General features: G+C 45.1%; 59 protein-coding genes and 1 pseudogene (1 of these 60 running past the window's edge). 27 read left to right on the top strand and 33 right to left on the bottom strand.

Features of this window, described 5'->3' with window-relative positions; translation table 11 throughout:
• Positions 1-192: the 3' portion of an exodeoxyribonuclease I gene (gene sbcB / locus Q4Q50_RS16390; protein WP_311900243.1), read on the top strand. It extends 1227 nt beyond the left edge of the window; only the last 192 of its 1419 coding nucleotides appear in the window; the start codon falls outside the window, past its left edge; it ends in the stop codon at positions 190-192.
• A gap of 210 nt (positions 193-402) precedes the next feature.
• Positions 403-1293 (top strand): cytidine deaminase, encoded by an 891-nt coding sequence (gene cdd, locus Q4Q50_RS16385; RefSeq protein WP_311900240.1) that lies wholly within the window; start codon positions 403-405, stop codon positions 1291-1293.
• Positions 1294-1596: 303 nt separating this feature from the next.
• On the opposite strand, the gene Q4Q50_RS16380 is transcribed toward cdd, so the two are convergent.
• The 3 genes from Q4Q50_RS16380 to Q4Q50_RS16370 all read right to left on the bottom strand — a co-directional run bounded on the left by Q4Q50_RS16380 (position 1597) and on the right by Q4Q50_RS16370 (position 2959).
• Positions 1597-1827: a DUF1289 domain-containing protein gene (locus Q4Q50_RS16380; RefSeq protein WP_311900238.1), complete on the bottom strand. Its 231-nt coding sequence runs from the start codon at positions 1825-1827 to the stop codon at positions 1597-1599.
• A complete protein-coding gene (locus Q4Q50_RS16375) occupies positions 1802-2152 on the bottom strand; it encodes a VOC family protein (protein WP_012088857.1) in 351 nt (116 codons plus the stop codon). The genes Q4Q50_RS16380 and Q4Q50_RS16375 overlap by 26 nt, the downstream gene beginning before the upstream one ends.
• A 102-nt stretch (positions 2153-2254) precedes the next feature.
• On the bottom strand, positions 2255-2959 hold the full coding sequence (locus Q4Q50_RS16370) for a DUF445 domain-containing protein (RefSeq protein WP_037391578.1): 705 nt from the start codon (positions 2957-2959) through the stop codon (positions 2255-2257).
• 496 nt (positions 2960-3455) lie between these two features.
• Between Q4Q50_RS16370 and Q4Q50_RS16365 the strand changes: the two genes are divergently transcribed.
• The 3 genes from Q4Q50_RS16365 to Q4Q50_RS16355 all read left to right on the top strand — a co-directional run bounded on the left by Q4Q50_RS16365 (position 3456) and on the right by Q4Q50_RS16355 (position 8076).
• A complete protein-coding gene (locus tag Q4Q50_RS16365) occupies positions 3456-3836 on the top strand; it encodes a VOC family protein (RefSeq protein ID WP_071938963.1) in 381 nt (126 codons plus the stop codon).
• Positions 3837-4086: 250 nt separating this feature from the next.
• Complete coding sequence (locus Q4Q50_RS16360; protein ID WP_311900233.1) at positions 4087-7359, top strand: DUF748 domain-containing protein; 3273 nt, start codon at positions 4087-4089, stop codon at positions 7357-7359.
• A 360-nt stretch (positions 7360-7719) separates the two neighbouring features.
• Positions 7720-8076 (top strand): glutathione S-transferase N-terminal domain-containing protein, encoded by a 357-nt coding sequence (locus tag Q4Q50_RS16355; RefSeq protein ID WP_012196875.1) that lies wholly within the window; start codon positions 7720-7722, stop codon positions 8074-8076.
• Positions 8077-8258: 182 nt separating this feature from the next.
• Here the strand turns inward: Q4Q50_RS16355 and Q4Q50_RS16350 are convergent, their stop codons facing one another.
• Positions 8259-8948 carry an energy-coupling factor ABC transporter permease gene (locus Q4Q50_RS16350; protein WP_311900295.1) on the bottom strand — a complete coding sequence of 230 codons (690 nt, stop codon included), beginning with the start codon at positions 8946-8948 and terminating at the stop codon, positions 8259-8261.
• A gap of 132 nt (positions 8949-9080) precedes the next feature.
• On the opposite strand from Q4Q50_RS16350, the gene Q4Q50_RS16345 reads away from it, so the two are divergent.
• On the top strand, positions 9081-9542 hold the full coding sequence (locus Q4Q50_RS16345; protein ID WP_011846514.1) for a hypothetical protein: 462 nt from the start codon (positions 9081-9083) through the stop codon (positions 9540-9542).
• Here the strand turns inward: Q4Q50_RS16345 and Q4Q50_RS22395 are convergent.
• From Q4Q50_RS22395 to Q4Q50_RS16325, 5 genes and pseudogenes are all read right to left on the bottom strand, one after another.
• Positions 9539-9598 (bottom strand): annotated as a pseudogene (locus tag Q4Q50_RS22395) (pentapeptide repeat-containing protein); the annotation flags it as partial. The gene Q4Q50_RS16345 and the pseudogene Q4Q50_RS22395 sit on opposite strands and share 4 nt — an antisense overlap.
• A gap of 108 nt (positions 9599-9706) precedes the next feature.
• Complete coding sequence (locus Q4Q50_RS16340) at positions 9707-9886, bottom strand: Trm112 family protein (RefSeq protein WP_006081200.1); 180 nt, start codon at positions 9884-9886, stop codon at positions 9707-9709.
• Positions 9873-10892, bottom strand: a complete 1020-nt coding sequence (gene lpxK / locus Q4Q50_RS16335; RefSeq protein ID WP_311900229.1) for a tetraacyldisaccharide 4'-kinase — start codon at positions 10890-10892, stop codon at positions 9873-9875. Before lpxK ends, Q4Q50_RS16340 begins: the two co-directional genes overlap by 14 nt.
• The gene (gene msbA, locus Q4Q50_RS16330; protein WP_311900227.1) at positions 10893-12701 is read right to left on the bottom strand and encodes a lipid A export permease/ATP-binding protein MsbA; all 1809 of its coding nucleotides are present in this window, start codon (positions 12699-12701) and stop codon (positions 10893-10895) included.
• Positions 12702-12733: 32 nt separating this feature from the next.
• Entirely contained in the window at positions 12734-15106 is a 2373-nt protein-coding gene (locus Q4Q50_RS16325; RefSeq protein ID WP_311900225.1) for a DNA internalization-related competence protein ComEC/Rec2, read from the bottom strand.
• Between the two features lie 32 nt (positions 15107-15138).
• Here Q4Q50_RS16325 and Q4Q50_RS16320 point away from each other — a divergent pair, with 32 nt between their 5' ends.
• The 6 genes from Q4Q50_RS16320 to Q4Q50_RS16295 all read left to right on the top strand — a co-directional run bounded on the left by Q4Q50_RS16320 (position 15139) and on the right by Q4Q50_RS16295 (position 19245).
• Complete coding sequence (locus Q4Q50_RS16320; protein ID WP_006087434.1) at positions 15139-15648, top strand: DUF2062 domain-containing protein; 510 nt, start codon at positions 15139-15141, stop codon at positions 15646-15648.
• Between the two features lie 344 nt (positions 15649-15992).
• Complete coding sequence (locus tag Q4Q50_RS16315) at positions 15993-17165, top strand: NnrS family protein (RefSeq protein WP_311891461.1); 1173 nt, start codon at positions 15993-15995, stop codon at positions 17163-17165.
• Positions 17166-17303: 138 nt separating this feature from the next.
• Positions 17304-17708 carry a phosphate-starvation-inducible protein PsiE gene (locus Q4Q50_RS16310; protein ID WP_106650194.1) on the top strand — a complete coding sequence of 135 codons (405 nt, stop codon included), beginning with the start codon at positions 17304-17306 and terminating at the stop codon, positions 17706-17708.
• 158 nt (positions 17709-17866) lie between these two features.
• Positions 17867-18169, top strand: a complete 303-nt coding sequence (locus Q4Q50_RS16305) for a PilZ domain-containing protein (protein ID WP_259543140.1) — start codon at positions 17867-17869, stop codon at positions 18167-18169.
• Positions 18170-18245: 76 nt separating this feature from the next.
• Positions 18246-18914 (top strand): AAA family ATPase, encoded by a 669-nt coding sequence (locus Q4Q50_RS16300; RefSeq protein WP_106650192.1) that lies wholly within the window; start codon positions 18246-18248, stop codon positions 18912-18914.
• The gene (locus Q4Q50_RS16295; protein WP_106650191.1) at positions 18901-19245 is read left to right on the top strand and encodes a ribbon-helix-helix domain-containing protein; all 345 of its coding nucleotides are present in this window, start codon (positions 18901-18903) and stop codon (positions 19243-19245) included. Before Q4Q50_RS16300 ends, Q4Q50_RS16295 begins: the two co-directional genes overlap by 14 nt.
• Before the next feature lie 150 nt (positions 19246-19395).
• Here Q4Q50_RS16295 and Q4Q50_RS16290 read toward each other — a convergent pair whose 3' ends face one another.
• Entirely contained in the window at positions 19396-19638 is a 243-nt protein-coding gene (locus Q4Q50_RS16290; RefSeq protein ID WP_106650190.1) for a YecH family metal-binding protein, read from the bottom strand.
• Positions 19639-19766: 128 nt separating this feature from the next.
• Between Q4Q50_RS16290 and Q4Q50_RS16285 the strand changes: the two genes are divergently transcribed.
• From Q4Q50_RS16285 to Q4Q50_RS16265, 5 genes are all read left to right on the top strand, one after another.
• Positions 19767-21464, top strand: a complete 1698-nt coding sequence (locus tag Q4Q50_RS16285; protein ID WP_311891462.1) for a LytS/YhcK type 5TM receptor domain-containing protein — start codon at positions 19767-19769, stop codon at positions 21462-21464.
• A complete protein-coding gene (gene btsR / locus Q4Q50_RS16280; protein ID WP_006081188.1) occupies positions 21461-22171 on the top strand; it encodes a two-component system response regulator BtsR in 711 nt (236 codons plus the stop codon). The genes Q4Q50_RS16285 and btsR overlap by 4 nt, the downstream gene beginning before the upstream one ends.
• 197 nt (positions 22172-22368) lie before the next feature.
• A complete protein-coding gene (locus tag Q4Q50_RS16275) occupies positions 22369-23832 on the top strand; it encodes a carbon starvation CstA family protein (RefSeq protein ID WP_006087427.1) in 1464 nt (487 codons plus the stop codon).
• A gap of 179 nt (positions 23833-24011) precedes the next feature.
• Positions 24012-24395: a VF530 family DNA-binding protein gene (locus Q4Q50_RS16270; protein WP_311900223.1), complete on the top strand. Its 384-nt coding sequence runs from the start codon at positions 24012-24014 to the stop codon at positions 24393-24395.
• A gap of 278 nt (positions 24396-24673) precedes the next feature.
• A complete protein-coding gene (locus tag Q4Q50_RS16265; protein WP_311900222.1) occupies positions 24674-25132 on the top strand; it encodes a FlxA-like family protein in 459 nt (152 codons plus the stop codon).
• Between the two features lie 95 nt (positions 25133-25227).
• Here Q4Q50_RS16265 and Q4Q50_RS16260 read toward each other — a convergent pair whose 3' ends face one another.
• The 7 genes from Q4Q50_RS16260 to Q4Q50_RS16230 all read right to left on the bottom strand — a co-directional run bounded on the left by Q4Q50_RS16260 (position 25228) and on the right by Q4Q50_RS16230 (position 31932).
• Positions 25228-26205, bottom strand: coding sequence for a hypothetical protein (locus tag Q4Q50_RS16260; RefSeq protein ID WP_311900220.1), 978 nt, complete (start codon positions 26203-26205; stop codon positions 25228-25230).
• A gap of 57 nt (positions 26206-26262) precedes the next feature.
• Positions 26263-26877, bottom strand: a complete 615-nt coding sequence (ribA, locus tag Q4Q50_RS16255; RefSeq protein ID WP_006087423.1) for a GTP cyclohydrolase II — start codon at positions 26875-26877, stop codon at positions 26263-26265.
• A 273-nt stretch (positions 26878-27150) separates the two neighbouring features.
• Positions 27151-27507, bottom strand: coding sequence for a YibL family ribosome-associated protein (locus Q4Q50_RS16250; protein ID WP_107947079.1), 357 nt, complete (start codon positions 27505-27507; stop codon positions 27151-27153).
• A gap of 114 nt (positions 27508-27621) precedes the next feature.
• Positions 27622-28083: an anaerobic ribonucleoside-triphosphate reductase-activating protein gene (gene nrdG, locus Q4Q50_RS16245; RefSeq protein ID WP_037392846.1), complete on the bottom strand. Its 462-nt coding sequence runs from the start codon at positions 28081-28083 to the stop codon at positions 27622-27624.
• Between the two features lie 113 nt (positions 28084-28196).
• Positions 28197-30314: an anaerobic ribonucleoside-triphosphate reductase gene (gene nrdD, locus Q4Q50_RS16240; RefSeq protein ID WP_012088841.1), complete on the bottom strand. Its 2118-nt coding sequence runs from the start codon at positions 30312-30314 to the stop codon at positions 28197-28199.
• A gap of 259 nt (positions 30315-30573) precedes the next feature.
• Positions 30574-31263, bottom strand: coding sequence for a hypothetical protein (locus tag Q4Q50_RS16235; protein WP_311900218.1), 690 nt, complete (start codon positions 31261-31263; stop codon positions 30574-30576).
• 120 nt (positions 31264-31383) lie between these two features.
• Positions 31384-31932, bottom strand: coding sequence for a MarR family winged helix-turn-helix transcriptional regulator (locus tag Q4Q50_RS16230; protein WP_311900216.1), 549 nt, complete (start codon positions 31930-31932; stop codon positions 31384-31386).
• 147 nt (positions 31933-32079) lie between these two features.
• Between Q4Q50_RS16230 and Q4Q50_RS16225 the strand changes: the two genes are divergently transcribed.
• Positions 32080-33093 (top strand): NADP-dependent oxidoreductase, encoded by a 1014-nt coding sequence (locus tag Q4Q50_RS16225; RefSeq protein ID WP_311900214.1) that lies wholly within the window; start codon positions 32080-32082, stop codon positions 33091-33093.
• Positions 33094-33223: 130 nt separating this feature from the next.
• Here the strand turns inward: Q4Q50_RS16225 and rssA are convergent, their stop codons facing one another.
• Positions 33224-34171, bottom strand: coding sequence for a patatin-like phospholipase RssA (gene rssA / locus Q4Q50_RS16220; RefSeq protein ID WP_311900213.1), 948 nt, complete (start codon positions 34169-34171; stop codon positions 33224-33226).
• A gap of 249 nt (positions 34172-34420) precedes the next feature.
• On the opposite strand from rssA, the gene Q4Q50_RS16215 reads away from it, so the two are divergent.
• The 4 genes from Q4Q50_RS16215 to Q4Q50_RS16200 all read left to right on the top strand — a co-directional run bounded on the left by Q4Q50_RS16215 (position 34421) and on the right by Q4Q50_RS16200 (position 37534).
• Positions 34421-35776, top strand: coding sequence for a DEAD/DEAH box helicase (locus tag Q4Q50_RS16215; protein WP_311900211.1), 1356 nt, complete (start codon positions 34421-34423; stop codon positions 35774-35776).
• A gap of 202 nt (positions 35777-35978) precedes the next feature.
• A complete protein-coding gene (locus tag Q4Q50_RS16210; RefSeq protein ID WP_311900209.1) occupies positions 35979-36416 on the top strand; it encodes a DUF3010 family protein in 438 nt (145 codons plus the stop codon).
• A 47-nt stretch (positions 36417-36463) separates the two neighbouring features.
• Positions 36464-36988 (top strand): M48 family metallopeptidase, encoded by a 525-nt coding sequence (locus Q4Q50_RS16205; RefSeq protein WP_006081173.1) that lies wholly within the window; start codon positions 36464-36466, stop codon positions 36986-36988.
• Between the two features lie 90 nt (positions 36989-37078).
• Complete coding sequence (locus Q4Q50_RS16200) at positions 37079-37534, top strand: hypothetical protein (RefSeq protein ID WP_107947071.1); 456 nt, start codon at positions 37079-37081, stop codon at positions 37532-37534.
• A 362-nt stretch (positions 37535-37896) separates the two neighbouring features.
• On the opposite strand, the gene Q4Q50_RS16195 is transcribed toward Q4Q50_RS16200, so the two are convergent.
• The 4 genes from Q4Q50_RS16195 to Q4Q50_RS16180 form a co-directional block, all read right to left on the bottom strand.
• Entirely contained in the window at positions 37897-39198 is a 1302-nt protein-coding gene (locus Q4Q50_RS16195; protein ID WP_006081171.1) for a peptidoglycan DD-metalloendopeptidase family protein, read from the bottom strand.
• A gap of 265 nt (positions 39199-39463) precedes the next feature.
• A complete protein-coding gene (locus Q4Q50_RS16190; RefSeq protein WP_311900206.1) occupies positions 39464-42520 on the bottom strand; it encodes an SbcC/MukB-like Walker B domain-containing protein in 3057 nt (1018 codons plus the stop codon).
• Positions 42517-43662, bottom strand: coding sequence for an exonuclease SbcCD subunit D (locus Q4Q50_RS16185; protein ID WP_311900205.1), 1146 nt, complete (start codon positions 43660-43662; stop codon positions 42517-42519). Before Q4Q50_RS16185 ends, Q4Q50_RS16190 begins: the two co-directional genes overlap by 4 nt.
• 400 nt (positions 43663-44062) lie before the next feature.
• Positions 44063-44833 carry a TSUP family transporter gene (locus Q4Q50_RS16180; RefSeq protein WP_106650169.1) on the bottom strand — a complete coding sequence of 257 codons (771 nt, stop codon included), beginning with the start codon at positions 44831-44833 and terminating at the stop codon, positions 44063-44065.
• Between the two features lie 157 nt (positions 44834-44990).
• On the opposite strand from Q4Q50_RS16180, the gene Q4Q50_RS16175 reads away from it, so the two are divergent.
• Entirely contained in the window at positions 44991-45878 is an 888-nt protein-coding gene (locus tag Q4Q50_RS16175; protein ID WP_311900204.1) for a LysR family transcriptional regulator, read from the top strand.
• Between the two features lie 166 nt (positions 45879-46044).
• Here the strand turns inward: Q4Q50_RS16175 and Q4Q50_RS16170 are convergent, their stop codons facing one another.
• From Q4Q50_RS16170 to Q4Q50_RS16150, 5 genes are all read right to left on the bottom strand, one after another.
• Positions 46045-46440, bottom strand: coding sequence for a ribonuclease E inhibitor RraB (locus Q4Q50_RS16170; protein ID WP_011846490.1), 396 nt, complete (start codon positions 46438-46440; stop codon positions 46045-46047).
• Positions 46441-46462: 22 nt separating this feature from the next.
• Positions 46463-46693, bottom strand: a complete 231-nt coding sequence (locus Q4Q50_RS16165; protein WP_006081165.1) for an RNA-binding S4 domain-containing protein — start codon at positions 46691-46693, stop codon at positions 46463-46465.
• Between the two features lie 74 nt (positions 46694-46767).
• On the bottom strand, positions 46768-47304 hold the full coding sequence (locus Q4Q50_RS16160; RefSeq protein ID WP_311900202.1) for a GNAT family N-acetyltransferase: 537 nt from the start codon (positions 47302-47304) through the stop codon (positions 46768-46770).
• 84 nt (positions 47305-47388) lie between these two features.
• Positions 47389-47667 (bottom strand): peptidylprolyl isomerase, encoded by a 279-nt coding sequence (locus Q4Q50_RS16155; RefSeq protein ID WP_311900200.1) that lies wholly within the window; start codon positions 47665-47667, stop codon positions 47389-47391.
• 171 nt (positions 47668-47838) lie between these two features.
• Positions 47839-49668: a DUF885 domain-containing protein gene (locus tag Q4Q50_RS16150; protein ID WP_311900199.1), complete on the bottom strand. Its 1830-nt coding sequence runs from the start codon at positions 49666-49668 to the stop codon at positions 47839-47841.
• A gap of 79 nt (positions 49669-49747) precedes the next feature.
• On the opposite strand from Q4Q50_RS16150, the gene Q4Q50_RS16145 reads away from it, so the two are divergent.
• Complete coding sequence (locus Q4Q50_RS16145; protein ID WP_006087408.1) at positions 49748-50257, top strand: diguanylate cyclase domain-containing protein; 510 nt, start codon at positions 49748-49750, stop codon at positions 50255-50257.
• Between the two features lie 75 nt (positions 50258-50332).
• On the opposite strand, the gene Q4Q50_RS16140 is transcribed toward Q4Q50_RS16145, so the two are convergent.
• From Q4Q50_RS16140 to Q4Q50_RS16115, 6 genes are read right to left on the bottom strand one after another with little or no spacing between them, the layout of a single operon-like run.
• Complete coding sequence (locus Q4Q50_RS16140) at positions 50333-51577, bottom strand: tetratricopeptide repeat protein (protein WP_220592595.1); 1245 nt, start codon at positions 51575-51577, stop codon at positions 50333-50335.
• Positions 51578-51579: 2 nt separating this feature from the next.
• Complete coding sequence (locus tag Q4Q50_RS16135) at positions 51580-52200, bottom strand: energy transducer TonB (protein ID WP_012088830.1); 621 nt, start codon at positions 52198-52200, stop codon at positions 51580-51582.
• A gap of 1 nt (position 52201) precedes the next feature.
• Complete coding sequence (locus Q4Q50_RS16130; protein ID WP_006081158.1) at positions 52202-52606, bottom strand: ExbD/TolR family protein; 405 nt, start codon at positions 52604-52606, stop codon at positions 52202-52204.
• Between the two features lie 13 nt (positions 52607-52619).
• Positions 52620-53147: a MotA/TolQ/ExbB proton channel family protein gene (locus Q4Q50_RS16125; RefSeq protein WP_006087405.1), complete on the bottom strand. Its 528-nt coding sequence runs from the start codon at positions 53145-53147 to the stop codon at positions 52620-52622.
• Positions 53147-54502 carry a MotA/TolQ/ExbB proton channel family protein gene (locus tag Q4Q50_RS16120; protein WP_006087404.1) on the bottom strand — a complete coding sequence of 452 codons (1356 nt, stop codon included), beginning with the start codon at positions 54500-54502 and terminating at the stop codon, positions 53147-53149. The genes Q4Q50_RS16125 and Q4Q50_RS16120 overlap by 1 nt, the downstream gene beginning before the upstream one ends.
• Complete coding sequence (locus Q4Q50_RS16115) at positions 54502-55284, bottom strand: DUF3450 domain-containing protein (RefSeq protein WP_311900197.1); 783 nt, start codon at positions 55282-55284, stop codon at positions 54502-54504. The genes Q4Q50_RS16120 and Q4Q50_RS16115 overlap by 1 nt, the downstream gene beginning before the upstream one ends.
• A 603-nt stretch (positions 55285-55887) precedes the next feature.
• Here Q4Q50_RS16115 and Q4Q50_RS16110 point away from each other — a divergent pair.
• The 3 genes from Q4Q50_RS16110 to Q4Q50_RS16100 form a co-directional block, all read left to right on the top strand.
• Positions 55888-56583 carry an IS110 family transposase gene (locus Q4Q50_RS16110; RefSeq protein WP_311900195.1) on the top strand — a complete coding sequence of 232 codons (696 nt, stop codon included), beginning with the start codon at positions 55888-55890 and terminating at the stop codon, positions 56581-56583.
• The gene (locus tag Q4Q50_RS16105) at positions 56561-56908 is read left to right on the top strand and encodes a transposase (RefSeq protein WP_311900193.1); all 348 of its coding nucleotides are present in this window, start codon (positions 56561-56563) and stop codon (positions 56906-56908) included. The genes Q4Q50_RS16110 and Q4Q50_RS16105 overlap by 23 nt, the downstream gene beginning before the upstream one ends.
• A 320-nt stretch (positions 56909-57228) precedes the next feature.
• The coding region (locus Q4Q50_RS16100) for a transposase (protein ID WP_311900192.1) at positions 57229-57671 on the top strand (443 nt) is incomplete at its 3' end.

Raw genomic sequence — 57671 nt, 5'->3', positions numbered from 1 at the left:
CGTTACCGCGCCCGTAATTACCCTGAACTACTCGATGATACAGAATCGCAGCGCTGGCGTGAATTCTGTCAAAATCGCTTAGCCGATCAAGACTACGTACTTAAATTAGAAAATTTGCTACAAGAAACACAAGCGGATGAGACTAAGCAAAAGCTACTTGCTGCCCTTTGTCATTATTTGCGTGAACTTTAAGTTGTGTAAATTCAAGCTTAAGTCTTTTATTTAATAGTCTTAAGCTTGTTTATATTCGTGAATAGACTCACTCTATTAGGCGCATAACTTAAATTGTTTACTATCGAACACACACATTTGCAGCGTATAAACGCGAGCTAACTCGCATTTATGCTGTAACAAAATTACTAGAATGTTCTTCCATGAACTTAACAAATAAGGAATCGGGAAATGCAAGATAGATTCATTCGTAGCATAACCCAACTGCCAACGCCGTTAGCCGATGCTCTCATTCCGATGTTGCACCAGAATTTTGCTGGACACTTAGATGCGCTGCAACTTGCCACACTCACAAGTGCAAGCAAGATGACCGAAGCAGAAGTGTTACTGGCACTGCTGCCGATAGCCGCTGCACTGGCGAAACCGCCTATCAGTGAGTTTTATGTTGGTGCGATTGCCAAAGGCAAAAGTGGCGATATCTACATGGGTGCCAACTTAGAATTACCCGGTGAAGCGCTGTTTCATTCTGTCCATGCAGAACAAAGCGCTATCAGCCATGCATGGCTCAGCGGTGAAAGCCAAATTGTTGATATCATAGTCAATGCCAGCCCTTGCGGCCATTGCCGTCAATTTATGAATGAGCTGGTTGAGGGAAGTAAGATCAGCATTCATCTACCGGCACAGGAAAGCCATCCACTGGCTTATTATTTACCCTATGCCTTTGGTCCTAAAGACTTAAATGTCACTTCGCCTTTAATGGCAAAGCAACAAACTGAATTTGCTTTAGATAGTGCCGATCCTATGATCATCGAAGGTTTAGATCATGCTGGTTTAAGTTACGCGCCTTACACTCAGAGTTTTGCTGCCGTAGTTTTAGAAACACGCGATGGCGCAACCTATTGTGGTCGCTATGCAGAGAATGCGGCATTCAATCCTTCTATGCTGCCGATGCAGATGGCTTTGTCGAATCTCGTTCGCCATAATCGCGAGTTTAGCGATATCAGCCGTGCGGTGTTGATTGAATCATCTCAAGGAAAAATCAGTTTAGTCGGCGCGACTATGGATGCACTCCATACCGTAGCCGCCATCGAACTTGAGCACATAGTCATCGATCCCGTGTAACTTCTGCTTCAAATGCCAAGAATGCTTCAAAATGCCAACGGCGAAATACGTTAATGCGTATTTTGCCGTTGGATTATTCGATTAATACTTCAACATCAAGTGATCACCCTCTAATGCTGACGGCTAAAACGTCGAAGTAGCAGTCCTAAGCTTTAATGTCCAATCCTCAAACGTGACGCCTAGTGTTCAAACCTAACTGCCAGTACTCAAACGTACCCTTCTAGAACTTAAACGTAACTCTGAGTATTCAAATGTGAAAGCTAACTCGGCATAAATGGTTAACCTCAGCACGATTCTGCAAGGCTACTCACTATCCAGAGTTCTATTTACGCCACTTCTTCTCGCCTGAAGCTCAGCTTTACGCTGTGCCATTCTGACAAAACAAGCTTGTCGCTCCATATCTGACATAGCGCGCCAGGCTAAAATCTCATCGAGATGCCTAAAGCAACCTAAGCAAATATCTTGCTGATCTAAACAACAATTGCGGATACAAGGATTGGCATTAGGATCATTCTGACCAGACGGCATATTCATTGCCACAGGGTTCAGTGAAGTGGAATCGGCGACCACCGGGAAAACTAAAGATGTCTGCCGTAATTGCGCCGCCAGCTGCCACAACAGCAGCAAGAGTCAATTCTAAGTTTTGGCTGTAGATCACAATCAGCGGGCAACCTTTTGCGAGGGTAAAATCCACCTCGGCTTGATAGAAGCCACCTGTGATCCCGACATCCATAAAACAACTGTATTCTGGGCCATAATCGACATAAGTCCAGCCAAACACTTGGCTAAAAAAGGCCTTAGAACTCGCAATATCGCGACTCGGGATTTCCAAATAATTGATGCTGTGTTGAAGGTTCATAGACTTCCTTGCTATTTAATGAGGGACAAAATGATGGGCACAAAATGTATGAATAAAAAATGGGAGCCAAAGCTCCCATTCCATCCGCGGCTTTAACTCAGGTTAACCTTGGATTAAGGCTGCAACAAGTCCAATCAGACCACCAAACACCCCGCCCCAGATCACTAACCAACCTAAATGCGTTTGGATCATGTCCTGAACGATTTGTTTCACCATTTGCGGTGTCAGCTCGTTTAACCTTTGTTCCACTATATTGGCAATTTTAGTTTGCAGATCGGCCATCACATTTGGCTGTTCGATTTCTTGTTTCAACAGCTCGTGGAATGCATCACTTTGCGCCATTTCAACTAAAGAAGCTTTCATCTTCACAATAAACGGCTCTTTTAGCGGTAATAACGCATCCGTACCGCCGAACATAGACAACATGCCGCCAAAGGAAGATTGCGCGACTGTGCTAATTAAGGCATCGAAAGAAGGCGCTAAATCGACCTTCTCAATCACGGGGGCCAAGTCTATTTTACTCAGCCCTTCTTTTTCCGATAGGAATCGGTCGATATTTTCTGTGGTAAAAAACTGCTTCATCATCAGATGAGCAATGCCCGCCTTAAACTCTTCGAAACGAGAAGGCACGACTCCCGAGCCATAGAGTCCGGGGACTTTCTCAAACAACATATAAACCGCAACCCAGTTGGTAATCGCACCCGATAAGGCAAACAATCCGACATTCAGGACAATTGCCGAATGCATCAGGTAACCCACAACCACCAAAGCAGCCGCCAATAAATTTGTTACTAAACTCTTATTCAATCTCGTATCCCCTAAGGTGGCATCGATAAGATGCAAAACTGGCCTATATTAACAAGTTAACGGGAGTCAGGTCTAACACTCAAACCACAGTAAACGAACCCATTTCCAAATCTGTTTTCAGTGCTAAGTCTTGGCGCGACAAGCTGCATCCAGCTCATAGCTAAAGCCGCAACGTCACAGAGCCGCTAACGGCCGATAGTCCTATGCAAAATAAGTGAATCCCCTTGTAGAACATTAAGTTAATTTAATGCTCACCAAGCTCAAAAATGCAGAAATTTTAATTTACTGCCTGTGAATTATCAACTGGCCTCAACTACACTCAATTTGGGTTAGAAACCCGAAATAGGGTTTCTAACATACAAACTCAGAATTCAGGGCTTAAACACAAGTCTTGAATAAAGGCCTTCAACACAAGCCTTAAATACGGGCCTTAAACACAGCCACTGAACATCGGCTCAAATACAAAAGTTAACCACAATAAATTAGGGATGCGCTTATGGAATCGGCTTTTAACACTGCAGGGGCGTTAAGTTGGCATGAACTCACAACCAATAATACCGAAGAGGCCATGTGCTTCTATGCTGAGATTTTTGGCTGGCACTTTAAAACCGTCAAAATGCCCCACGGTCACTATCACATTATTGAAAACGAGGGGATCAGCATTGGCGGAATTACCGACAGTTTAATCCCCACCCTTCCCTCACATTGGACTGGCTATATTACCGTTAACGATGTGGATCAAGTGGCTATCAGTGCCAAAAAACTCGGCGGTGACATTCTGTTTGGTCCTGAAGATATTCCTGAGGTGGGGCGTTTTTGTTGGATAAAAGACCCACAGGGCGCCATTATTGCAGCCATTAGTTATTTAAAACGCTGATGTAAAATCTGACTTGAATATAATGAGTGACAACTCAAGGAATGCGCCACAAACTGATACAGTTGTTGTTATCAATGTAGAGATAGGTTGTCAGTCAGAAACGACTGAGTTCAAAATAGGTTGTTGTCGGGTAATGCTAAGATTTCATTGATAAAATATAAATAATCTCTGGAAACATTAGCGTTAATCGCTAGAATGTTCGCACTTATGGCAGTTTTCCCCTGTCTTATGCATTGGAGCCTTGATATTAATGCTGACCCAGCTATCGCAATTCAAACACACTTTTTTTGCTCTCCCAAGGTACCTGCGTGTGCTTGTTTACCTCACCGCCGTCTACCTTAGCTATGTCTGCACATTAGGCTTAATCCTGCCCTATGCGATAACCACGCTGGCACCCGAAAAACTCTCTGCTTTACTCGGCCGTCCCGTCACCCTCGGGGATATCCGCATCAATCCCTTTAATTTCAAAGTCGAAATCGACCAACTGGCCATTAAAGAAAAAGACGAAAAACCGTTTGCAGGCTTAGCGCAAGTCCAATTCGAAGTGAACTTTTGGCAATCTGTTTTTAATCGCGCCGCCGTTATCGAAAACATACACATACAAGCGCCCTACGCACACATCATCCGCGTGGAGAAAAAAGGCAAAGCTGGATTCAACTTCGACGATATTCTGCAGACCTTGAACGAGCATTCCTCCGCGAGCACAGAAACAACACCCGCAGAAGCCAGCGCCCCCGTTCGTGTCCTGCTCAACCAATTTGTGTTAGATGCAGGGCAATTTAACTTCGATGACAAAATTACCCATGCTCAAATTAATTATCCCAATATCAATTTAAAACTCAGTCAGCTCGATACTGAATATTTGATGTCGGCATTGTCGGCCTCAGTAGCACCAGCCACAAAAGCAAATAAGACTGAAGCCAACCCGACACCAAACGCCCAATCATCCTCTGATACTGGCTCTGGCTCTGGCTCCCAAGTTATGCCAATTCAGCACAATCACTATGCGATACAACTCAGTGATGATCATGCTGGTGAAATCAGTTTGCAGGGGCAATTCCAACTGTTCCCACTAAAAGTTGCGGGTGACGTCCACATCGCCAAACTGAAACTGAGACCACTCTGGCGATTTATCGACGATCAATTTAAGCCAGCACTTACCGATGGCGAGATCACGGCTAAGACTCAGTATCAAGTGGATCTTGCCGAGAATGGCGAGTTACAAGTCACCAGCAACAATGGCCAGTTTATTGTTGAAAAACTGAACTTTAACGACCAAGAGCGCTCAGTGGTCAAGCTGCCAATCTTTGCCCTCGACGGTATTACAATGGATCTGAAGCAGCAGCAAGTACGCATCAATAAGCTTCACAGTGATGGCCTTACTGTAAACGCCATTTTGAATCAAGATGGACTCGATCTCGCCAGCTTGTTCATGCCGAAATCCGCCAGTGCGTCTACAAGTGCAGCGCCGCCAGTTGCTAATTCCATAGATGCTAAGCCGGCAGATGCTAAGTCACTAGAAGCCAAAAATGTTGAGAGCGTACAAGTCGCGCAAGTGGAAGAAAAGCCTCAACAGCCAATCAAGCAAACACCAGTAACGGCGTCAACAGACACTTGGTTCGTGCAACTCGATGCGCTCAATATTGAAAACTACGATCTTAATCTGTCGGAGCAAAAGTTAACTGAGACACCGCAGCAATGGCGTGTGTATCCACTTAATTTTTCAACAAAAACTATCACCAGCGCCTTGGCCGAGCCGATTGAATATGCGCTACAACTCAGCATTAATGACAAAGGTACTTTAAGCTCCCAAGGCCAGGTCGATGTGCCAGGCGAAGCCATAGATGCCGATATTCAACTCGATAAGCTCGCGTTAATCCAGTTCCAACCGTATCTTGCCCCCTACGTGAATATCCAGCTTAAGAGTGGTTTATTAAGCTCTGCAGGCAAGCTCACGGCTGATGCCAAGGGTAAAGCCATTTACGGCGGCAGTGTTGAGCTCGATGATTTAGCCATTCATGACAAATTGCGTAATGCTCCGCTGGTCAAATGGCAAAAGATGAATATCAATCAGCTCGATTTTGACCAACAAAAAAATCAAATCAAAATCGATCACTTAGCCTTTAATCAACCCTACGCCAAAGTGGTGATCGCTAAAGATAGAAGCACTAATATCAGCGACCTTATCGTCGAAGCGCCTATTGCAGCTTCAGTAACGAATAGTGCGACAACGAACAGCGCGCCCCCTGCTAAGCAAACCGCAACCGAGCCGCAAATGGCGAGCAAGTCAGCAACGCCTGAGCTGAGCCTCGATATTCAAAAAATTAGCTTTAGCCAAGGCTCGGCTTACTTTGCCGATAACTCACTGACCCCGAATTTTGCTTCGGGAATTGAGCTGCTTGAAGGCAATATCACTCACCTGTCATCCACGCCAGGCACTAAAGCCTCGGTCGATATCAAAGGTAAGATTGACAAGTACGCGCCTGTAACCCTAAAAGGCGATATTAACCCTTTGTTAGACATGCCATATTTAGATCTCGATTTGATCTTCAAAAGTGTTGAGCTAACCTCAGTCAATCCTTACTCAGGCACCTATGCGGGTTACTACATAGATAAGGGACAGTTATCACTGTCGCTGAACTACAAACTCGATCAGAACAAGCTCAAGGGCAATAACCATCTAGTCATAGATCAACTGAAACTCGGTAAACCCAGTAATAGTGACCTTGCCACTAGCTTACCTATCACGCTCGCCATTGCGCTGCTACAGGACCGTAACGGCGTGATTGATTTAGGCATGGAAGTCTCAGGCGATTTAGACTCACCCAGCTTTAGTGTCGGCAGCATCATAATTACGGCGATTACCAATGTGATCACTAAAGCCGTCACTGCGCCCTTCACTTTCTTAGCGGGGCTGATAGGTTCAGACGAAACCTTAGACAAAATCAGCTTTGCCGCCGGTCAATTCAGCCTAAGTGAAGATGAGCAGAAAAGTTTAGATAAACTCGCCAGCGCCTTACTCGACAGACCTATGCTCAAGCTCAGCGTTGAAGGTGAAGTCGATGCCATCAATGACAGCCAAGCCATTGCTGAGCGTATCATGAAGCGCAAATTGGCTAAGTTAGCCAATATCGAGTTCAGTGCGTTACCTGATGATTTAAGTCCAAGCCAATTCCCGACCCAAGGGCCGCTCGCCAATGCGCTAGTGAAGCTCTATGAGCAGGAAGTTAAATCCGATCCGGCACTAATAAAAGACACAGTTATCGCAGAGGCCAAAGACGCACAGCTTTCCGATGACGAAATCACCACCCGCTGGCATATCGCTTTATATAATCTGTCAGTAAAAGCGCAGAATGTTAACGATGGCATGTTGGGTAATTTGGCCCAAGAAAGAGCCAAAGCAGTTAAAGCTTACCTTGTGGACGTGAAAGAGATTGCCCCAGAGCGGATCTTCTTGCTCGAAAGCCGAGTGAGTTTAACCCAAAATGTGGCCCAAGTGAGCCTTACCATAGATGCGCAATAGACGCGCAATAACTCAAGCAATGGGTTAATGTTGCTGTGTTTACGATAAAAGAAGCCCGCTAAAGTTCAGCTTTAGCGGGCTTCTTTCTTATGGTGAAGAGCATGCCTAAATGTATAGCTAAGCGCATATCTAATTGTTACCGCTAAGCGAAAACGCTGTCCTTGTCGCCAAAGAATCTTCTACCTGTTAATCCACACTAAAATGTTGGCCGCGCTTTGTACCATAGGTTACACTCTGCGGCCTTTATGTAACTGGGATCGCAAGCTCGAATCGCTAAATCTCAGTTTCGTCGCACATTTGCGACGGCGCCATTGACACACGAATCACTTTTCAACACACATTATTATTGAGGTCACTGACATGTTTATCATTCGCTGGATTTTAGGCAGGATCATTCTGTTTTTAAACTTCGTATTTAGCCCTAAAAAGCGCCAACGTCCACTGGCAGAGCAACAACAGATTGATACTCAAACTCAAGCATTGGCCCTGTATCAGTATCCAGCTTGCCCATTTTGCGTAAAAGTCCGCCGTGCAATGCGCCGTCAGGGACTCAACATAGTGACCCACGACGCTAAAAAAGCGCCACACAAAGATGAGCTCATCGCCCAAGGTGGCAAACAGCAAGTACCTTGTCTGCGTATTGAAGAAAACGGCCAAGTACAGTGGTTGTATGAGTCTAAAGAAATCATTAACTACTTAGACCAACGCTTCGCCTAAATCGCGGTGCAACAGTCTGTGTAAACATCCAAATAAGTGCGCCCAGTGCCTTTTTAATGAACTGTTTAATCGACTTTTCAATGGACTTCCCAATGAACTTTACAATGGGTTTTCCGTTGAAATATCGAGGTTTCGGGCGCAGTTCTTTTATTAGGTTGTTTTATCGCATTCTTTTATCACATCTACTTACGCCACAAATATTCTCGGTCGGAATAATCAAATAACCACTGGGGTTGATACACCACCAATAGCGTTACCGCCATGCCATTAAGCAATGCCTCGGGGAACGCCAGCAAAGGGATTAGCATCAAGTAGTCATCCACTAACACATTCCAATCGTAATCCGCTGCAGACCATAACCACATCGCCCAACTCATTTGATGAAACACAGTTGAAAGGCCCGCATTGATAAAACCGCCGACGAAGATAAACACAAAAATGTGTTTAGGAAATAAATGGTAACTACGACTGTATAAAATAAAACATAGGAACAGCGGCGCAGCCATAGCGAACAGACTAAAAGCCCCAAAATCAGCGGGCTGTTTTAGTACAAAAAGACTAAAAAAAGCGCTGGGCAACAGTAATGCCACAGTCGCAAGACGCCAACCGAACATCAGCATACAGGTCACTATCCCTAGAAAATGCAGATGCAACCCAGTTTGAATACTGGCATTTAACGACCACAGCGCATTGACGCCCACCAGCGTCAGTAACAAGCGTAACTGCAGGTTTTTATCCCGTCGGATCTGCGCTAACTCGTCTTTTGGCCATATCGCATAGAGCCATAACGCCAAGAGCATAAGGCATATGCCCTGAGTCAGGCTCATATCCCATTCGATTTGCGCCCATTTATTCGACCAAAACGCCAACATTAATCGCCCATCCTTAATCCATTGCGCCAATAGAGTCACACTCAGTCCATGAAGATGCCATAAATCCATGAACTTTAGGGTCATATTAAGGTATTCTGCTGTCAGTTAATAACCTAAGAGTTAAATTTGATTATGCCGCTTCGATACCTCAGCCTTGCCATCTTAAGTTGTTTCTCGCTCATCGCCTGTAGCAGTGCCCCCATCGATCCTAGTGAACTTGCCGGAAAATTACGGGATAAGTTAACCACAGACATTAAAGCCGATGGCCTTAAACTCTTCAGCTACACAGCGCGGCTGGTCGATGATAAATCTAACATGGGTGATGCAGACCGCCCTTTCCCGCACGATGCCCGCGTACGTAGCATGCAAGATCCCCGTGAACAACGTCGCGCGATGCAAGATCTACAGGACTCATTAGAAGTTTGGGGACGACAAGTCGAATTAGGTTTAACGAAAACCCTTGAAATGACAGGTTATTGCCGCGAAGGTTATATCGAATTGAGTCGGATTATCGAACCCGGGCGAGGCGAAATTCGTGGTGAATGCCAAGAAGGCGCGACCAATGCCGATAAACAGAAATTTGTGAACTATTAGCGAAGGTTTGAATCACTCAAATTTGCGTGGCTAAGGTCTGAGCATCGAAAAGACGCAAGATTGGATAAGCACTGTTAATCGGCTAAAAATAGCGAAAACAATAATAAGAGAAGCTCAAAAAGGTAAGTATGCGCGTATTGGACAATACGCGCATTCACATCACACTAGACTGATTCAGTCAGCGGCACAGCACGATTTTCTAATAACACGGGGATACCTTCAGTGATCGGATAGGCCAGCTTATCTGCCTTACAAATCAACTGCTGCGTCGTTTTATCGTACTCAAGTTTTCCCTTACACACAGGGCAAGCCACTATATCTAACAATTTTTTATCGAATGCCATGGAAGTTTCCTTGTTTAGCTGCAGCCACCTCGCGAAGACGTGCGAGCAGCTGCTCATCAAATTGTGGGGATAGCTTGGCATTGACCGCCAAATACCACCAGTTCTCTTGTGCAAAATCGCGACATTTAACCGCATCTTTTTCTGTCATCAACAGCGGCAAGTCTTGGGCTAAATCACGTAATTGGGTTTTATCGTAGGGCTGATGGTCATCAAAACCCTGGCATAGCGCCAGTTGATAACCTTGGGCGCGCAGCGATTCAAAGAAACGCGCAGGGTTACCAATACCCGCCATCGCAACCAGCGGCTGAGATTTATCGAAACTGTAATTACTGCAGTTTACATCGCATTTAACGGGCTTCACTTCAGTTGGGGCCAGTTGCATTTCGAACTGACCTTTTGCTGCAGGTCCGCCATTACAGACGATAAAATCCACGGCATTGAGACGCCACGCGCCTTCACGCAGCGGACCTGCCGGTAACAACAAGCCATTACCTAAACCGCGTTGACCATCAATCACCACCAGCTCGATATCGCGCCCCAACGCATAGTGCTGCAGCCCATCGTCGCAGATGATAACATCGACACCAAACTCAGCAATAAGCGCATTGGCCGCATCGACGCGTTTAGCGCCAACTACCATAGGCACTTGAGTGCGCGCCACTATCATAGCTGGTTCATCACCCACCTCTGCTGCACTCGCACCTAAATTAACCGTTTTAACGCCTTGAATATCAACGCCGTAACCACGACTGATCACACCGGGTGTAAACCCATGCTGGCGCAATAATTCAATCAGATAAATCACGGTTGGCGTCTTACCGCTGCCACCGACGGTAATATTACCGACAACGATGACAGGCACAGGCATTACCGTTTGTGATTTGATCCCGAGGCGAAACAAGGCGCGGCGCACATAAGTGATAACCGCGAATAGCCAAGATAAAGGTAACAAGATCCATCGCAGTGGATGGCTCTGATACCAGATTTTATTCACTAAGGCCTGCATCTAACTACCAAATTGCATTTGGTACAATTTGGCGTACATGCCATCTAATTCCAATAGCGACTGGTGCGTCCCACGCTCGACGATACGTCCCTGATCAACCACTAGAATTTGATCGGCACTCTCGATAGTCGACAACCTGTGGGCGATCACTACTGAGGTGCGGTTTTGTCTGAGGTTATCTAAGCCTTTTTGAATCGCTTTTTCCGACTCAGTATCTAATGCCGAGGTCGCTTCATCGAGGATCAACACAGGCGCATCACGCAACATAGCGCGCGCAATCGCAATCCGCTGTCTTTGGCCGCCGGACAATAACACGCCATTTTCACCCACTTGGGTATCAAGGCCTTGGGGCAGCTGATCAATAAACTCCATCGCATAGGCCAAGGTCGCCGCTTCGATAATCTGCTCACGCGTCGCTTCACCGGGATAGGCGTAGGCGATGTTGTTAGCAATCGTATCGTTGAATAAGGTCACCTGCTGCGATACCAGAGCCACTTGATTACGCAGCGATTTTAGCGAGTAATCGTAGATGCTGACATCATCGAGCAAAATGTCGCCGGATTCGAGCCCCGTATAAAAACGGGTTACTAGACTGGCAATAGTCGACTTACCAGAGCCAGAACGACCGACTAGCGCTAGGGTTTGACCCGGTTTAACTTCAAAATCGACATCTTCCAGCGCTCGACGATCTTGGCTGTCATAGCTAAAACAGACCTTATCGAAACGTAGATGACCCTTAGCGCGCTCGACGGTATAAGTGCCTGTGTCAGACTCAGGCAGCGTATCCAGTAATTCAAATACTGTGGTACAAGCTGCAATACCCCGTTGGAATTCGGCGTTCACTCGGGTTAAGTTTTTGATGGGTTGCAACATGGCCATCATAGCGCCAAGAATTGTCGCGAAGGTACCGGCGGTGAGATCGGCTTTCATGCTGTCTAAGCTTGCCGCATAAAGCACAAAGGCTAAGGCGAATGAGCCGATAATCATGATCAACGGCTGGCTAATAGCTTGAGCCACAGCTAACTTCATATTTTGATGGCGGTTTTGATCGTTCACTTTAGCAAAACGGGTAGCTTCGGTTTCTTGTCCACCAAAAGCCAATACGTTTTTATGGCCCTTAATCATTTGCTCAGTCGTAGCACTCACGCCGCCCATAGCGGTTTGAATTTGCTTAGAAACCTTACGGAAACGACGACTGACTACAGCAATGACCATGCCCATAATAGGCCCAATCACTAAGATACACAGGGATAACTTCCAAGAGTTATAGAACATCAGTGCCAGCATACCCAATACAGTTACACTGTCGCGGACGATAGAAATCAAAGCGCTACCCGATGCTCTGGCAATTTGCTCAGTATCGAAGGTGACTTTTGAAATCAAGTTACCGGTATTTTCCTTGTCCATGTAACTGACTGGCAGGCTAAGATAATGCTCAAACACTTGCTGACGCATGTCCATGATCAAACGTGCACTCATATATGAAATGCCGTAGGTCGAAACAAAGTTGGCAAAACCACGCAGGGAAAACATGACGATAACCACAAGCGGCGCCATCATCAGCACGTCGTTGTTCGCGTGGAAACCTCCACTGGTTGGCAATGCTATGCCGTTGGTGACCGCAGCGGTTGCGCCGCCGGAAAAACCCTTATCAATAAAGGGGCCGATGAAAGCGATAAAGGCGGCATCGACGAGACCATAAATAATTAATCCCGCAACTGAAAGCATAAACATGCCTTTCATCTGTTTTATATAGCCCAGTAATCGTTTGAAAACTGTCCACATTTCGTCTTTAGGAGATGTTGTCATTGATAACACTAAATTATGGCAAAGTAGGCATTCTACTCTGGATTAATCAAGTCACCAAATCTAAACAGAGAGTTGTACCAAAATGGCGCTAAATCACCACGATAGGTCTTTACCTCTAACTCAGACTGCTGAAAAATCACACTAATCTGCCCTTCAGTCCCTGTGGTCAGACTCCTTATCTCTCGTCGCTGATACCGTTCAACCACAGTGGATTTAGGAAAACCATAACGATTAGCAAAACCCGCAGGGAAAAGCACTAACTTAGGGGCTACGGCATCGATAAAGGCCTCTGTCGACGAGGTTTTGCTGCCATGGTGCGGCGCCACCAGCACGTCGCTTTGTAACTCGTTTAAGTCACTTAGATCACCGTTCACGCTTAGATCACCGCTCACACTCAGCTCACGGCTTACACTTAATTCACTACGTAATAGTGCTGCTTCGGTTTGTTTTTCAATGTCCCCGGTGAGTAGCAGACTTTGCAGGCCATCATCAATGCGCACCACACAGGAGCCATTATTGCCCGCCAGCACTTGAGGCGGCGAGAGTAAGTTAAGGCGCAATCCTTGCCATTGAATCTGCCTTGGACGGCAATCTTGGCCGCTAAAGCCAGCCACATCTGTGATCACCAAAGCCTTGGGATAAGCCTCCATCAAGACAGGCGCACCGCCTGCATGATCGTTATCGCTATGGCTGATAACAATATAATCAATCTCTTGGATGCCTTTGGCTTTTAGGAAAGGTAATATCACCCGCTCCGCATAACTGAAATCATCACCAAAGGCGGCGCCCGTGTCATAGATGACTCCCCTGCCATTTTTTTCAATCACCACGGCTAAACCTTGGCCCACATCGAGTAAATGCATGACCCATCGATGGGTTTGCACGGGAGACCACAGCGTCATACAAAAAAGTAATACGGGCATAAACAACAAACTCAATAGGCTTAGCCAAGCAATATTGTTTTTATGCTTAGGCACATAGCGCCATAACACACCACCAACGAACGTGCAGACTCCTAAGGCTAATAGGCTGTCAGAGAGTGCTAACCAATGGGCGGGTAATTGCTGACTGATATCAAGCAACTGCGCATAGGGCGATAAACTCCAATCACTGAGGCGAAGCAGTCCCAACCAAGAGAACCCAAACGTAGTTCCAAGCCACCAGCAGACAAATCCCGCCATTGCTAAGGGGATCACTACAAAGCTAAACCAAGGAACTGCCAAGATGTTCATCCACAGACTGTGTATACTCACACCGCCAAAGAGTGCCGCTTGCAGTAATCCAAGCCCGAGACTCAAGCGCCATTGGATTGCCCAAAACTGTATCATCCCTGTGCGTAAACGTGCCCCTCGAGTCGACGCTGGGGTAAATGCCCTTGGTTGGATTTCTAAGGTGTATAAGATGATGCCTAAGGCACAAAACGACAGCCAAAATCCCGCACTTAAACAAGCGAGCGGATCAAGCAGCAATACAATGAACAGGGCAAATAACAAGCGCTCCCACGCGGTAGAAAATCGCTTTAATAAACTCAACAGCATTAACAGCAGAATCATCACCAATGCCCGCTGAGTCGAAATACCAAAGCCAGCAAGATAGGCATAAAATGCGGCGCCTATGCCCGCAGCGACTAAAGCAAGGGTGATATTACGTCGACTTTGATGTGGCAGTAAGTGACTCAATCCAAAAAAAAGGCATGTGTAAATCCATGCTGCGACGACTGAGAGATGCAAGCCGGAGATCGCCACTAAATGACCCGTACCCGTCTGCCGTAGTGCTTGCCAACGTGCTTTTGTGATCAACTGCTTATCACCCATAAGCAAGGCGAGTAAAATATCACCTTGCGGCAAAGAGGCTAATTCAGGCGTCAATGCGCTTATCAGCTCGTTACGCAGTGAAGGTGAAACCTCCAGTAAATGTGCCTCTATCACTCGCCCTTTACCGACAACATGTTGGCTGATTAATTGTTTCTGCTCGTTGTAGCCACCTTGATTTAACACGCTAGCAATACGCTTAGGCATCAAGGTAAACTGCCAAACCTGACCGACATCGACTTCTGGCGGATCTTTCCACGTGAGTCGCAATTTTGCATTTGGCCCTAAGATTAAATTTGGTTTAATGACCGATATATCCAAACTTAGCCAGTCGCTGTTTCGACTAACTAGTGATATGATTTCGCCCCTAACCTGTATAGGTTGTTGTAACACTGGAAGATCCTGCCTAGATAATCCTAAGCAAAAACCAGTTAGCCATGCCATTGCAAAGAGTCCACCTGCGCAGACAGGGATTTTTCGGTATAAAATTAACGCCCCAACAGCAAGGTAGGGTATATAACTGACTGGCGGCAGCGAAGGCCACAACATCGCTGATAACAAGATGGCACTAAAGCCAAACATGAATCGATTCATAGTGAATTAAGTTAAGACAGCAATTTCAGCCTATGCCAAAAAAATTAATCAAAAGATTTATGCCTAAGCCTGAAACCTTGCGTGAGCATAAACACTTACGCATGTTTGGACGCTTATTACATAATCCCAATTTGTGGGCGCTAAATCGCAAATCCGCTCCTGGCGCATTCGCAGTGGGATTATTTGTCGCCTGGATCCCTATGCCATTTCAGATGGTAGTGGCTGCGGCTTTTGCCATTCTATTTAACGTTAATATTCCCGTTTCTGTCGCATTAGTCTGGATAACCAATCCCTTAACTATGCCAGTGATGTTTTATGGCGCGTATTTACTCGGCGCTAAGATACTCGGCCATGCGCCGCAAGATTTTGCCTTCGAAGCCAGTTGGCAATGGATTGAAGCCTCCCTTGCCACCATAGGTCCGGCGTTTTTACTGGGATGCCTTGTGCTCGGGGTAATTTTTTCCGCAGTGGGTTATTTATTGATTAATAATCTGTGGAAATATTCGATTATGTTTAAGTGGCAAAAACGTAAGAATAAATAACCTCGCCTTTCCCACCGCTTATGCTGATGCAGTTTTAGCCAAAAGCTAATTAACCTTAGTAACAGTATAAGCGGTTCAATATCTTAGCTTATTCTTCATGACCTAATGTGCCCCCAAATCGCTCTTCTTCCACTCGCTTTACATCCTGTCGTTTTAACGTCTGTCGCGCGCTCACTCCTTTCACGCTAGAGATTGTCGTTTCTCATGTTGAGCGCCATCTGTGCAGACTAGATTGCGTCTTAAACAGACGCCGCACCAGGAATACTCATATTGGGATATATACATTCATTTTAATTGCAGCTTAAAATATCCGACAGATTTAGTCAGATACTCAAGAGCCAATTATGTTGAATATTGATGAGCCCGCACATTTACAACCACAAATCGCCTTATTTAGATTAGGCTTTCGGCCTTTTTTCCTGTTTGCGAGTTTATTCAGCGTATTGGCATTAGGGATCTGGGGAGGTTTTCTTTCAGGGATCAATCTGTTGCCGCAATCCGTTAATCCACTTTGGTGGCACGGTCACGAAATGATTTTTGGATTTGTCTGCGCCGTGGTCGCGGGCTTTTTACTAACGGCAGTGCAAAACTGGACAGGCCAAGCTGGAATTAAAGGAACTTGGTTGTTAGGGTTGTTCAGTGTGTGGTTATTGCCACGGCTATTATTACTCATGCCGCTAGCGATTCCCTTTACGCTCATCATGTTTATCGACTTACTATTTTTGCCGCTAACGGCGTTAATACTCGCCCAAGCAGTGATCCGCGTTCGTCAATGGCGAAACTTTGTGTTTATCCCCATTCTCACCTTGCTCACCCTAATGAATGCACTGAGTTACTACGGCGTTTTAACAAATCAATTTGAATGGATAAACATAGGCTTATATAGTGCGGTTGCGTTAATCAGCATCATAGTCGCACTCTTAGGTGGCCGAGTGATCCCTTTTTTCACCGAGCGCGCCACCCAATGGCAGCGTCAAACTGCGATTCCAGTGCTCGAATGGCTGAGCTTTATCAGTCTCTTTGGATTAGTCATTAGCTTGATCCTACAAGAGCAAATATTGCTCCGTAGTATGGCAGGGATTGCGAGTATCGTTTTACTGCTGCGCTGGCATCGCTGGGGTTGGCATGCCTGCTGGCGCGTACCTTTGCTCTGGTCGCTGCATCTTAGCTATGTGTGTATCCCAATTGGTTTAGCACTGATTAGCTTAGGTTTCCCCATATCCGTTGGTATGCACGCGATAACGGTTGGTGGGTTAGCTGGGATGATTTTAGCTATGATGGCGCGGGTTTCGTTAGGCCATACGGGCCGAACACTGCAACCGCCAAGCATAATGAAGTATGCCTTTGGGTTAATCCTGCTTGCGGCAGTGTTTCGAGTATTAGCAGGGATAATCCCGCTATGGTCGGCATCATTACTGCTGGCCGCCATAACATCTTGGGTCATCGCCTTCGGCTGTTTCTGTATCTGCTATGGGCCTATGTTGTGCCAAGCCAGAATTGATGGTCGACCTGGTTAGGACATGTTAATACTGAATTTGGCACTTAAATGTAGATTGAACATATCTGTGAATTAAGTCACACAGCATAACTGCGCTTTTCCCTACAAGCTGATTTTTACTGTTACTATTTAAAAAAACATCAAGTAGGGAATGCCCATGCCATTTTATCACCAATATGGTTCTAAGAGCCTCAAAGCTGTAGAACACTTAGTTCTGTTTATTATTGCCATTGCCACTATCGTCGCGATAGGCCAAGAAATTGTGCATATTGTCTCTGTCCGTATGGTTGCACTAGCGGATTTACTCCTGTTATTTATTTTCCTAGAAGTCTTAGCCATGGTGGCGAACTACTATGAATCAGGTAAGTTACCCGTGCGTATGCCACTGTATATCGCAATTGTGGCCTTAGCTCGTTACCTCATTTTAGATATGAAGAGTATGGAAGATTGGCGTATTGCTGCGATATCACTGTCGACGTTAATTTTAGCGGCAACTGTGATCGTCATTCGTTGGGGTCAATTAAAAATGCCCTATCCGAAAAACCAAGAATACGACAATTAATCAAGCACCTGAGTTGGTGCTATTGAAGACGAATTCAATAGCACCTGCTGTCCTCGTTTTAAAACTATTATCAAAGACCTAGCTTTCACATTGGTATTCTGCCAAAAAGCAATTATGCTAGTTTTACTGAGATCAATAATTTACGGGGCAATTGAGTTATGGGTGACCATACTACTGGTTTTGAAGAAAAACGCACATCACTGCGAGTGGACATGGAAGCGGAGCGTGTCGTCTTACATTGGATTGATGCACAAGGCACAAAGCAAACCGATGAAGGCGTGTGTATCGACTTAGCCAGACGCGGTATTTTATTCGATTATAAACGTCCCTTTGCACTGGGCGAACTCATCGAAGTGACCTTTAATCCCGATTCTACCCAGCAAAATACCGTCAAAGGACAAGTCTGCCGCTGCGCGAAATGCCACGACCAAAGTTACCACATTGCCATGCAACTGCTTTAATTTAACTTAATTTTCGCAGGTTTAATGGGTCTGTTCTACACTCAATGGATTGAACAAGTCATTAAGGGGCGTCACTATGATCTTGCTGGTGGGTGGTGAAAAAGGTGGTAGCGGAAAAAGTTGCCTCGCTCAAAATCTAGCCGTTTATATCAAGCAAAAATTTCAAGCAAACGTCCTTATGGTCGATTGTGATCCCCAGCGCACAACTTCAGATTGGATCCAAGCGAGAAATAATGATCCCAGTCTGCCCAGCATTAATTGCATTCAGCTTTATGGCAAAATTCGCAATGATTTACTCAGCCTCAATGAGCGTTTTGATTACGTGATTGTTGACTGTGGTGGTCAGGATAACTTGGCCATGCGCGCAGCCATGTCGGTAGCCACTTATGTTGTGATCCCCCTCAGACCTAAAAGACGCGATCTTAAAACATTACCCCACATGGAAGACATGCTCAGCACTTGTAAGATGGTGAATCCTAAAATGATCGCCACCATAGTGCTAACCCAATGCCCTGCGCTTCCTACACAATTTAAGCGTATTTTAGAGGCTAAAGATGTGGTGCAATCCTTTGGATTAAGAGTGTTGAACTCCGTCACCTTTTGTCGAAATATTTATGATGACAGTGAAGAAAAAGGCTCCTCTGTGGTCGAAATCGAACCCGATGGAAAAGCCGCCGATGAGATCCGCGCTATAGCGGATGAATTATTTGCTATGCCACCAGAAAATAGCTATGAGCTTAACTGATCTTAAACGTAAGAAACCTAAGCAAATCATCAAGCCGGTTTCTGTCGATGATTTCATTGAAGATGCCAATAACTACGCCTTAGGTAAGGCGAGTTTATTAGCCGCGGCTCAGACTCAAGCGACAGTTAAGGGCTTAGATAAAAAGTCGACTAAGATGTATCGCCACGCGACTTTTACCCTGACAGAAAAGAGTATTGCCCAGCTCGATGACTTATCGAAATCCACCAGCATTGCAAAATCTCGCTTGCTGCGTATTTTAATCCATGAGTTTAGCCAACTCACACCCGCGCAGCAGAACCAAATTGCCAATAAACGCCACGACGAAACCTAAACTTCTAAGCCGATAAAGCCAAACGGTAATATTCGGTCACGCTCAATGTCTTTCTATGAGCAAACGTCTCCACACTCTAATGATTTTGTATTACGCATCTGTTCTCTTAAACAGTTACGCGATTGCCAAAATATGTATAGCCACAATCTATTAATGCTCACACTTTCTCCCCGCGGCCAGTTCAATGCCTTGGGGCGTTTCATGGAACTTACCTTTCGCTACGAGTAACTGAATTAATGCTTCAGCACTAAGATCGGCGGCACTACAGGTGTGGTATCGAGCCGCAAAGCCAAACTTTTGTCCCATTAGGGATAATAATTCAGGCTTTATAATAGCGGTACCTTGCGCTACCATCAGCGCCATAACATCATGACCGTGAACAGAATTGGACATATGTCCTCCTAAAGATGCAATATTATTGTTCTTTATATCCTAACGGTTAAATTTGAACCCTGATCTCGCGCACAGACTTTCTAATTGATACCACTGCGCTGACATCTGTGACGATAATGTGAGCCATTATGTCCTTGATCCTATTATTGACCCAACAGATGTCGCTGTACTTAGTGATCGTTTACTTAGTCAGTAAAACGCCGCTGTTTAAACTGTTTGCCGAAACCTCCCCTCGTCTGCCGCATAAGATTTTTATGTATCTGATTTTTTCGAGTTTCTGCATCATGGCCACCTATTTTGGTGAGCAAACATCAGGCGCTATTGCCAACACCCGTGCTATGGGCGCTGTATTAGGTGGATTATTAGGCGGCCCAGTTACTGGTTTTCTGGTAGGACTAACCGGTGGCCTTCACCGCTACAGTATGGGCGGCTTTACTGAAATAGCCTGCGCCATTTCCACCACCTTAGAAGGCTTATCCGCCGGGATGATCAGCTTTTATTTAAGACGTGCGGATAAAAGTGAGCTTATTTACAATCCATTACTCGTGTGCCTAGTGACTTTTTATGCCGAAATGATGCAAATGAGCATCATCTTACTGGTCGCTCGCCCCTTCGATGATGCGTGGGAATTAGTGCGCCAAATCGCGCCGCCCATGCTGTTAGTCAACTCCGTGGGAGCGGCACTCTTTATGAGCATGATCCGCGACCAAAAAACCATGTTCGATAAACTTTCCTCCAGTTTTTCAACGAAGGCGTTAAAGATAGCCGAGCGCAGTGTCGGACTGCTATCAAAAGGATTTAACGAAGAAAGCAGCAGCCGTGTGGCCCAAATCGTTATCGAAGAAACTAATGTAGGCGCAGTAGCCATCACAGACAGGGAAAAACTGTTGGCTTTTATTGGCATAGGTGCCGATCATCATCTGCCTGGTACGCCAATTTCTTCCAAGATCACCTTAGAGGCGATCAATCAAAATAAAGTCATGTTCGCCGATGGCGTTGAAATGCCCTATTCATGTTCTATTTCAAGCAACTGCCGCTTAGGGTCGAGTCTTGTGATCCCGCTGCGCAGTGATACCGAAGTCATTGGTACCATCAAACTCTACGAGCCGAAAAATAAACTTTTTTTGAATATTAACCGCACCTTAGGTGAAGGTATTGCCCGTCTGTTATCAAACCAAATTCTTTATGGCCGGTTTGAGCAACAACAAAATCTGCTGACTCAAGCCGAATTAAAATTACTGCAAGCGCAGGTTAATCCACACTTTCTGTTCAATGCACTCAATACCATTAGCGCGATTATCAAGCGCGATCCCGATATGTCTAAGCAATTGCTGCAGCAGTTATCTCAATTTTTACGGATTAATTTGAAGCGAACGACAGGCTTAGTGACGCTTGGGGATGAGCTAGATCACATCGCGTCCTATCTCACCATTGAAAAAGCGCGTTTTATTGATAAATTACAAGTCAGTATCGCGATACCTGAATCACTCTACCACTGCAAAGTACCGGCCTTTACCCTGCAGCCGATTATTGAGAATGCGGTAAAGCACGGTACTTCGCACATGATAGAGCAAGGGCAGATCAAAGTGACGGGCAAGCTCGAAAATGATGTGCTGGAATTAGAAGTCACAGACAATGCCGGATTATATCAGCCCGTTGAGGGCTCTGAAGGCCTAGGGATGAACTTAGTGCATAAACGCATTCAAAATATTTTTGGCGAGCAATATGGTGTCACTGTGGAATGCGAAGCCGATGAATTGACTCGTGTCACCATAAGATTACCCATAGAAAACCCTGAGATATCCAATATGGACACCCGCACGTGATCACTTGTTTAATTGTTGATGATGAACTGTTTGCTCGTGAAGAATTAGCCGATCTTTTGGGGCAAGAACACGACATTGAAATTGTTGGTCAATGCGCTAATGCCATTGAGGCGTTGCAAAGCATAGCCAAAGAAAAACCTCAGTTAATTTTTCTCGATATCCAAATGCCGCGCATTTCGGGCATGGAACTTATCGCTATGCTCGACCCCGATAACATGCCAAAAATTGTGTTTGTTACCGCTTACGACGAATTTGCCGTCAAGGCCTTCGATAACCATGCCTTCGATTATTTGCTTAAACCGATAGATGCCGAGAGACTCAGTAAAACCCTCACTCGGGTGCGTAAAAATCTGACGCCTCAAATCATGGATCCCATTACCCCAAAGCGTCTGGAACATATTCCCTGTTACAGCGGCAATAAACTCAAGGTGATTGCAATCCAAGATGTGGAATATGTGTTCAGTGATTTGAGCGGCATCCATGTGGCCAGTACGAAAGGCAAAGTCCATACCCAATTGACCTTAAAAGTGTTTGAAGAAAAAACCCCACTGGTGCGCTGCCATCGGCAGTATTTGATTTCACCTAAGGCGATTGCCGAAATTGAGCTGTTAGACACGGGCGCCGAAGTCACCACCCACTCAGGGGATAAAGTGCCCGTCTCACGGCGTTATCTTAAGAGCCTTAAACAGCTGTTCGGCTTCCAATAACTCAAGAAAAAGCCATCTTAACGGCATGTTTTTAACCATAAGATGGCCAACAACACCCGCCGTTAACATACGATTGCAACCACTCAAGCCCACCTATTACCGCTCACCCTGCATTTTCGACCACTCATTGAGATTGCGAAGTTTTATATCAACAACTTGTTTACACTCGCCAGAACTCAAATGGGGAGATAACAAAAATGATGTGGTTCCTACTCTGTGTCGGTCTGCTGATCGGCGGCTACTTTATCTATGGCGCCTTTGTCGAGAAAGTCTTCGGCATTAACGCTAATCGTCAAACACCCGCTTTCGCTCAAACTGATGGCGTCGACTTTGTGCCTATGTCTAAGGGTAAAGTCTATTTAATTCAATTATTAAACATCGCAGGCGTAGGCCCAATCTTTGGTCCTATCTTAGGTGCACTCTATGGTCCTGCAGCTATGTTGTGGATTGTGGTTGGCTGTATCTTTGCGGGTGCTGTGCATGACTACTTTTCTGGCATGTTGTCAGTACGTAACGGTGGCCAATCTGTGCCAAACCTTGCGGGTAAATATTTAGGAAAGAGTGCCAAACACTTCATGAACGTGTTTGCTATCGTGCTGTTATTGCTGGTTGGTGTGGTCTTTATCTCTGCGCCTGCAGGTTTACTGGGCAAGCTTACCGGTTGGGACGTCAGTATCTTTGTGGGCATTATCTTCGTCTACTACCTGATTGCAACTGTGGTGCCAGTCGATAAAATTATCGGTCGTCTGTACCCCTTCTTTGGCGCTTTACTGTTCTTCATGTCGTTCGGTCTGGCTTTCGCGATTATCCTATCAAGCGAGCACACCTTACTGCCTAACGTACAAGCGGGCGATTTCTTCCAAAACTTAAATCCAAATGACATGCCACTTTGGCCTGCGCTATTCATCACCATCGCCTGTGGCGCGGTATCAGGTTTCCATGCAACGCAATCACCATTAATGGCACGCTGCGTTGAAAACGAAACCAATGGTCGCTTCGTCTTCTTTGGCGCCATGATTGGCGAAGGCATTATTGCGCTGCTTTGGTGTGCGATTGCATTGTCATACTTCGGCGGTGTTGAAGGCTTAAGTGCGGGCATGTCAGGCAACCCAGCCAACGTGGTCTATGAGGCTTCTACTGGTCTGTTAGGCGCTGTCGGTGGCTTTATGGCTATCCTAGGTGTAATTATTCTGCCGATTACTTCAGGTGATACGGCTTTCCGATCTGCGCGTTTGATTCTGGCTGAATTTTTCAACATGCCACAAATCTCACTGCCAAAACGCTTAGTGTTAGCTCTCCCACTGTTTGTTATCGGCGGTATGTTGACTCAAGTGGATTTTGGTGTCATTTGGCGCTACTTCGGTGTGGCAAACCAAACCACCGCGGTATTAATGCTGTGGACGGCTTCGGCTTACCTGTTACGCCATAACAAACTGCATTGGATTGCGACTATTCCAGCGATGTTTATGACCACAGTGGTCATCACCTTCCTGCTGAACTCGTCAACCTTAGGTGCAGGCTTACCGATGACGGTATCAACCATAGCAGGCGTGGTCACCACCTTAGTGATTACAGCGCTGTTGATTGTTAAAACCAAAGGTAAAGGTGAGATTGATTTACCGGTAGAAACTGAGCTTAAAGAAACAGTCAAAGACTCATAAAACAGTCCGAATGACCAAGCTAAAACAGGCGCTTTATTGCGCCTGTTTTGATCATACTGCTCCACCAATAACTGCAGACTCTGGTGTGAGCGAGCAAGGTATTCAAGCTTGACTCGATACCATTGCACACTGTATCAGGCATACAAAACTGCTATACTCCCGCCATAGCACACTGCAACATGCATAATATGAATCAATCGAATAACCCGCTCCACGGCATTAAACTGGAAACGATCATCACTTACTTAGTCGAGAAATACGGCTGGGAAGAATTAGGTGAGAGAATTAATATCCGCTGTTTTACCCACGATCCCAGCATCAAATCCAGTTTACGTTTTTTAAGAAAAACAGAGTGGGCGCGGGATAAAGTCGAATATCTTTATTTAAGAGCCAACAAATTACCGTTACCGCCACCTAAAGCCGAAGCGAGTCAAACCGCTAAAAAGCCTGCGGCAAAAATCGCGACTAAAAAGCCCACTAAAACCGCTCCTGAAAAGCCGGCTAAAAGCGATAAATCCAGCTCAGATGGCACAGTAAACAGCCATATTTGGGGTAACAATTAATCCTCGCCTCTGCTGCCATAAAACGTAAACAGCCCTAGCATAAGGGCTGTATTGTCGTGATTAACCTGATGCGGATCTATTTTCATTAACCTATTTGTACTCACCTACAGCCTTAATCTATTTGCGGCGAATAGCACTCACTTATCGATTTTGAACCAATAGCTTGCACTCTTTTTAGCTGAACAACCAAAAATTGACTTCAGTTTTCAAATCTATGGCCGATACCGACTGTTATAGTGACTTGAGTATCAACGCAGTTTGCATCAATGGAGTGTTAAATGAACATTAATGGAATAAACAGTAGCGCAACTGGCTCAGCTTTCACCGCCATATCAAGCGCATATATCGCAGCGACACCAGCCGCAACACAAACAGCGAATAGTGAGTCCGCTGACTCACAAAATAGCCAAGACACTGTCTCCATTTCTAATGCGGGCCGCGCAGCTTTATCCGCAGATGTGGGCGCAACCTTAAGAGACAAAGCCTCAGCCAAAAAGAATGAAGTCGACAATGCCTCATCAGAAGAACCCATGACGTTAATTGATCAGCAGATCCAAAAAATAAAAGAGCAAATCAAGGCACTCCAAGAAATGTTGGCCAAGCTTGAAAATGATGACTCAGAGACCGCAGATCAGCAACGTAAGATGATCCAAGAACAAATAATGCAGCTGAGTAGTCAGATAGCAACCTTGACTGAGAAGAAGATGCGCGAAGCCCAAAAAAAGGAATCGGCTTAAATTAAGCGGTGATAATCCTGTGCTAAGTTAACCCATGTTCACAACATCGACATGTTCAAGCGGTTTATATATTCAAGCCGTCTAGTTGACCCTACTTAGATAGGAAAACTGAACATCAAACGCCAAATGTTCAAGCCATCGCCACGGCGATAGCTGAATCCAATACGATCAACACCCAGCAATTCGCCCCCAAGGGGCTTAGAAAACGCGAGGGAAAAACCAGCCTCATAACTGCCTGAAACTATGGTATCTTGCTCTATCTCGCTGATAAATCTGAGCTCATTGAAATACCAATAACCCACAGCAAAGATCCTTGGTTGCACCTGCAGATCCCACCATTGCCACCGCGGCGCTAATCCTAAATCCACGCCAGTTTGTAACACCGCAAATTGATCGGCAAACTTGCCATAGTGCTCACTGTACCCAGCGAAACGTAATCTCGACACCCACACCGCATCTTGCCCAGCTAGGGTAAAATCATACAAGCTACTGATCCCAGAGGCGATAATGGCAACGTTATCGTTTTTATCGAAGTTAGTACCAAAACCGATATCTAAATACCCTTCCATTCGAGTGTTTTCGCTCGCCTGCCAGTGGTGCTCAAAACCTGGGGTAATGGTCATAGTGCCTATCGACGACGGTAACTCGCCTTCGGTGATATCTTTGGCTAAATAATCAAAAAAGCCAAAGGAGATAGGTAAACGTAACCAAGTCTGGCTTCCGCTATCTTTCTTTAAATCAAAACTTAACGGAATACTGACCACGGTCGCATTTTGGTTGGCGGCGCGATACACACCAGTGCCGAGATAACTACCAAAGGCATAAACAGAATTGGGATTACTACTCGACTCAATCGGATTGCTGCCATTGGCATTACTGCTAGGCACATGACTGATAGAAACAGGATCGATAGGCACGCCAGCATCATTTGCTTGAGACGCCGATGTAAGTGTCGCAGGTGTAAACGTATTGGCGGGGGATACACTATTGGCGAAAACGGCAGGAATAATGCTCAGAAATACTAAGCAAGTTAACGACAAACATAATGGCAACCGACTGAAAAAATGGCTCAATTGACTTAAACCTTACTCATTTCTGACTCAATCGGTCGACCCATCATAAATACAAAGCTACTTATTTTCATCCATAAAATGATATTCAGACATCATGTGTCCAAGCTCAGTGGATTTGGTTTTTAAGTAGGCTTCGTTGTAACGATTCTTACCAACTTGCAGCGGTACGCGCTCAACCACTTCGATGCCAAACTCCTTCATCGCTTTCACTTTACGAGGGTTATTGGTCATCAAACGCACATGCTTCACGCCTATCTGTTCCAGCATAGGTTTGATCATGTCGTATTTACGCATATCGGCTTCGAAGCCCAGTTGCTCGTTAGCTTCAACTGTGTTGGCACCTTTATCTTGCAGCTCGTAGGCGCGAATTTTATTCAACAAACCAATGCCACGGCCTTCTTGGCGCAAATAGAGGATAAAGCCACTGCCCGTTTCTGCAATATTTTGCATCGCCGCTTGTAACTGAAAACCACAGTCACAACGTAAGCTAAATAACGCATCGCCAGTTAAACACTCGGAATGAATTCGACCCAACACAGGTTCATCCGCACTGAGCGTACCGAATGTGAGCGCAACATGCTCTTTGCCTGATTCTGTATCTTCAAAACCATGCATGGCAAACACGCCCCAAGGAGTGGGTAACTTTGACGTCGCGACATATTTTATCGACATACTTAACCTTAACGACAACTCTCATTCCATGAGACGAATAAGATCCCTAGAAACAAACGAGGATTAGGCACTTAGCCAACTAAGCGCACTATTCTAAAGTGTTTTTGAACAATCAAGAAATACTTTAGTGTTTTAATCAACTAAACCAAACATGAATGTCATTTTCGATGGGCAGCACGAAGGAATGGATTAAAACGAAGCTGTGCATAAAGTACTAGGCGCACAAACACGCGATCGACACTCGATCCCGTGTCAGTGACAGCCTAACCCACATTAAAATTTTGCGGGCGCGTATCCAGTGACTTCCTTAAGCCCCATTTCACGGCCGATAGCCGTCATAGGGTGGATCACCACAAGACCTTTGACAGACTTTTTCAGTTTGCCCATGTCCGCTTGTTCTTCTTTAGTCAAAGCGCGATGGAAAGGCAAACCTTTGATATCTGAACCTTGCTTATTCAATAAGCGGGTTTGTTGGCCTTTCACACTGCCAATTTGCTTAGTGACTGCAGCGATTTCGCGCTTGAACTGGGCAATAATGACGTCATCGCCTCTTTGTTCAGCCGCAGCAAGTTTACGACGAAATTTATCTAATTTATCGTTAAGCTGCTGCAGTTCTTGCTTTAAATTCATTCTGTTACCTTAAATTACCTAAGTTAGCCACAGTAAAATCTTAGCCTGATTATGCTAGCGTCTGTGTCAAGGCCTGAGATTATAGCAGCAAGTTACAGATCCTCGTTACCGCTTTTATAACAAACGAATGATCTGATTGCTGCTACCGCGAAATACGAGACTTGGATCGGCAAGACTTTGTTCAAATTTGCCATCCACCAGCACATCAATATAGGCCAACACGGCGCGCTGTTCATCACTCAACTCATCGAGCACATAACCCGTCCACAGCCAAATATCTTTCCCCTTACACTCTGCCTTGACTCGTTTGACGAGCGCCAAAATGGCACTGAGATTGACGGGCAATAGAGGATCGCCCCCCGAGAGCGACAAACCACGGCGCACAATCCGCTTGTCATTGAGATCGGCAATCATCCTATCTTCCATCGTTCTATCAAATACATGCCCAGAACGGGGATCCCACGTGCTTTGGTTGTAACAACCACGGCACTGGTGCTCGCAGCCAGAGACAAACAAGGTCGCACGGGTGCCAGGGCCATTGACCACATCGATAGGGAAATATTGATGGTAATTCATTGATAGTACTTCATAGTGCATTTCATCTTTTAACATTGGGACTTATCCCATGGCACTATTGATGCCACGTGATGCCACGGAATAAGTCTAACAAGCAGAATAAAATAATAGTGTTACAAGTGTTTGATCCTACGTTTTACTTCTTCCTGTTTACCATAATTAAAGGGCCGCGCATCTGGGCTGCCTAAGTAACCGCACACTCGGCGCGTCACTGACACCCGACTTGGCTCATGGTTGCCGCACTTAGGGCAAGTGAACCCTTTACTGGTACAGCTAAATTCGCCAGTAAAGCCACAGTCGTAGCATTCATCAATTGGCGTGTTAGTGCCATAGTAAGGCACGCGGCTATAACTATAATCCCACACGTTTTCCAGCGCTTCGAGGTTATGCTGCATGTTTGGATATTCGCCATAACAAATAAAGCCACCGTTAGCGATAGCGGGATATGGCTGTTCAAAATCAATTTTATCGTAAGGATTTACACTTTTTTCCACATCAAGGTGGAAACTATTAGTGTAATAGCCCTTGTCCGTCACCCCTGTGACTAGGCCAAATTGCTTCGCATCCAGTTTGCAAAAACGGCTGCAGAGACTCTCACTTGGCGTGCTATACAGACTAAAGCCATAACCTGTTTCAGCCTTCCACGCATCCGTGGCGGCTTTAAGATAGGCAACAATAGCGACGGCTTTGTCCCTTAATTGTGCATCGTCAAATACGTGGGTTTGGGTGCCATAGAGTGCATTCATGGTTTCATGCAGGCCAATGTAACCGAGTGAAATCGACGCGCGACCATTTTTAAAAATTTGAGAAACATCATCATCGGCGCGCAAGCGCACACCACAGGCCCCTTCCATATAGAGGATTGGTGCCACGCGGGCTTTAACGCCATTGAGTCGCTCGATACGCGTATCCAACGCTTTGCGGGCTAAGACTAATCTGTCATCTAAAAGACGATAAAATTCAGCTTCATCGCCCTTCGCTTCCAAGGCAATCCGCGGCAAGTTTAAGCTCACTACTCCGAGATTATTGCGCCCTTCATGCACGAGCTCGCCATTTTCCTCGTAGGTGCCTAAAAAGCTGCGGCAACCCATTGGAGTTTTAAATGAACCTGTGACTTTCTCGACTTGCTCGTAATTGAGAATATCGGGATACATGCGCATAGTTGCGCATTTGAGTGCCATCTGTTTGACATCGTAATTGCAATCGCCAGCTTTGTGATTAATGCCATCGCGAATCGCAAACACTAACTTAGGGAAAACTGCCGTCTTGCGATTTTTACCTAATCCCGCCATCCGTACTTTCAGCATAGATTGCTGAATTAAGCGGGATTCCCATGATGTGCCTAACCCAAAGCCAAAGGTCACGAACGGTGTTTGGCCGTTGGCGGTATGCAAGGTATTAACCTCATACTCCAAAGACTGAAATGCATCGTGACATTCTTTTTCAGTTTGCGCCGTGGCGAAGGCTTTAGCGTCGGTAATCTTCCAATTCAGGGCGATTTGGTAATGCTTGTCGTAGCTCTTAGCGACAAATGGCGCTAACACTTCATCGATTCGATTAATAGTTGTGCCGCCATAGATATGGCTCGCCACTTGGGCAATGATCTGTGCGGTCACTGCTGTCGCCGTTGAAATAGACTTTGGGGTTTCAATTTCGGCATTACCCATTTTAAAGCCGTGGGTCAACATGCCAGCTAAATCAATCAACATGCAGTTAAACATAGGGAAAAATGGCGAGTAATCTAGGTCGTGGTAATGGATCTCGCCCGCCTCATGGGCAGCGACCACATCCTTTGGCAAAATATGACTTTTGGCGTAATGTTTGGCGACTATACCCGCGAGCAAATCCCGCTGAGTAGGAATGACTTTTGAATCTTTATTAGCATTTTCATTGAGTAACGCCGCATTACTTTGCTCGACTAAACCACGGATTTCGAGGTTTAATTTACTGGTCGCTTCACGGCACACATCTCTGTCGTGACGGTATTCGATATAAACTCGCGCCAAGGACTTATACGGCCCTTCCATCAGTAAATTCTCAACCGCATCCTGTAGATGATGGATATCAACTTCGGTTAAGGTCGCAACGCTTTGACTGATACACGCTGCCACTGTCGCTGCATAGTCGCCATCCTCTATCCCAACTGAGTTTGCAGCGGCATTCACTGCATCCCGTATCCTTGTTTCATCAAAAGGTGTGCGGCAACCATCACGCTTAATTACGACTGGCATTGTTCAGTTCCTCTCCATCTCGCCTAAAAATTAACACTACATCTAGTGATTTTAAAAGCATAAAACACAATATGTAGAGCATTAGGCTACAACGACGGTGAGGCGTCCATGATCCAGATCATAGTTTTTAGGATGAAATAAAAGAACAAACCAGAACTGCAGCTAGGCCCAATTATCTGAAAATTGCGCCTTGACCTGCTGATTAAACCCAGCTAGTTGATGCCTGAAATCAGTGATGATCAAGCACCATAACTCAAGATTAACGCTTAGCGAGTGCGAGATAACTACTGAGTTGGCCCGATGCCGACTGATGCGAGCCCATAGACGAAGCGAGTTGCATCATAGATTTAAGCCCCTGCCATTGCTGCTTTTGGGTATCCGTTAGTGGTGGCTCGGAATTTAAATAATCCGTTAATTGACCAAGGACTTTGGTGGCTTTTTGAGCGAGCACTGGCGACTGAGCATCATCCATATTGGTCAAAACGTTTTTTGCATCGACCAAGGTATTTATCAGGGGGTTGTTCGGTGATTTTTTGGCTAATGATTTGAGTTCATCATCTAAGAAATCTTGCAGCGACTGCTTGCTCGGCGTGGTTGTGCTCGGAACTGTAATACCGTTTTTCGATAAACGGTCGAGTTGCACGTCCGATAAAATGCCGTCTTTTTGTAAACGTGACACTAATGCGGGAATATCGGCGACACCAAATTTGCCATCAGCAAAAAAATCCTTCGCCATCGACTGAATTTTCTGTGCACGTTGCGCCCGTGGCGACAGCGCTATCTCATCGGCTTTACCAGTGTCGGGTTTAGCGGCATCCGTCTGAGTTTTCTTGGTCTCAGTGGTCGCATCGGTTTTAGCCGTACTCGTCTTTTGGCTATTGGCACCATAGGCATCGGCGATACTGGTACTGCTGCGATTAAGATTGAAGGCATTTAAAATAGAATTCATCGTCAAAAATTCGGCGTCTAAGACTCAATGAAAGTTTTAAAGCAAAAACTAAGCCAATCAAGTATTAATCTGTGCAGAGCCTGAATTTTCGGGTAGCGAACAGCACCAGTAGCTTTATCTCTAGGACTGTAAATCTTCAATAAGGGCAAGACATTGCCGCCTCAACAAATCGAGTGCCTCGGCATCCATCTGCACTTTATTTAGTAAGGTTTGCTTCAAGGCTAGGGCTTCATGCTTAATCGCCTCTCCCAGAGCCGTCAGAGTGATCAATTTTTTCCGCTCATCTTCAACGCAGGCCAAACGCGTGATCAAGCCTTTTACCTCTAACCGCTTAACGATAGGCGTTAGCGTCCCCATATCGAGCTTAGTCGCCATTGATAGCTGGGTTTGGCTACAGCCATTTTGACGCCACAGGGTTTGCATCACCAGATATTGAGGGAAAGTTAACTCGTATGCCTCGAGTAAAGGCCGATAAGCACGCACTAAGGCATTGCTCGCAGAATATAACGCGAAGCACACATTGTCGGATAAACACAGGGCATCACTTGGCTCGGGGTTCTGTACCTCTGAATTTTGTGGCGCTAGGCTTTGTGACTCAGGGTTATGTGGCTCTGGGTTTTGACTCTGCTCTTTAGATCCGAGCTCTGGGTGAGATAAACAATTTTGCACGTTTAAGCGCCTGTCATTCAAACATAGCGCTATCTTATCCGATCCGCCCCATCGCATCTAGTTTGCGCGCAAAGTATTTGCATTGTGTCATGAAGCCACGTAAAGTTGACGCAGTTAGTTTGCGCACAAACAAAAGGTTAATTTTCTATGAATAGCACTATTACCGAAACCCGTGAAATCCATTTAGCCAGTCGCCCTGAAGGCATGCCTACGGCAGAGAACTTTGCTTTAGTAAATAAACCCTTATCACCGCTCGCCGATGGCCAAGTGTTGATAAAAAACCTGTGGATGTCGGTCGACCCTTATATGCGCGGCCGCATGGTAGATCGTAAGAGTTATGTTCCGCCCTTCGCCTTGAATCAAGTCTTAGAAGGCGGCGCGATTGGTGAAGTTATCGCGTCTAAAAACAGTGATTTCCCTATAGGCACTAAAGTCAGCAGCATGTTAGGTTGGCGCGAGCACGCCGTCACCGATACGACTGGACTGACCGCTCTGCCGCAAACCGAATTAGACTGCTCACATTTTCTCGGCGTGCTGGGTATGCCCGGCATGACAGCGTGGACGGGACTGACTCGCATCGCAGATTTAAAAGCGGGTGAAACCCTGTTTGTTTCTGCCGCATCAGGCGCAGTTGGCAGTGTTGCTTGCCAGATTGGTAAACTGATGGGGGCTCGCGTAATCGCCTCTGTGGGTTCAGACGAAAAAGCGGAATTGCTGCGAAGCTATGGTGTTGATGCCATCATCAATTACAAAACCTATGGTACTCTAACCCAAGCGCTCACAAAAGCCGCGCCAGAAGGGATTGATGTGTACTTTGAAAACGTCGGTGGTGAGCATTTAGCCGCAGCGCTGAGCAATATGAAAGATCATGGACGTATCGCCGTTTGCGGTATGATTTCGCAGTACAACGACACTGCGCCAACATCTGGTCCAGACAACTTGGCCCTGATAGTGATGCGTAAACTTAAGTTAGAAGGTTTTATAGTATCCGAACATTGGGCGCATTATCCTGAGTTTGCCGTGAAAATGGCTCAATGGTTAGCTGAAGGTAAAGTCAAAGCCGAACAAACCATTTATCAAGGGCTTGAACAAGCACCAGATGCCTTTATCGGTCTGTTTGAAGGTAAGAATCGCGGTAAAATGTTGGTGAAATTAGCGTAACTCGCCATCAAAGCGACATAAATGCTCAGTTTTAGATAGCAAGACTCAGTTTTAGATAGCAAAAAGTCGGTATAACGCGAGTTGTACCGACTTTTTCTATTTGATAGTCAACTGTTTATCTTTTAACGGATTAGCCCTTCCACAGTGCAGCTTCAATCAAGTGAGCCACCTTCTCCACAGCAGCCTCGCCAGCGGCAATCGCCTCATCGGCACGGTGAAACTCCATAGTGCCGATATTGCCAACCTCAGGCACAATACAAATATCTGGCGGATCGCCCATCAAGCGCGCCCGTTTATGTCTTTGCTCTAAAATGCCCATAGATTGCGACATTACAGCAATCATGCCAGGATTCGATTTAGTGCCAAGTGAAAACTTATCGGTCAGATTGCTGACATAATCTCGGCCACGGGCAAACAAATCCATAAATCCAGTTTCTTGTCGCGCAGGCATATCCATTTCAGCTTCAACGTTTTTTTGGCTCGTCATGCTCACCGGCAATACTTGGATGCGACCAGAATGATAACCATATAAATCCACGGCTATCACCACATCAACGCCCATGGCACGGCTGACAGAAACAGGCACTGGATTCACCACAGCACCATCGACAAGCCAGCGGTCACCTTGTCTCACGGGCGCCAAAATCCCCGGCATAGAGCAAGAAGCGCGCACCGCTTGACGTAAATCCCCTTCAGTAAACCAAATCTCCTGCCCGGAGTACAAGTCGGTCGCAACCGCCGCAAAGGGACGATTGAGGTTCTCAATATTCACATCCCCTATTCGAGCTTGCAGCACATCAAATACTTTATCACCGCCGATAAGACCGCCTTTACGCCATCGAATGTCCATCAAGCCAAGCACGTCCCAGCTCGAGAAACTCCGAACCCATTCTTCTAATTCAGGTAAATGGTCATGGGCGTACGCGGCGCCCACTAAAGCGCCCACCGAACATCCCGCAACTTTATCGGGTTTGATCCCCATGGCGGCAAGACCATTCAACACGCCAATGTGCGCCCAACCTTTCGCAGCGCCACTGCCCAAGGCAATACCAACCGAAGGGGTTGTTCCGTTAGCCATAAATCATTCTCCTGTTACTCAATCCACTACACGATAACGTAAAATCCTTTCATATCCACTGTCAATTGGTGAAGCCAAGGCAATTAAGCACTTGTAACATCGATGTAAACAAATGCCGGCAACTAAGTGTAAATGACACACTTTCGCGATAAATCCATGCGTGAAGCAGAGATAATCATCGATGTGGATAGCTGAGTTAGGGCGATTAAGGCTATAATCTGCCCTTACTAAGATTTAGGGGATATACCTTTGCAATTTACCGATTTTTCTCTGGACCAGCGTCTGCTTCAAAGCATAAAACATATGGGGATCACAGAACCCACCGCCATCCAGGAACAAGCACTGCCTATCGCATTGGCAGGTAAAGATTTAATGGCGTCATCAAAAACGGGCTCAGGTAAAACCTTAGCGTTTTTGTTACCCGCATTGCAAAGAGTCATTTCTACCCGCTCACTGTCAAAACGCGATCCTAGAGTATTGATTTTATTACCGACCCGCGAACTAGCACATCAAGTGTATAGTCAGCTTCGCTTGCTGGTCGCCAACACCCAATACAAAGCCATCAGCGTTCTGGGCGGTGAAAACTTTAACGATCAAGCTAAAGCCCTAGCGAAAGAGCCGCATTTCATTGTCGCGACGCCAGGTCGTATCGCCGATCATTTAGAGCAAAAACATCTATTCCTAAATGGCTTAGAATTACTCGTGCTCGATGAAGCCGACCGTATGTTAGATTTAGGCTTTGCCCCGCAGTTAAAAGCCATCAACGATGCTGCCGATCATAAACGTCGTCAAACGCTGATGTTTTCTGCCACATTAGATCATGACGAAATCAATGATATCGCGGCAACGCTGTTAAAAAATCCAGCGCACGTAGCGATTGGCGCGGCTCACTCTGAGCATAACGACATTCACCAACGTATCTTTTTATGTGACCACTTAGACCATAAAGAAGCGTTATTGGCCCGTTTGCTCAAAGATGAAACCCATAAGCAAGTGATCATCTTTACCGCGACACGCCCAGATACAGAGCGCTTAGCCGCTAAATTAACTGCGCAAGGTTTTGCAACCGCCGCACTGAGCGGTGATTTAAAGCAAGCCGCACGCAACCAAATCATGGACCAATTTGCCCGTGGCCAACAACAAGTCCTAGTGACGACCGATGTCGCCTCTCGTGGCCTTGATTTGCTCAATGTGTCCTTAGTTGTTAACTTCGACATGCCTAAATTTGCCGAAGAATACGTGCATCGTATCGGCCGTACTGGCCGTGCTGGGGCGAAAGGTGATGCGATATCGCTCGTCGGGCCTAAAGATTGGGACAACTTTAAGAAAGTCCAAGTCTTCCTTAGAAAGACCTTTGAGATCAGTACGATTCCAGGTCTAGAAGCTAAATTTAGTGGTCTAAAAAGCAAAGCCAAACAGACACCAGCAAAACGTGTTGCTAAAGCCGAGCTTGCTAAAGGTAAGAGCAAAAGAACTAAAGCAGCCACACCTGCGCCTTCACGGGATAAGCGTTTTATCACGGGCGTGGACATTGGCGATGCACCAATGCGTAAAAAGCCTGCTGCGGCGAATTTACTGCAAGACAATGATACAGAAGAAGTTTAGAACAAATTAAAGCATACATGCCGGTGGATTTAACATCAGATTTTATTTCTGATACACAACACATTGGCTGATCGAATACTGGGAATTGACGCACTAAGCGCATCAGTCTGTCGCCAAGCGAATCAAAAGCACAGGGTAAACACTGATCCTCACGTCATTTCCAGCTACAATAGCGCTATTATCGATATTTTGAAGGTGTAACATGAGAGTTTGTGGTGTTGAATTAAAAGGTGGCGAAGCCATTATCAGTTTATTGAGCTATGAAGGTGAAACCTTCAATGTGCCAGAATGCCGTAAGGTGTCTTTCACCGTTTCCCAATCTGCTACCACAGAAGCCATTCGTGAGTTTCACTTTGCTTTTCATAAGCTTATGCAAGATTATCGAGTTGATGAAGTTGTCATCATTGAACGTGAACAAAAAGGTAAGTTGGCGGGCTCAGCCACAAGTTTTAAACTTGAAGCAGCGATTCAATTAGGTGAATTACCTGTCAGCTTACTGTCTCCTATCACTATCAAAGAGCAAAACAAGCGCAATCCACCACAGGTTGATTTCGATAGTTTAGATCTTAAAAAAGTGCAGCAGTTAGCTTTCGAAGCCGCTTACGCCCAGCAAAATCGCCGTATTTTCGGCAAAGTTTAAGTAATGCGATGACTCAGGCTCCGAAGTCATTCGGAGCCAAATTCCCTATGAATCCATTAAAATACTTAAGCGGTTACAGCCCAGATATCCAACAGCAGGTACAGCAACATCTTGATGCTGGCACATTACCCAAGCTACTGTTGAAACGTCATCCTGTCATACATAGCGTTCGCAGCGATAAAGCGCTGTACGACTACACCCAAGCGATTAAAAACCAATTTTTACGCCAGTCGTCCCCGCTCTCAAAAGTGATCTTTGATGACAAAATTAACATTAGTCATCATGCACTTGGCTTACATTCCTACGTCGCGCGAGTTCAAGGCAATAAAATCAAAGCTAAGAACGAAATTCGCATCTCTTCACGTTTGAAGCGTGTACCGGAACCCTTATTGCGTATGGTCGTGGTACATGAATTAGCCCATTTAAAAGAAAAAGATCACAACAAGGCTTTCTATAATTTGTGTACTCATATGGAGCCGGATTATCACCAGTTTGAATTTGATTTACGCTTATTATTGACCTGTATCGACGCCAACATATCCCCTTATTCCGCAGATAAAGCCGACACCTGACCTTAGTATATTTTTCGCCCAAAACTTGACTGATAATAGTTTTCATTTAGAATATTGAAGTATCTCACGCTGCAGAATTCAGTAACGACAATGACGAAACAGAATATCGATAAACTTTTGAGCAAGTGGTGTAAAAAACAAGCTAAAAAGTTACTCAAAACACAGGCAAGATCTGTTTCAAGTTCAGGAAAAGCGATTCCATCCTTATCTCATCTGAACACCCTGACTGATAAATCTTTGACGAATAAAAAAGCTCAGCGCAAACACCTCACCAAATTACTCACGAAACATATTTCACAACAAGAATTTGCCCATAGCGATAAATCCGCACTCAAGAAACAGTTAAAACTAGCGAAGGCTACGTTTATTGCTGCTAATGATGCGACATTTTCATCGACTATGATTACTCGGCTCACTCCTTTACCCACAGAACACAGCTTTGCATTACGTCCTTTTAAAAAGTCTCCCTGCGGTGGCTGTCCCGCTCTAAAAGGTAAACTGTGTAAGTGTGCATTAAAAGTGATGCAAAGACGCCAAGCAAGCTGATAGACGCTATTTAACGCTAGGTATTTAGTTCTGTTCATTCCCTAATAAAGCGTGCTAGTTAGCTTTAAAGGTCATCAGCTGCCAAATTGAGTCTTTTATTGTCCAAGAGAATAACTTGCTAACAGAAACTCCTCAGAACCGCTCCATTTATCCCCCGAGTTTTTATCGCCACAACTACGAATCGAATAAATTTTAAAGCTTCCTTACAACTCGAAGAATACTTGTGATAGCAGAAAAATATCTACAACAAGAAGAATGATGGAAACAAAAATGCCGATGAAATTTACATTTCATCGGCATTAATAAACTCTTCAAGAAAAGCCAGTACTCTCGTTTATTCAGACTTGGCGAGATTAACTCTATTAGCCAAGGTTCATCATAGCTTCACGACTCTTCACCATATTGGTAAATGTGCGTAAGTCTTGATTCGCTAACTTGCTAGACATAGGAATATCCGCTTTCAACGGGTCAACAGGTTTACCATTGATATGGAATTCATAATGTAAGTGTGGGCCCGTTGAGCGACCAGTATTACCTGATAAAGCAATCACTTGGCCTCGAGTCACTCGCTGACCTTTACGCACAAGCGCCTTAGATAAATGCAGGTAACGGGTACGATACTTACCACCGTGGTCAATCACAATATACTTACCAGCGAACTGGTGATCAGTCACTAAACTAACAACACCATCACCAGGGGCAATTACTTTAGTGCCTATTGGCACTGAAAAGTCGGTTCCGTTATGGGGTGAAATACGGCCCGTAATAGGATGCTTACGATATGGATTAAAACGAGAACTCATGCGAGGTTGTTTAGCTAATGGATAACGCTGGAACGCACGTACTAAACTCTGCCCCTTGGCATCGTAATAACTGCCGTCAGTATATTGAAATGCACTAATTTCAGAACGACCAGTTTTAATACTCACGCCTAAAATTTGGCTACTGCCCGTCGCTTCACCTTCAACATATTGATCATTTACCAAAACAGAGAATTTATCGCCAACGCGTAAATCACGGGCGAAATTCAATTTTTCTTTGAGTAAATCTTCAATCCGCTGAATGTCAGCCGCAGCTAAACCCATTTTTTGTGCAGAGACGTAAAATGAACCTTTAATATCGCCAGATATAATACGATTTTGCCAAACGCCTTCAACGTTGACTTCTTCAACATTAAAACTGCCGTCTTCATAACGTGTAAACACCACTTGGCGAGCGGCGTTAAAATAAAGTTCTAATTTCTGTAATTGGCCTTCGTTATCGAGCCAAAATTGCATTCTGTTACCAGGCAATAAGGTATCAAGTGCCAAAATATTTAAATCAGCTTCTAACACCTTATACATGGTCTGCTGATCAACACCCGCTTTCGAAAATAACCCACTTAAGGTATCACCAGAAACGATAATTCGCTCAAACTGTGGAGCGTTATTAATAAGGGTTGCTTGATCTTGGACTTCAGGTTCAGAAACTTGGGGGAGAATATTTTCAATATCGAGGACAACAGGGATACGCTGAGCAGTTGGCACAACATGACCATTATTCGGCATTAACATAGCAGCGCCAATCAACAAACCACCCATTAATAGAATGTTTTTTTGAGTCGATGATAAGTTCTGCAAACGGGTTTGCGATAAGTTGATAAAGTTGGGTTTGCCTGTCTGCAACGCTTTTCACCTTTCGTTAACTTTGCGTTTTATTTTTGAACCAGTCCCTATGAGGGAAGCCCGAATTTTTTCCAACTTATCCCAAAAATCCCATTATGACAAATGCTATTTCGTACTTTTACCTGACTATTAACAAGAAACATGCGCCAGTTGGCATTTTCAACTCAGTTTGCGCACATTATCCTAATGTTAAACACGCAAGAGCCACAATAAATAACATATACAAAACAGCAGGTTATTTATTGGATTCTGAGAGAACGAGCGACTAAGGTAAAACTATCGTCATTTCGCTCCCATGTGAGGTTTTATTGATGTCGATGCGAGTATTTATCTGCTCTTTCATCTCAGAAACGTGCGAGATCACCCCTATCATGCGACCTGAAGACTGCAGATCCATCAAGGTTCGAATCGCCAATTCCAATGAATCTTGGTCTAAACTGCCAAAGCCTTCATCGATAAATAAGGTGTCGAGTTTGATCCCCCCGGCATAAGCTTGCACCACATCGGATAGCCCTAACGCCATGGACAAGGCCGCCATAAAACTTTCGCCGCCGCTTAAGGTTGCCACAGGGCGCACTTTTGAGGTGTAGGCATCTTCCACTTCTAACTCGAGCCCAGACGCCTTGTTGCCCTTTGCTCTATCTTCCTTGCGCAGCAAGCGATAACGTCCCTTACTCATCAGATGCAGCCTATGGCTCGCTTCGAGTAACACATCGTCGAGCAGTACGCTTAATACAAAACGCTGCAAACTGATCTTATTGCCTGTTTTCCCATTAGCCACATCGGCAAGCGTGCCGATAACTGCATATTCATCGTCTAACGCCTTAGCTTTCGTATCTGCAATACTGAGCTGGGTTTGAGTTTGGGTCAGTAGTACTGTGCGAGTGTGAAGCAGCTGCCATGCCTGCTCTGCTGCGTATAATGCTTGCTGTGCCGACTCAAGCTCGGCAGCGAGCTTAATGCTATCGGGTGGCACTTTATCTTTGAGCCTCAGCGCTAACTGCTCGCACTGCGCCTTGGTCAAAGCACTGCGCTGCTGGTAAGCCTCAATCTCGCTGGCTAATGCATGCAGTTGCTCTTCATCCAGCATGGCCGCAAATAAGGCCTGTTGGTCGGTAAATCCCGCTGCGACTAATTGCTGATTGAGTTGCTGCTGGGCACGCGTTTGCTGAACTAATGCCGCCTCAGCGGTATTTTCGGCACCATTAAGCGCCGCTTTAGCTGCAACAAAGGTTTGCCCTGTTTGTTGCTGAAGCGCCCTCACGTCAGCAATCTGCTGTTTAATCTGGCTTATTTGTTGCTGGTTTTGCGTGATTGCTGCGGTTAATGCCTCAAGCGTTGCAAGCGCAGGTGGGACGCTTTGCTGCATGTGCGCTAACTGCCCCTGCAATAAATCCACTTTAGATTGCAGCGCACTGTCGTGTGTTAGTCCTTGCTCCAGCTTTTGTTGCAGATGCGTTTCCTGCGCGTGCAACAATACAATTTCTTGCTGTAACAGCTGTAAATCTTGATGAGCTTGCTCAGCTTGTCTGAGTGAGAAAGCATATTGCGACAAGGTATGCGCATGTTGACCTTGAGAAATATCAACCGCTGTGCCCAATTGGGCCGCGAGATCTTGCGCTTGTTGCTGCAAGGTTTCTAACTGTGTCTGTAATCCGCGATATTCCGCTCTGGCTTTGCTCAGGATATCTTGGGCCGTCGTTTCAGCGTCTTGGGCCAATTGCAGCGCTTCATCACTTGGGAGCGGCTCTTGGCTCTGTGCTGGCTGCGGATGGATTTTGCTGCCACAGACGGGACAAGGTTCATCTTGCTGTAATTGCCGCGCTAAAATGGCTGCCTGTCCTTGGTGCCAAGTTATTAATAAGGCTTTATGCGCAACCTGTGCTTGCTGATGCTCGGCATTGAGTTGTTGCCCTTGCGCTTTCGCCTCGGCAAGTTTTGCCTTTGTCGACGATACCCTTGCCGCCACTTGTTGCCATTGCTGATAAGTCGACAATAACTGCTGTTGCTGCTGGTGCGCCTGTTGTAATGAGAGGCGAGTGTCGCTATTGGCCTGCAATGGTGGCAAAGCCGATTCCAGTTCACGGCGTTTTTGGGTTGCGGCGGTTAACTCATTTTTACTGTTCTGAAGCTGTGCTTTAGCCCTAACTAACTGCGCTTGCTCTTGCTCGAGGGTTTTATTGAGTCTATCCAGTTCCCTAAGCTGCGGTCCCAGCGCATTCAGTTGCTGTTTGGCTTGTTCCTGCTCAAGTAGCGACGCTTCCAATACGGGTAAGTCTTGCGCTTTGAGCTCGGCATCATCAAAGGCTTGCTTGGCCTGAGTCAACGCCGTTTGCGCATGACTAAAGGCGAGACTGGCGGCTTTTGCTTCTTGTTCACGGGCTAAAAACACCTCAACCATAGGCGCTAAACGCTGCGCTTGTTTAGCTAAGTTCAGTTTGTGGGTTTGCGCGACTATGCTTTCTTGCTGCGCCTCGAGCGCTGCTCCCGTTTGAGTTAAAGTATCAAACTGCGCAAATTCAGCCAGTAAATGCTGGGCGGCATCGCTGGCTTTAATGATTAATTGTTGCTGCTGTAATGCCTGTTCCTTGGCACTTTGAGCGAGCGCAAGTTCAGGTGTGAGCTTGGCTAATTCACTGCTAAGCTCATCATCGGATGCTAGGCCCGCACTTTGTAAAATACCATCGCGGCGACTGCGTTGATCTTTCACTAAGCCGCTAATATCGGCAGCCTTATTTTTTAAGGTATCTTCAATCCGACGATAAATATGCGTTTGAAATAACTGACTAAATATCAGCTCACGCGCTTTAGAGTCCGCCATTAATAATTCGCGAAACTTACCCTGAGGTAATACCATCACTTGGCGAAACTGCTCCACATCGAGCCCAGTTAAGGCTTCAATCTCAGCGGTGGCCTCAGACACTTTACTGGCAACTAATAAGCTTTCATTGCCATCGGCGTCAATTTTAAAGAGCTGCGCTTCAGGCTTTTGCACTGTCGAGCCGTCACCGCTTTTCTTAACTCTGTCTTGCTCTGGCACCCGGCGAATACGATAGCTGTTACTGCCGAGCTGAAAACTGAAAGTGACTTCTGTTAGTAAACTATCGTCGGCCATATCGCAGCGCATCTGGCTACCTTCACGCTCATTACCTGTGGTTTTGCCATAAAGCGCAAAACAAATGCCATCGAGCAAGGTCGTCTTGCCCGCACCTGTGGGCCCGTTGATGAGAAATAACGGATTGGTTCCAAGGGCGGTAAAATCAAGTGCCTGAGTCGATGCAAAGGGACCAAAGGCTGACATTGAAAGGCTAAGGGGTCTCATGCTTGGCGCTCCTCATTGTGTAGCTTAGTCAGGAGGTCATCCATCACGGCTTGTTGTGCCTGCGTTAATGACTCGCCAGACACCTGGGAGAAAAAGTCACAGAACATGTCCATCTCGCCTTTTTTGATATGATCCCGGCTCAAAGCAACTTGCTGCTGCCCCGCCATCAAGCCTGTCCGCTCTAAATGCAGCACATTAGGGTAGACGGCCCTAAGTTTACCCATAGCGTCTAAAATGGCATGTTTATCGAGGAGCCTGACCATGAGGTAATCCTCACGGTTTGCATCCGTTTTACCTTGGGCGAGTAAAGTGTCTAACTCCCCTTCTAAGATGCGAACATCACGCATCGACGTTAACGGCAATAAACGGATATCAATCGGCGCTTGCGCGCCCAGTTCGACTAAGGTCACCGACTTGTGTTGATGTTGTTCGCTAAAGGAATACTTCAAAATCGATCCTGAGTAACGCACATGCTCGGCGCCTTTATATTGCGGTCCGTGCAAATGCCCAAGGGCGGCATAATCAAAATCAGTAAAGAGCTTTGGCGATATTTTATCGGCGCCACCAATACTGAGCGGCCGCTCTGATTCGGATTCGCTGCCACCATCCAAAAAGCAATGGCTGATCACCACTTTGGGTAAACCTTGGCTATCGTGCTGACGCACTTTTTCCAGCAATACATCCATGGCCATTTCGTGGCTCGATGCCTCACACTCAAACACTTGGCGAACTGTTGCAGGTTCAGCGTAAGGCAAGGGATAAAAAACCACATCACCGCTTGTACTCGACAAAGTAATAGGATGAATGTCAGCACTCAAAGGCCCAATAATATGTAACCCGCTTGTCGCCATTTGTTTTGCCGCAAACCCTAAGCGCTCGTGGCCATCGTGGTTACCGGCAATCATAATAACTTGCAGGCCTAAATCTTGTACTAAACGGTTGAGTACATCATCTAACAGCGCAACCGCGTTTGCTGGCGGAATCGATCTGTCATAAATATCCCCCGCCACAATCACAGCGTCCACCCTATGCTCAGCTGCTAAGGCAATAATTTGCTCGAGCACAAAGGCTTGATCATCCAGTAATGACTGATTGTGTAACTGACGACCTATGTGCCAGTCCGAGGTGTGGATAAATTTCATAATCGCTCTTTTAAAGAAGTGGTAGCGCTAAACCCGAGTATGTACCAGCACATCAATGCAAAAAGAAGGCACACGAGATAAACACTGCACGCATGTAAATCGGGTTAAATCGTATTAAATAAAAACATCGCGTTTACATGCACAGAGAAAAGTGAGAAGCCTAAAAAGTGCATTAAAATTGACAAGTTATACTATTCAAAAACCTTGAAAGAGTACACCTATTGCAAAGTAGGAGGGATATTTAGATCATCTTTAGAGGATATTCTGAGCGATTTCCACCTCAGCTTCACTTTTAAGCCAAGGAGGGCATCACTCAGATAATATCAATTAACTTAAGCTTACGCGCCAAGATTAACTTATTCACCGCTTAAGGCTAAATTTATTAATAATAAACAATCTATTAGAACAAGTGATATTGCGTTGCTAGGAGTTTAAAGCTCATAGCAAGGGACATAGTGACCACTAGCGGCTTGATGATCTTAGTGCCTTTAGTCACAACCAAACGTGACCCCAAAGTCGCACCAATCGCTTGCCCAGCCAGCATGACTAACCCCAATAACCAAATCACTTTACCACCCAAGGCGAAGAAAATCAGCGAAGCTATATTGGTTGAGAAATTAAGTAGTTTTGCATGGGCAGTCGCCTTCGCCAGACCAAACCCCGCCAACGATACAAATGCCAGCGCAAAAAAGCTTCCCGTACCAGGACCAAAAAAACCATCGTACAATCCCACGCCTAAAGCAGCAGTAAAAGCAAATGCGGTAGGTGTCAGCACTTGATGCTTATCGTCTTCAGAAATCTTTTTCGAAAATAAGAAGTAACAACCAATTGCCAAAATCAAGAATGGCAACATTAATTCCAGCACTTTAGTATCGACGAGTTGAACGAGAATCGTGCCTAACGCCGCGCCAATAAACGCACAAAACAAGGCTAATTTAACGGATTTAAGATCCACTAACCCTTTGCGGACGAAATACAAGCTCGCAAAAAAACTACCACCACAGGCCTGTAGCTTATTTGTGCCTAAGGCAACCGCAGGCGGCAAGCCTGCCCACATGAGTGCAGGAATCGTCAACAAGCCACCACCACCGGCGATAGAGTCGATAAAACCAGCCACCATAGCGACGGCAAAAAGTATCGCTGCGATCTGTAGAGTCAGTTCAAATTCCATAATGATTTATTATTCTTCAGATAAAAAATGGAGTAATTGCTGAGCATTAGACTGCGTTTGCCAAATAAACGCAAAGGAGTTATTGTCGCCACTGCGTGAGCTAAACTCACGCAAAATCTATAATCCGGTTCGGATTTGCCCAGTTATAGGAGATAAAATGTTGACCGAACTGCCGCCACTCAATTCCCTCCGCGCTTTTGAAGCCGCCGCGCGCTTGCAAAGTATGACACTGGCAAGCAAGGAGTTGCATGTCACCCATGGTGCGGTCAGTAAACAAATCCGAGTATTAGAGGATTATTTGGGTTTTGCGCTTTTTGTGCGCTTACATAAAAAAGTCAGTTTAACCGATGAAGCCAAGCGCTATTTGCCCCATGTCCAAGCCGCGCTGCAAACCCTGTCAAGTGCAACGAGTGACCTACGCCGCCAGCCTTCTAAGCCACAAACCTTAGACATCAATGTGCTGCCAAGCTTAACCATTAATTGGCTCATCCCGAGAATGGAGCAGTTTAAGTCACGCCATCCGCACCTTTATGTCGATTTGTCGATTGGTGACTTTGCCGTGGACTTTAGCCAAGGCCGTTATGATATTGCGATTCGCAGCTGCACAGCTATTCCTAAGGGCGCGAATTATATCAAACTGATGGATGAGGATTTGTGTTTGGTTTGCGCGCCTTCGTTAGCGCCAAAACTGCAAAATATCGAAGATATCAATCACGTCACCTTACTGAAACACACGACAAGACCCGAACTGTGGGAATATTGGGCAGAAAAAGTGGGCCTAACACTCACTCAAGCACAAACCTTTGGCGTCGAGCATTTCTACATGCTGAGCCAAGCCGCCGCGAGTGGCATGGGGGCAGCGCTTATTCCGCGATTTTTTATCGAAGAGCAATTGGCAAACGGCAGTTTAGTCATTCCCTTTGACGCCCCTTTTACCAGCCCCTATCGCTATTACCTGCTCACACCCAAATCCCCTAGCCTGCCGTTAAAAGCCCAAGCTTTTATCGACTGGTTGTTAGAAGTGTTTGCCCCTTATCGCCACTAAACAACATTTGGAATGTCACCATTCCAGCAAAGTGCAATAACGCTATGTGAGCAAAATAAGACTATTGAGTACTGAAAACAAGTGCAACAAATGGGCGCAAAAAAACGGCAATAAAAAACCACCAAGAAGGTGGTTTTTTAGACTCAAAGGTCAAAGCAAATCAGCATCAGTGATTGCAATGAGCACCGTGGACATGCTCATGGTCATCATCTTCCATAAACTCGTCATCACCGTCTTGGTGTTGCATTACGCCCCAACCGTCGGTCATGCCACCGAATTCAGCGGCAAAATCATTCAACATGACTTCTTGCTCAACCAAAGTGTCGTAATCAGGTACCATATTGAGGCAAACAATGATTTCCCACTTGCCCAGCTCATCATTCAGATTCAGCTCAAGCTCGCCTTGCAAGTCAGAATTTGTGAGTTCTTCTAACGCCGTTTCAGCATCACGTTGGTCATCAAAAACCAAAAAGAAATCAACATCTAACTCTTTTGTTAAATCGATTCCTGCTTCAGCCATTGCGGCCAGCATTTTACCATTGTCATCATCTGGAAATTGCATATCTTGCTCCACTGTTTCAGGCTTATTCTGCCGCAATGATTTGAACTGATTCACCATTAAAGCTGACGATATCGCCCGCAATAATTTTTTTACGCTTACGAGTTTCAACTTCACCGTTCACTGTGACTTGACCTTCCTCGATAAAATGTTTGGCTTCGCCGCCGGCATTGCTCATGCCCTGCACTTTTAATACTTTGTACAATTCAATGAAATCTTCGCCAGAATGCAAAGCCAATTGATTAATTTGCGCCACTTAATACACGCCTTCTAAAAATAAACCTGCGGCATTATACCAGCACCGCATAAAATCCGCTGAAGATAATTTGGCTAGAGACGTCTTTCATCGGCAAGTAAGCCGAAGACCGATTCATCGAGCCAGTTATCACCGACTTTGAATTGCTGCCTGAGTAAGCCTTCAAACCTGAAGCCACACTTTTCAAGAACCCGCGCCGATGCATGATTATCTTTGGCGCAATGACCAACAAATTTATGCACATTAAAACTTAAGCAGGCCCAATCAATAACCGCCATTAAGCTCTCAGTCGCATAACCTTTGCCGTGGCCCTCTGCGGCCAGTAAGTAACCCACTTCTGCACGCTGCTCATCAAGGCTTTGACAATAAAGGCCTGTTAATCCGACAAATTGCCCTGTATCGACGGTCTCAATCACTAAGGTGAGCCAATCGCCTGAACCGTAAAACCAAGTATCGGAGCGCTGCTGAAACTTACTGCGGATCACCTCTTGCGACTCTGGCACTCGCACATAGCGATTAATCTCAGGATCGCTGTGCAACGCATAAAAATGTTCCCAGTCGCTATCTTGTAAGCTCCTGAGTTTCAATCTATCGGTGTAGAGTTCCAGCATAGTGACTCCGTGATGAGCAGATAAAACAAAAACGGCAGCAAACGCTGCCGTATCAAACAAGCTGTATCAAATAAGCCGTAAAACTTACGCGCGGCTGGTCACTTCGAGTAAATGAAAACCAAATTGCGTTTTAACTGGACCTTGCACTTCGTTTAATGGCGCGCTGAAGACAACTTCATCAAACTCTCTCACCATCATACCAGGACCGAATGACCCCAATTCGCCGCCTTGGGCACCTGATGGGCAAGAAGAGTGCGCGCGAGCAATTTGAGCAAAATCCGCGCCTTCCAATAGTTGCTGTTTCAGCGCTTGGCATTGCTCTTCGCTGCTAACTAACAAATGTCTTGCTGTTGCCTGGACCATAGTAAAACTCCTGTGAGGATCATGAGACATTTGCCCCAAATATCATTGATATTCCCATTAAAACATCCGTTTTAACAGGTTTTGAATCAACAGTATAAAAACTTTCTGTTGAATAAAAAAGTCTTAAAATGCCGTCATTCACATCAAAGTCAAATAACGGCAAATTACGGGCTAAGCCTGTTTAGACGCTATCCAACGGTCAATTTTATTTTCCATAACCGCCATAGGTAATGAACCTGAGGTGAGGATTTGATCGTGGAACGCTTTTAAATCAAATTTATCGCCCAAGGCTTTTTCAGCGCGGGCGCGCAGTGCCAGGATCTTCAGCTGGCCGACTTTGTAAGACAAAGCTTGACCAGGGATTGCCATATAGCGCTCCACTTCAGCGACTATGTCACTTTCAGCCATCGGCGAGTTATCTTTCATGTACTGAATCGCTTGTTCACGACTCCAGCCTTTTGAATGAAGACCAGTATCCACCACTAGGCGCATCGCACGCAGCATTTCATCGGAAAGCTTGCCAAAATACTGATAAGGATCAGTAAACAAGCCCATCTCAATACCTAAGTACTCAGCATAAAGTGCCCAACCTTCCTCGAATGCCGTATAACCACTAAAACGCTGGAACTCAGGCACACCAGTTAACTCTTGCTTGATCGCAATTTGGAAATGATGCCCAGGAGCAGCCTCATGTAAAGATAAGGTCGTCATGCCCCACTTTGGCTGCGCCTTGAGGTTATAAGTGTTGATATAGAACACGCCTGGACGACTGCCATCCACCGCTGGCGATTCGTAAGAAGCACCCGCCGCAGATTGTTCTCTGAAGCTTTCAACCGGCTTGACCACGTAATCAGCTTTTGGCATCACATTAAAGTAGTTAGGTAAGACTTGATTGATTTTATCTTTCAACACCATATAACCATCAATCAAACCTTGACGATCACTGTAGAAATACTGAGGTTCGGAAGATAAAGACGCGAAAAATGCTTTCAAATCGCCCTTAAAACCGACCTGCTCACGTACCTTATCCATCTCAGATAAAATTCGCGCCACTTCACTTAAGCCAATTTGATGAATTTCATCCACAGACATAGTGGTGGTCGTATGTGAGTTAGCTAGATGCTGATACCAAGCTTTGCCGTTAGGTAAACCAGACCAACCATCAGTCGCCCGCGATTTAGGTAAATAGGTTTGCTTAAAGTAATCACGCAAGTTCGTTAACGCTGGCACGATACGCTCGGCTATCATGGCTTGGTAACGAGCTGTCAATTCCGCTTTATCTTGCTCAGAAAAACTCTCGGGGAAATGTTGAATGGGTGAGTAAAAAATACTCTGAGTCGCATCAGTCGTTAGCATAGCGTCTAACTGGGGAATAATGCGCTCTACTAACACCCGCGGTAGCACCACTTTACTTTCAATGCCTTGATTCATCCGATTTTCAGCAAGCGTTACCCACTTGATAAAACCATCAACCCTCTGTTCCCAATTACGATAATCATCGACAGTATTAAAAGGTTGCGCACTTTCGCCACTCCCAAGCTGCACCATAGTAATGACAGTGCTATAGAACTGGCTTATCGGCATAAAACGTGAAGGGAAAGTTTCGTCAACTAACGCCATATCTCGGTCATAGACAAACAGGTCATAACTTAACTGTAGATCCGCGGGCAGTTGTTTTGGATCTATCGCGCGCACCTGGGCTAAATAGTGAGTGTTAAGATCATGGCGAGCCTTGAGGTAATCCTCAGTTAAATCACCGCCGAAATCAGCGTTATAGTCATTAACACCAACAAAAGTAGCGTAAATAGGCTCAAGCTTTAGGTAATCTTTAAAATAAGCATCCACTAGCGATAAATAGCGCTGCTCTGCTGTTTGTGTTTCGCCCTGCTCAGCAACGGCATTTGATTGACTGTTTTCTTGAACTGCCGTGGCTTCAGGCTTAGAACAACCTTGAAGGGCAAAGATTAACGCTATCGATCCTGCCAATAAACCCAATTTCATTTTATTATTTCTCCTTTTTGGCCCGCTATTGCAGAACTGTTTCTATACTTAGTTCAAGGTCTGCTATCGGAGTTAATCTATGATCTACTCGTTCCGCAACTCAGGTTTCAGGGATCCAGAAACTGGAGTCTATAACCAAACCTATTTCATGGAAGTATTCAACCGAGAATGGCATCGTCATATAAGAGAACACCAAAGCTTGGCACTATTGTATCTGTGCCCTCACATTCATGAAACCGTCAAACAACCCCATTTACTCGAATTTTTTACCAAACAAGTGCAAGAAGCACTATTAAGAGCAACAGATATGATAGCTAGACTTGATCATAATCACTTCGCACTGGGTTTATTCAACATAGATGAGGAGGGAGCTGAGGTGGTGTTAAAACGAATAGAACAACAAATTTCTGATTTCAATCAAAATTTTGGTAAAAATCATAAACTGACAATCGATTATAAACTGGCCGCCTGCATTTGCTTGCCAACGCAAGAAAACAAAATCGAATCGCTCTTCAGTAATGTCAGCCAACTCTCACAAGATCTTGAAAAAAATCATGATCAATCTCAAGCTTTAATCCGCTTACAGTAAATTTTTGACATTAAATTACATCAAATAAAAAGCCCCTTACGGGGCTTTCAAATCTGATACTAAACTGCCAAGCACTTACAGTGTGATGTTATGCATACGTGCTTTCTCTTTGATATAAGAGATATAGCTTTTTGCACTCTTCTCAGTCTTTTTATCGTTGGCAGCTAATACTGCACGGTTATAAGCTGACTTGTACTGTTTCAAACTTAAATGAGCCAAAGCTAATTCGAAGTTTGCTTCGCCAGGATGATCAATACCCATAGATATGGCTTTTTCAAGCACAGGGATCGCTGCAGTGTATTGTTCATTCAAGTTCAGTAAGCGACCTTGTTTCAAGTAAGTCTTACCATCATTGCTGATAGCTGCAGCTTTACCATAATACTCAGCGGCTTGTTTAAACTCTTTTGCATTCTGATAAAAACCAGCCAAAATCTCTAGAGACTTAGCATCCTCAGCGATCAAGCCCGATTTCATATGCTTCTGATAGACTTTAGCGGCTTGATATGGAGCACCTTTCTGTGCCATCAATTGTGCTAAACGAGTAATGTTACCCGCACTATCTAAGAAACCATTTCTATAAGCTAAATCGTAAGTTGCAAGAGACTTGTCATAGTCTTCAACCATCAGATAAAACTGCGCTAATTGAACCCATAATCTGCCATCATCCGGGAATAATGGCACCATGACTTCTAACACGCCAACAGCTTTCTTATACTTCTTTTGATTGAAGTAAGAAGTTAGCTTCATCTGATATAAGCCTTTATCAGGAGTCTCAGCTAATGAAAGACCTTTATCGGCCACTTCAATCACTTTATCCCACTGTTTTAGCTCAGAGTGTGCAATACCAATACGACGATAAATTTGAGAGTCAGCTTTACAAGTAAAATCCATCCACTTGTAATAGTAAGGAATCGCTTCCTTAAATTTCTTCTCTTGTAACAGTAAATCCGCATAAAGACGCATGGTCGCAGCATGATCCGTTCCACCTAAAATATCAGCTTCAACAGCTTGTTTTAGGTACTTGATCGCAGTATCCATTTTGCCTTTCTCGGCATAAAAGTTACCTAGCATGCGTGCAACATAGGCTTTATCGAAATCGTTCTTTGCATTTGCTTCGAGCAAAATAGCAATGGCTTCGTCCAGCTGACCATTGGTATAAGCTTCAAACGACTTCTGAACTTTTTTCGCAGCGCCTTCACCTACAGCTTTAGATTGACGTTTATCGATCTCACACTTTTCAGCTGCTACCGCAGATGAAACAGATAATCCGCCACAAATAGAAAGCAATAATAGAGCTGCGATTTTATTAACATTACGCATCGTTATTTGCCTCCTTTATCTAAGGTAAAGTCCAGCTGAACCGTCTGACCTGGTTGCTTCAGTGGCTTGCCATCAACAATCTTTGGCTTGTACTTCCACTTCTTCAGTGCTCGGATCGCTTCTTTATCAAATAAACGTTTTGGCTCTGCTTGAATAACTTCAACGTCATCGATACCACCGAGTTCGTTGATAGTGAAGCGAAGTTGTACCCAACCTTCTTTACCATCACGAGCCGCAGCAATTGGATACTGTGGTTCGATACGAACGATAGGCGTTGCATCACCATCGCGAGTCATCATATTGCCTAATTTAAAACCGGTACTTGCACCACCAGCCTCTACACCACCCATATTGAACGACATTGACGTATCAATATTACTTGATGAATCAGGTGGCGTTGTATCAGGCTTCTGTGGTTGCTCTGGTGGTGGTGGTGGCTTAGGCACTACCCTTGGCTTATTCTGTGCTTTTGAATCCTGTCTATCCATAGTGATTTCAATTACAGGGGTCTCGGCCGATGTTTCGCCGCGCTGTGCGCCGCCACCGACCAAGAACGCCATAAAAGCGAACAGACCAAAAGTCACAGCAGCACCAATAATGATCGATACTAGTGCTCTTAGCATATTAATCGTTCCCCGCAGATACCGAAATTTTATCTATACCAGCTGCTTTCACTTGGTCTAGAACTTTAACAACTAAGCCGTGCATTGCGTCTTTATCAGCCTGAATCAATACAGCTGCTTCAGGAGCTTCAGCCAGCATACGCTCAACGTTTGCTGTTACACGTTCGATATCAACCTGACGGTTTTCCATCATGATCACGCCTGTTTTACTGACGCCGATAAAGATGTTAGCCGAAGGCTTTGAAGTCGCTTGTGAAGCTTTTGGTTTGTTGTAGTCCAAACCAGATGGTTTCACGAATGACGTTGTTACAATGAAGAAGATTAGCATGATGAACACGATGTCGAGCATCGGTGTCATATCAATTTGCGCTTCCTCATCTATACTGGAATGCTTTTTACGTGCCATGTTCAATCTCTCTCTAGTGGTGCGGCATGCTGTCTTTTAGCTTTTCTAAACTGATTTTCATTTTGGCATCGAGGCGAGTACTGAAGAATACTCCCGATAATGCTGCAACCATACCTGCCATCGTAGGCATAGTCGCCATTGAAATACCAGCCGCCATCAAACGAGCATTACTCGTCCCCTGAACTGCCATCACATCGAACACTGAAATCATACCGGTTACGGTACCTAACAAACCTATCATTGGACAAATTGCAACTAAGGTTTTAATAATCAGCATACGTGCATTCAAATCTTGCTTCGCTTGGGACATCCAAGCTTCACGGATGCGGTGTGCATACCAAGAGGTCGTTTCCTCTCTGGCGTCCCATGCAGCTATGATTGCTTTATGTTGCTTTGGTGATATCCAATTAAGATACCAATAACGCTCAAGCATCAATACCCACATTAAGAACAGAACACCCGCTACAAGCCAGAGGACGTCGCCTCCGGAGGCCATGAAGCCCCTGACGGAATCCCAAATGTCCATCAGGTATAGCGTCATTAGTCAGCCCTCTTCTCAGCATGTGCTGCGATAATACCAGCGCTTTGCTCTTCAAGGATCTGAACGATTGACTTACTACGGGCAACAACCACTGCATGCATTAACATTAACGGCAGAGCAGCAACCAGACCTTGAACTGTAGTGATAAGCGCCATAGAAATACCGCCAGCCATCAGTTTTGGATCGCCAGTACCAAATAATTGGATACTTTGGAAGGTTGCAATCATACCCGTTACTGTACCTAACAGACCCATCATAGGTGCGATAGCGGCCAATACTTTGATGATTGAAATACGCGCTTCCAATGCTGGAGTTTCTTTAAGAATCGCTTCATCCAATTTCAACTCTAACGTTTCAACATCAACGTCTTTGTTTTCTTGGTAAACTTTCAAGATACGACCTAAAGCGTTATTGCCAGGCTTATCGACGTTCTTACGTTGGCTATTCACGCGAGCACCAATAATAGTCATAGTGACAAGGCGTTCGATAGAGATTAATAAACCAAGTGCCAACAGAGCAATAATGATGTAACCGATAGTACCACCAGCTTCTAAACGATCTTCAAAGCTAGCTTTGTTGGTGAAGATGTTTAGCAGCACACCGCGTGCAGGGTCAACATAGAATGGCGCAGTACCTGAAGTGATTTTTTCCCAGTCAGCAACAGCGCTAACTTGGTAACCTTCTGGTTGTTGAGATAACTGCTGAATTAAACCTAACTCAGGGTTATAAACAACGTACTTGCCATCAGCAGTTAAGTTGTAAGCACCAACACGATGGATAGTCGTTGTTTTAACGCTTCCGTCGATTCCAGTAACTGAACCTTCAAACTTAACAACCTTGCCAGACTCAGCCATTTCAAACAGCTGTTCTTGCCAAAATTGCTCTAGCTCTTCAATTTTAGGTAATTGTTTACGTGCACCTAAATCAGCGATGAATTTATCACGATTTGGGTATTGAGCACTGATGTTTGAGCTTGCCAGTTTACCAGCGAAATCACCGGCTTCACCTTTAACCACACCAAACATCTCACCCAAGTCACCTTGAGCAGTTTTCAGATCTTCTTCTAACTGAGCAATTTTACGCTCGTTATCTAAGAACGCTTGGTTTAAATCTTTGCCGCGTTGTTTTTCAGCCGCTAAAGCATCTTTCTCGCGCTTTAACAGTGCAGCTTTATCACCACGTTCAGCTTGGAATTCTTGCTCACGTTTACTGTTGATTTTGCCTTCTGCAGCACGTTCAACTTTAACTTGTTGCAATAATTGGTCAATCGACTTAGGCGCATCTGCAGCGCTAGCCATACCAGCAGTTAAAGAGAAACTTGCAGCCAACACAGCTGTAGTAATTAACTTCTTCATTATTGTGCAGTCTCCGCAGCAGGAATTGGTAACGCAAATAGATCTAGAGCACCTTGTTTACGGGCAATGCGGATACCTTTAGTCAGTTCACGCAAATAGCTGTCATCTAACTTATCCCAACCCTTAGATTCTGGGTTGTACATCCAGCCAGTCTTTTGATCTAAACTCTGTGCATAAAGAGCAACACGACCTAAGTTAAAGAAGTCAACCAACACTTCTTTACCATCTAGGTTTAACTTACCTTGGTTAACAGCAACCGCGCTACCATATTCACGCTCGATGCTATAGGCATCAAGGATTAAACGGTACTTTTCGGCTAAAGTCACTTCAGCAGTATTAAGAAGGTTTTTCAGCTCATTCACACGATTAGTACGTACTTCAGAGTTGAAAGGTAAATCTAATTGAACGAATTGTTCTAATGATTCAACCATTTTAAACATTAATGGCACAACACCTTGGCGAAGTTTATCAACACCATTAATGTCGCTTTGTACTGAATCCATTGTCTTTTGTTGATCAGCAACTAAGCTGGCAACGTAATCGTTATATGATTTCAGTGATTCACGCTCATCCGCGACAGAACCATACTCAAAAAGCATGTCTTGTGCTTGATCGAAATACTTATCAACATTCTTTTGCGACGCTGCAGCATCAGCATGGATCATACTATCCGCTTTCTGCACGTCGGTAAGAGGATCTGCAACCACTAAGTTGCTGCTCGCTATTGCCAGCACGCCAACAAGTGCAGTAGCGATTTTTGTTCTATTGCTTACCTTGGACATAGTTCCCAACCAATTTGAAGTGAATAAAAAGGTTTAACTTACCAGCAACAAAACGAGAAGCAAAAAATGCTCGCCGAAAAAATTACTGTAAGTTCGTCTTTCTCTTGTGATTCTTAGTTTTTTCTTCCCTTTCCTACGCCCTTACAGGCATAGACCCGCTGGCATCATTTCACAAAATGTTGACCTGTGTCAACATTTCGGCCGACTAAAAACTAGTGTAAAGAGGCGCTATGAATAAAAAATTTTACGAAAGGTGTTTTTTTACACAAAATATCACCAATAAAGTTAATTAAATTGAGTAACCAAAATCTAAACTTAATAATAAGCAATATAAATCAATAGCATAAAAAACATCTTTCGCTCAATAGTTTTTTGTCAATTAACATCTTTCAACATGAAACGAACTCAAGCAGGTAATCTTTACTTGCATATTGATTTTGGAATAGAGGATTTTGCAGAGGATGTAGAGCACGGATTCATTAATCAAGGCAACCTTTAAGTAGCTGTCATCGAAAGATCGCTTATCTAACCTGAACTCGATGTATGGACTCCACCAACCTACAGTCGTAAGTTGGTATCGACCAAAACAAAAGGAGACCATACATGAGTAAGACTACAATAATATCTCTCGACCTTGCAAAAAAAGTCATTCAAGTTTGTAAAGTGAATCCATATGGTGAGTTGTTATTCAATAAAGCCATGTCACCACAAAAAACGAAAGACCTTCTTGCCAACTCTCCTCCTTGTGTCGTTGCTATGGAAGGCTGTGCTAGCTTTCACTACTGGGCTCGAGTCGCACAATCATTTGGGCATGAAGTCAAAGGGATGGCACCTAAAAAAGTAAAACCCTATATCAGCAATCAAAAAACAGATGCTAATGATGCTATCGGCATTGCCATCGCATCAACACAGTTAGGAATGACTTTCTGCCAGGTTAAAGACCTATCACAACAGAACATTCAAACGATTCAAATCAACAGGAAATGGTTCGACCGAACAATCACATCACTGGGTAACCACATACGAGCGTTGTGTTTTGAATATGGCGCTATCATCACGTTAGGTAAAAAGTCATTAAGGCAAGCCATCATTCACTTTATTTCGCCAGAATCAACAGACTTACCTGAGCAAATCAAACCATTGTTCATGATTTTATGGCAACAATATCAAACAACAGAAGAGCACTACAAAGCGGTAACGTTACAGTTAAAGCAGTGGGTCACTCAATCAGAACCTTGTAAACGCTTGATGAAACTCGAAGGCGTTAGTCATATTGGTGCAGCTGGCTTGCTTAGGTGACGGTCAAGGTTTTAAGAATGGCCGACATGCGGCTGTCTTCGTTGGTGTTACCCCTAAACAACACAGCAGTGGAGGTAAGGTTGTTATGATTGGAATAGATAAGCATGGTGGCGATAAATACCTGCGTTCAATCCTCTACCAAGGCGCACTCTCTGTTATATCAAGGCTACCAGTAGAGGCGAAAACCGATAAACAGCAATGGCTTATCAATTTAGTCAGGCGAGTGGGTATAAAACGTGCTTGTGTCGCGTTAATCAATAAAACCGTTCGCACCGCATGGGCATTGCTTAATTACAGAACCGAATATAACAGTCAGACCGTGTAAGATTTTGTTTTAGAAAGATTTCTAGAAAAAGTTCAGCAAAATGCATTAACAAATAGGTAAGACCAACCTTCTGAAAACCTGTTTATCCCGACAGCGTTAATAACGCTACAATCTCGATAAGGACAGAGGGTGCGAATAGATGATAGGTTAGAAGATAGCTTCTTCAATAAAAAACCGTATATACGTGCGCATCTAATCTTTTTGTCAAAGCAATAGCTAAACAGGTGGAGTCCATATACGGGATAAGAAATGTTGAACTAATAGCCCTTCAAGTGTTCGGATCTTTCGACCAAGAGAAACCCCATCACACCGGAGGGCCTATGCATAAATTAGTGGAAGTGTTTTGCGATGTCGATGATTTTTGCGCTGTTTTCATTCCAGAATGGGAAAAAACGCTGTTAACCGATGGTACACGCAAGCGTCAACGCCCTGGCCGTATGACGATGAGCGAAGTGATGACCATCATCATACTTTTTCAGATGTCTCACCCCCGTGATTTCAAGAACTTCTACATCGGCTATCTGGCCTATTTCTACAAATCCGCTTTTCCTAATTTACTCAGCTATACCCGCTTTCTTGAGGTGATGCCCAAGGCTTTAGTGCCGCTTTGCAGCTACTTTGCCAGCCTCAAGAGTGACCCTACTGGCATCGAATTTGCTGATTCAACCAGCATCAAAGTGTGTCATAACCTACGTATTAATCGCCATAAAACCTTGGATGGACTGGCGTGCAGAGGCAAAAGCACGATGGGTTGGTTCTATGG

It is taken from the genome of Shewanella scandinavica (genome assembly GCF_031932065.1).
Taxonomy (GTDB): Bacteria; Pseudomonadota; Gammaproteobacteria; order Enterobacterales; family Shewanellaceae; genus Shewanella; species Shewanella baltica.
The sequence above is the reverse complement of the archived record's forward strand: the minus strand, read 5'-3'. Positions and strand labels throughout refer to the sequence as shown.

Excerpts from the sequence above, each read along its gene's own strand:
- cdd (WP_311900240.1), top strand. The coding sequence starts at position 403 with ATGCAAGATAGATTCATTCGTAGCATAACCCAACTGCCAACGCCGTTA.
- Q4Q50_RS16380 (WP_311900238.1), bottom strand. The coding sequence starts at position 1,827 with ATGAATATGCCGTCTGGTCAGAATGATCCTAATGCCAATCCTTGTATC.
- Q4Q50_RS16375 (WP_012088857.1), bottom strand. The coding sequence starts at position 2,152 with ATGAACCTTCAACACAGCATCAATTATTTGGAAATCCCGAGTCGCGAT.
- Q4Q50_RS16365 (WP_071938963.1), top strand. The coding sequence starts at position 3,456 with ATGGAATCGGCTTTTAACACTGCAGGGGCGTTAAGTTGGCATGAACTC.
- Q4Q50_RS16360 (WP_311900233.1), top strand. The coding sequence starts at position 4,087 with ATGCTGACCCAGCTATCGCAATTCAAACACACTTTTTTTGCTCTCCCA.
- Q4Q50_RS16355 (WP_012196875.1), top strand. The coding sequence starts at position 7,720 with ATGTTTATCATTCGCTGGATTTTAGGCAGGATCATTCTGTTTTTAAAC.
- Q4Q50_RS16350 (WP_311900295.1), bottom strand. The coding sequence starts at position 8,948 with ATGTTGGCGTTTTGGTCGAATAAATGGGCGCAAATCGAATGGGATATG.
- Q4Q50_RS16345 (WP_011846514.1), top strand. The coding sequence starts at position 9,081 with ATGCCGCTTCGATACCTCAGCCTTGCCATCTTAAGTTGTTTCTCGCTC.
- Q4Q50_RS16340 (WP_006081200.1), bottom strand. The coding sequence starts at position 9,886 with ATGGCATTCGATAAAAAATTGTTAGATATAGTGGCTTGCCCTGTGTGT.
- lpxK (WP_311900229.1), bottom strand. The coding sequence starts at position 10,892 with ATGCAGGCCTTAGTGAATAAAATCTGGTATCAGAGCCATCCACTGCGA.
- msbA (WP_311900227.1), bottom strand. The coding sequence starts at position 12,701 with ATGACAACATCTCCTAAAGACGAAATGTGGACAGTTTTCAAACGATTA.
- Q4Q50_RS16325 (WP_311900225.1), bottom strand. The coding sequence starts at position 15,106 with ATGAATCGATTCATGTTTGGCTTTAGTGCCATCTTGTTATCAGCGATG.
- Q4Q50_RS16320 (WP_006087434.1), top strand. The coding sequence starts at position 15,139 with ATGCCAAAAAAATTAATCAAAAGATTTATGCCTAAGCCTGAAACCTTG.
- Q4Q50_RS16315 (WP_311891461.1), top strand. The coding sequence starts at position 15,993 with ATGTTGAATATTGATGAGCCCGCACATTTACAACCACAAATCGCCTTA.
- Q4Q50_RS16310 (WP_106650194.1), top strand. The coding sequence starts at position 17,304 with ATGCCATTTTATCACCAATATGGTTCTAAGAGCCTCAAAGCTGTAGAA.
- Q4Q50_RS16305 (WP_259543140.1), top strand. The coding sequence starts at position 17,867 with ATGGGTGACCATACTACTGGTTTTGAAGAAAAACGCACATCACTGCGA.
- Q4Q50_RS16300 (WP_106650192.1), top strand. The coding sequence starts at position 18,246 with ATGATCTTGCTGGTGGGTGGTGAAAAAGGTGGTAGCGGAAAAAGTTGC.
- Q4Q50_RS16295 (WP_106650191.1), top strand. The coding sequence starts at position 18,901 with ATGAGCTTAACTGATCTTAAACGTAAGAAACCTAAGCAAATCATCAAG.
- Q4Q50_RS16290 (WP_106650190.1), bottom strand. The coding sequence starts at position 19,638 with ATGTCCAATTCTGTTCACGGTCATGATGTTATGGCGCTGATGGTAGCG.
- Q4Q50_RS16285 (WP_311891462.1), top strand. The coding sequence starts at position 19,767 with ATGTCCTTGATCCTATTATTGACCCAACAGATGTCGCTGTACTTAGTG.
- Q4Q50_RS16275 (WP_006087427.1), top strand. The coding sequence starts at position 22,369 with ATGATGTGGTTCCTACTCTGTGTCGGTCTGCTGATCGGCGGCTACTTT.
- Q4Q50_RS16270 (WP_311900223.1), top strand. The coding sequence starts at position 24,012 with ATGCATAATATGAATCAATCGAATAACCCGCTCCACGGCATTAAACTG.
- Q4Q50_RS16265 (WP_311900222.1), top strand. The coding sequence starts at position 24,674 with ATGAACATTAATGGAATAAACAGTAGCGCAACTGGCTCAGCTTTCACC.
- ribA (WP_006087423.1), bottom strand. The coding sequence starts at position 26,877 with ATGTCGATAAAATATGTCGCGACGTCAAAGTTACCCACTCCTTGGGGC.
- Q4Q50_RS16250 (WP_107947079.1), bottom strand. The coding sequence starts at position 27,507 with ATGAATTTAAAGCAAGAACTGCAGCAGCTTAACGATAAATTAGATAAA.
- nrdG (WP_037392846.1), bottom strand. The coding sequence starts at position 28,083 with ATGAATTACCATCAATATTTCCCTATCGATGTGGTCAATGGCCCTGGC.
- nrdD (WP_012088841.1), bottom strand. The coding sequence starts at position 30,314 with ATGCCAGTCGTAATTAAGCGTGATGGTTGCCGCACACCTTTTGATGAA.
- Q4Q50_RS16235 (WP_311900218.1), bottom strand. The coding sequence starts at position 31,263 with ATGAATTCTATTTTAAATGCCTTCAATCTTAATCGCAGCAGTACCAGT.
- Q4Q50_RS16225 (WP_311900214.1), top strand. The coding sequence starts at position 32,080 with ATGAATAGCACTATTACCGAAACCCGTGAAATCCATTTAGCCAGTCGC.
- rssA (WP_311900213.1), bottom strand. The coding sequence starts at position 34,171 with ATGGCTAACGGAACAACCCCTTCGGTTGGTATTGCCTTGGGCAGTGGC.
- Q4Q50_RS16210 (WP_311900209.1), top strand. The coding sequence starts at position 35,979 with ATGAGAGTTTGTGGTGTTGAATTAAAAGGTGGCGAAGCCATTATCAGT.
- Q4Q50_RS16205 (WP_006081173.1), top strand. The coding sequence starts at position 36,464 with ATGAATCCATTAAAATACTTAAGCGGTTACAGCCCAGATATCCAACAG.
- Q4Q50_RS16200 (WP_107947071.1), top strand. The coding sequence starts at position 37,079 with ATGACGAAACAGAATATCGATAAACTTTTGAGCAAGTGGTGTAAAAAA.
- Q4Q50_RS16190 (WP_311900206.1), bottom strand. The coding sequence starts at position 42,520 with ATGAGACCCCTTAGCCTTTCAATGTCAGCCTTTGGTCCCTTTGCATCG.
- Q4Q50_RS16185 (WP_311900205.1), bottom strand. The coding sequence starts at position 43,662 with ATGAAATTTATCCACACCTCGGACTGGCACATAGGTCGTCAGTTACAC.
- Q4Q50_RS16180 (WP_106650169.1), bottom strand. The coding sequence starts at position 44,833 with ATGGAATTTGAACTGACTCTACAGATCGCAGCGATACTTTTTGCCGTC.
- Q4Q50_RS16175 (WP_311900204.1), top strand. The coding sequence starts at position 44,991 with ATGTTGACCGAACTGCCGCCACTCAATTCCCTCCGCGCTTTTGAAGCC.
- Q4Q50_RS16170 (WP_011846490.1), bottom strand. The coding sequence starts at position 46,440 with ATGCAATTTCCAGATGATGACAATGGTAAAATGCTGGCCGCAATGGCT.
- Q4Q50_RS16160 (WP_311900202.1), bottom strand. The coding sequence starts at position 47,304 with ATGCTGGAACTCTACACCGATAGATTGAAACTCAGGAGCTTACAAGAT.
- Q4Q50_RS16155 (WP_311900200.1), bottom strand. The coding sequence starts at position 47,667 with ATGGTCCAGGCAACAGCAAGACATTTGTTAGTTAGCAGCGAAGAGCAA.
- Q4Q50_RS16150 (WP_311900199.1), bottom strand. The coding sequence starts at position 49,668 with ATGAAATTGGGTTTATTGGCAGGATCGATAGCGTTAATCTTTGCCCTT.
- Q4Q50_RS16145 (WP_006087408.1), top strand. The coding sequence starts at position 49,748 with ATGATCTACTCGTTCCGCAACTCAGGTTTCAGGGATCCAGAAACTGGA.
- Q4Q50_RS16140 (WP_220592595.1), bottom strand. The coding sequence starts at position 51,577 with ATGCGTAATGTTAATAAAATCGCAGCTCTATTATTGCTTTCTATTTGT.
- Q4Q50_RS16135 (WP_012088830.1), bottom strand. The coding sequence starts at position 52,200 with ATGCTAAGAGCACTAGTATCGATCATTATTGGTGCTGCTGTGACTTTT.
- Q4Q50_RS16130 (WP_006081158.1), bottom strand. The coding sequence starts at position 52,606 with ATGGCACGTAAAAAGCATTCCAGTATAGATGAGGAAGCGCAAATTGAT.
- Q4Q50_RS16125 (WP_006087405.1), bottom strand. The coding sequence starts at position 53,147 with ATGACGCTATACCTGATGGACATTTGGGATTCCGTCAGGGGCTTCATG.
- Q4Q50_RS16120 (WP_006087404.1), bottom strand. The coding sequence starts at position 54,502 with ATGAAGAAGTTAATTACTACAGCTGTGTTGGCTGCAAGTTTCTCTTTA.
- Q4Q50_RS16115 (WP_311900197.1), bottom strand. The coding sequence starts at position 55,284 with ATGTCCAAGGTAAGCAATAGAACAAAAATCGCTACTGCACTTGTTGGC.
- Q4Q50_RS16110 (WP_311900195.1), top strand. The coding sequence starts at position 55,888 with ATGAGTAAGACTACAATAATATCTCTCGACCTTGCAAAAAAAGTCATT.